The organism is Pseudomonas capeferrum (assembly GCF_013523055.1).
In the GTDB taxonomy this organism is placed as follows: Bacteria; Pseudomonadota; Gammaproteobacteria; order Pseudomonadales; family Pseudomonadaceae; genus Aquipseudomonas; species Aquipseudomonas capeferrum_A.
This window is the reverse complement of the sequence record NZ_JAAMQM010000009.1, coordinates 1-57,010: the sequence shown is the minus strand read 5'-3', so window position 1 is coordinate 57,010 and position 57,010 is coordinate 1. Positions and strand designations below refer to the sequence as shown.

Below are 57,010 nucleotides of genomic sequence, written 5' to 3'. Positions count from 1 at the left end.
CGATTATCCGGACAAGCAGGTCCTGCTGGATGTCCAGGAGGTCGATGGCTTCACCGGCGAGCCTCATGGCGCCGAAGGCCAGCCTTTGGCGTGGGTAACGTCAAGGGAGCTGCCACAGTACACCTTCCCCGAAGCCAACAAACCCATCGTCGCCGCCGCGCGATTGCCTGATCAGTACCTGATCACGCCGGATGGGCTGGGAGTGCCGGAGCTGCTGCGCGGGATTCGCGCGGCTGTCGCGGCCGGCATCAAGCTGATCCAGCTGCGCGCGCCCAACATGTACGATCCCCAGTACCGCGACGTCGCCGTGGACGCTGTCGGTCTGTGCGCCGGCAAGGCGCAACTGATGCTCAAGGGGCCGCTGGAATGGTTGGGTGATTTCCCGTCGGCCGGGTGGCACCTGACGGCCGAACAGTTGCGCAAGTACGCCGCCAAGGGCCGACCGTTTCCCAGGGAGCGCTGGTTGGCGGCTTCCTGTCACGGTGTCGAAGAGCTGGCCCTGGCCGAGCGGATGGGGGTCGACTTCGTGACCTTGTCGCCGGTGCAGGCGACGCAAACCCATCCCGAGGCTGCGCCTTTGGGATGGGAAGAGGCGACGCGATTGATTGCCAATGCCAGGCAACCGGTGTTCTTCCTGGGAGGTGTCGGTCCGGCCGAGCGCGAGCGCGCCAGGCAGGCAGGCGCACAAGGTGTGGCGGGAATACGGGCATTCTGGCCGGATGTCTGACACGGCGTGGCGTGATTAGCCTCAGCCGCTTACCGTAGCGCCCCGCACGCAGGCGGTTGGCGAAGTTTGCAGCGGGTTGCACGGCAGCCTGGACACCCTCGATGTCAGGGCTTCTCCGCGGCCTGCCACAAGACTTCAGGCACGCCTTGGCGTCTGCCGATGATTCGGGCAGCGACAAACAGCAGGTCCGAGAGACGGTTGATGTAAGCCAGGCCGACGCCTTCCAGAGGCTCCAGGGCATTGAGTTGCTGGCAACGCCGCTCGGCGCTACGGGCAAGGCTGCGGCACACATGGGCCTGGGCTACCAATGCCGAACCGCTGGGCAGGATGAAGTTCTCCAGGGGGCCCATTTCTTCGTTCCAGCGGTCGATGACCGTTTCCAGGCGCTCGATCTCGGCCTGATCCAAGGCACGGTAAGACGGCATCGCCAGCTCTCCGCCCAGATCGAACAGGCGGTGCTGACAAGGCGCGAGCACCTCGACGACCTCACTCAACCCCTGTTCGGTAAGCCCCGCCAGCAACAGGCCGAGCTGGCTGTTGAGACTGTCGACTTCACCGATGGCCTCGATGCGTGGGTGATCCTTGGGTACGCGACGTCCGTCCCCCAGGCCGGTCTCGCCTTTGTCTCCGGTGCGGGTGTAGATCTTCGACAGGCGAAAACCCATGGTCATGGCTCCTTCTTATCCGGCGCGCCAGGCACCGGTGGGCTGAGGGGCAGGCGTAGCGTGAAGCAGGTACCCTGGCCGGGCGTCGACTGCACTTCCATCTGCCCCTTGTGGTTGTTGGTAATGATGAAATACGACACGGAGAGTCCGAGGCCTGTGCCCTGGCCGATTTCCTTGGTGGTAAAGAAGGGCTCGAAGGTACGTTTGCGCACGGTTTCGGGCATGCCCACGCCGTTGTCCTCGACCTGGATTTCCGCCCAAGGCGGGTTGAGTCGAGTGCGCAGGATGATCTGTCCCGGCTCACTGCCGTCGGGTCGTTGATGGATGGCCTGAGCGGCATTCTTGAGCAGGTTGAGTAGCACCTGCTCCAGTTCGTTGGCAGTACAGGGTACCGGCCCCAAACGCGGATCGAACTGGCGGATGATCGCCTGGCCCTTGAAGTCGAAGCCGATCGCCAGGTCGAAATCGCTGCCGGCGATCTCGACCGCCTGATCGATCAGTGCCGGCAGGTCGCAGGGCACCAGCTGGCGATCGCTGCGACGGCTGAAGCTGAGCATGTGGGTGACGATCTTCGCGGCGCGCGCACCGGCCTGCTGGATGCCGTCGAGCAGCTGTGGCACTTCGCGACTCTGCAGGTAGCGGTTGACCGTTGCCAGGTCGATACCCAATTCGTCGGCTTGTTCCTGGTTGCGAGGAAGATCCGCCGACAAGCGTCGACGAATGTTCTGAACATTGTGCAGGATGGCGCCCAGCGGGTTGTTGATCTCATGGGCCATGCCGGCAGCCAGCCCGCCTACCGACAGCATCTTTTCCGACTGCACCATCATCTCTTCCAGCGACAGGCGCTGGGTAATGTCGTCGATGCGGATCACCACCCCGCGTCCGCCGCCGCCCATCAAGGGGTAGAACGTCAGCGCGTAGTGACGAACTTCATCGGCCTTGGTCCAGGTTACCCGCTCGATCTTCGCCACCTGGTGTTTCTCCACGCTCTGCTTGAGTTGTGGCAGGAATGGCCTGAGCGGTTCGAAGGCGATGAAGATCGGCTGGTTGAGTGCCTCGTCCAGCGGCGTGCCGGAAAGCACGGTAGCTTCGTGATTCCACTGGGTGACATAGAGCAGCTCGTCGAGTGCGATCAAAGCTGAAGGCATCGAATCGATGATGCTGTTGAGATAGTTCTGGAAGCCCGTGAGCTTTTTCTCGATCTTGCTGCGCACCTGGACTTCCAGCTCCAGCTTGCGATTGGTATGGCGGGTTTCCTCGGCCAGCCCCTGGGCCTGGTCATAGGCGTGCTGGAACTCGTCGCGTGTGCGCTTGAGCTGCTGCTCACGGGCCTCGATGCGCGACAGCATGGTGTTGAACGCCTCCGCCAGGCTGCCGATTTCATCATCGTTGCCGCGCAGGGCGCGCAGTGCATAGCTCTCCTCGCGCGTGACCTGGCGGGTCAGCTCCTCGAGCTGGTTGATCGGCTGAGTGATCAAGCGCTTGATCTGCCGTGCAATGACGACCCATAGCAAGATGCCGAACACCAGGATGCCCAGGCTCGCAGTCAGTGTGCCGGTGTAGAAGGCAGTTGGCAGCTCGCTGCTGGCGACCAGCAACAGATGCGACGGCGGGCTGCCGCGCTTCGGCAAGGGGATCAGCTGGGTACTGCGAAATTCGGTCAGGCGCCACCCTTCGATATTGCGATAGCGCTTGGGCAACGGCAGCGCTTCACCGTGCTGCAGCTGGGCGAGCATGCGACCGTCGCTGCCATAGAGTGCCGCTGCGCGCAGCGGCGAGTAGCTGTCCAGCTCCTCGAGCAACGCCGTGGCCGCCTCCGGCGATTCACCTGCGCGCATCGCCAGCTGAGGCGTGGAGATCAGTCGGCCGATGGTCTGCAGGGCCTGCGGCGCCATGCTTTCCTGGGTGATCCAGTAGGCGGCACTGATAAAGGTGAGGTTGGCGACCAGCAGAATGGTGACCAGCAGCACCAGTAGCGCCGCCAGCAGTTTCTGCCCGACCGGGAGATTTTCCAGGCGTTGGCGCAGGGTCATGGGCAAGGCGATGTCCACTCGTTGGGATGAAAGGGCAGGGTAGCGCCGCCGTCAGTCGCGGGGCAATCCTCGCGCCTGCAGGCTATCGACCAGACGCCGGTGCAGGCGTTCCACATGCGGCAACGCCAGGCCATGACGAGCGGCCGTGCGACATGCATGGCCGAGCAGGTAGTGGATTTCGGTGCGCCGACCAGCGCGGACATCCTGGTACATGGAAGAATAGTTGTTGCCGGTCGCCTGGATCACCCGACGCACTTCTTCGGCCAGATCCACTGCCGCTTCGGGTTGGCCACAGCAACGCAACAGCTCGGCAAGCTCGGTGCACAGGATGGTGACTTCGCAGCTGTGTTCGAGCAGACCGCCATTACGGCAGTCGTAGAGCACCGTCAAGGGGTTGATCGCACAGTTGAGCGCCAGCTTGCGCCATAGCCTTGCGAGGATGTCGACCGACCACTGCGCGGCGATGCCGGCCTCGGCCAAGTCATCGAACCACTCAGGCATGGCCGGGTTGATCGGATCGCCCAGCCAGTTCGTGCCATGCCCGGCGAACTGGACTTGCCAGTCGTCCTCACGAAATGCGCCTTCGGTGCTGGAGGCGAAGATGCACCGTACACCAGGCGCCTGCTCGGCGACCTCGTCCTGACTGCCCAGGCCGTTCTGCAGCAGGATGAGCTCGGCATCGTCTGCCAGGCGTGGCGCGAGGCGGGCGATGGCCGGAGCTGCGTCATACGCCTTGCAGGCGATCAGCACTCGGTGGACCGGCCCGACGGCATCGGCCGTTTCCGCAGGGATCGCATAATGGCTGGCTTGGCCCTGCTCGACCAGGGTCAGCCCTCCTGTGCGCTGATAGGCCTGCAGTCGCCGAGGATCGCGCAGGATCAAGCGGACCGCCTTGCCCGCGCGGGCCAGACGGCAGGCCCAGAGGCTGCCCAGGCTGCCGGCGCCGAGAATATGCCAGGTGCTGCTCATCTGCCTTTCGCAACCGTTTATAATGAGCCCGCATTTTAACCGTCAAACCTGTCGCGCTCCATCGCCAAGGGTCGGTTGTCCTTGCCTGGGCAGGGCGATACGTCTCGAAGCGGGTGCGACTTTATTTTTTGGAGACACACCATGCCTTCGTTCGACGTGGTATCGGAACTGGACAAGCACGAAGTGACCAACGCGGTGGAAAACGCGGTGAAGGAACTGGACCGCCGCTACGACCTCAAGGGCAAGGGCAGTTTCGAGTTCAAGGACAAGGAACAGACCGTGCTGCTGACTGCCGAAGCCGACTTCCAGCTCGAGGCGATGATCGAGATCCTGCGCCTGGCACTGGTCAAGCGCAAGATCGACGTCAAATGTCTGGAGGTCAAGGATGCCTATGCGTCCGGCAAGGAAATGAAACAGGAAGCCAAGTTCCGCGAGGGCATCGACAAGGAGTTGGCGAAGAAGATCGTCGCGCACATCAAGGATGCCAAGCTCAAGGTGCAGGCAGCCATTCAGGGCGAACAGGTACGCGTCACCGGCAAGAAGCGCGATGACCTTCAGGAAGCCATTGCCGCCCTGCGTGCCAAAGAGTTCGACATGCCGCTGCAGTTCAACAACTTCCGTGACTGATGCGCTCGTTCTCCAGGAACCGGGATTGCATGACGATGTCCCAGGTTCCTGTGAAGGCTGCAACCACTGCGGCATGTTTTCTTGTTTCTAGCCGCTTGGCATCAGGAGATGAATATGGATTTGAATGCTGAAGTCGATCAGCTGGTCAGGACGTCGCAGACGTGGATTCCCTTGATCATGGAATACGGCAGCCGTGTGCTGCTGGCGCTGATGACCCTGGCTATCGGCTGGTGGGTCACCAACAGGGTCAGTCAGCGTCTGGGCAGGCTGGTTCACCTGCGCAACGACGATGCGGCGCTGCAGAGCTTCATCAGCACCCTCGCCAACATCATTTTCAAGATTCTCCTGCTGGTCAGCGTGGCATCGATGATCGGTATCGAGACCACCTCCTTCGTGGCTGCCATCGGTGCCGCCGGCCTGGCCATCGGCCTGGCTCTGCAGGGCAGCCTGGCGAACTTCGCCGGTGGCGTGCTGATCCTGCTGTTCCGGCCGTTCCGCCTGGGTGACTGGATCGAGGCGCAGGGTGTCAGCGGTACCGTCGACAGCATCCAGATTTTCCATACCGTACTGCGTACCGGTGACAACAAGACGGTGATCGTGCCCAACGGCAGCCTGTCGAACGGCATCATCACCAACTACAACCGTCAGCCGACCCGACAGGTGGTGTTCAACGTCGGCGTGGATTACGAAGCGGACCTGCAGAAGGCCCGCGGCGTGTTGCTCGAGCTGGCCAAGGACCCGCGGGTGCTGCCAGAGCCTGCGCCGCAGGCGGTGGTTTCCGAGCTGGGTGACAGCTCGATCACCGTCTCCCTGCGAGTCTGGGTCAAGACGCCCGACTACTGGGGCTTGATGTTCATGCTCAACGAGCAGACCCGTGACCGTCTCAAGGCCGAAGGCATCGACATTCCGTTCCCGCAGCGGGTGATTCGTGTCGTGCAGGAAGCTCCCGCGCAGGAAGCCGCCACACAGTAAAGTTGCGGCTGTCAGACCGCAACACGGCTTCCGGTCACAGGGGCCACGCAGCGCATGCCGGTAGGCATCGCTGCGTGGCCCCTGTCCATCCGGATACTGGCAGGACGTCATCCGTTCTCGATCAATGCCCTGATTTCCATCCTGGCTTCAGGCCTGGTCGGCCCGTTCAATCCGAAACTTCCCCGAAACGCATCGTTGCTCGTCGCGGCTCCTGTGCAGCCTACGCGCCATGCCAACCGGCTCATGTGCTGGAGGGATGGCCTGGAGCACGGCATACTGTCGGCCCTCAAGGTCCCCGCTTGGCACGACCGAGCATCATTCCGGCATCTGCCTGGCAACGCACCCTGTGTTCTCAATCATCCTTGGCCTGTCCTGCGAGTGGCCAGGTCAGCCCGCTTCGGCCCGAGTCTCATGACACCTTTACTGCATATCACGCCCCGGCGAGCCTTAGGTTTCGCATTGATCCTGGCATTGTTCGAGTTGCTGACCTACCTGGCCAGCGACGCGGTCATGCCCGCCATGCCGGTGGTGGTCGCCGAATTGAAGGCCAGCCCGGAGTACATTCCGCACGCCCTCAACCTCTACCTGCTGGGTGGCGTCGTGTTGCAATGGCTGATCGGGCCGCTCGCCGACCGTTATGGTCGGCGGCCGCTGCTGCTGGTCGGTTGCGCGTTCTTCGGCGTGGCATGCCTGGCGACCTATTGGGCTCACGATATCGGCATGTTCAACCTGTTGCGTCTGTTGCAGGGTATCGGCCTGGGTTTCGTGGTCACGGTCAGCTATCCGGCCTTGAACGAGGCATTCAGCGAAGGTGACGCAGTGCGCATGATGGCCTTGCTGGCCAACATTGCCATGCTCTCGCCGCTGCTCGGTCCCCTGGTCGGAACCTTGATGCTGCAATGGCTGGACTGGCGCTGGCTGTTCCTTGCCTTCGCGGGCGGTGCCGTGCTGACCTGGGTGGCGCTCTATCGCTTGATGCCCGAGACATTGGGCGTCGAGCGCCGCGATGGCACGCGCCTGTCCTTCACACCTATCGAACTGGTACCCCTGCTCAAGGGCTATGGCCAGCTGCTGTCCAATCGACGCTTCGTCGCCGGTAGTACCGCGCTTGGGCTGGTAAGCCTGCCGCTGATCGGTTGGATCGGCCTGTCCCCCGTGCTGCTGATCGCCGACGAAGGACTGAGCACCATGGCCTATGCGTTGTGGCAGCTTCCGGTCTTTGGCGGATTGATCCTGGGTAACCTGATCATCAACCGTATCGCTGACCGCTATCCGCTGCCAAGCCTGGTACAGGGTGCTCTCTGGCCTTACCTGATAGGCCTGGTAGGCATGGTCGTCGCCACGTGGTGCTGGTCGACGGTGACGAGTCTCGTCGCGGGACTTTCTCTTTACGCCTTGGGGCTGGGTATTGCCAACGCCGTGCTGTATCGCATGACGCTGTTCGCCAGCGACCAGAGCAAGGGACTCGTGTCGGCGATGCTCGGCATGATTACCATTGCGCTGTTGGGGCTGGGCGGTGTCGTGCTTGCCATGCTCGGTGCCGGCGCGAGCCTGCTGCACTTTGCCGTGGCCGCGGGTGTGGCCGGCGCCTTGGCCCTGGTGCCATTGTGGGCAATGCTCGGAGCCAAGGCACGAGACGCTCAAGGGGCTACCGCGGGGTAGCCACTTGCGTGCTCAAGTCTGGTCGGTAGCGGTCTGCTCGGCCGGCACCTGCTTGCCGCGGCCATTGTCCTGTCGCCACTGCAGGGCGATCAGGATCAAGGTCGGCACGCCCAGCAGGGCAGTGATGAGGAAGAAGTCGTGATAACCGAATTTCTCGACTATGACGCCTGAGTAGCCACCGATGAGGCGCGGTAACAGCAGCATGATCGAGCTGAGCAGGGCGTATTGGGTCGCCGAGAACTTCAGGTTGGTCAGGCTCGACAAGTAGGCCACGAACGCCGAGGTGGCCAGGCCCGAGCTGAAGTTGTCGAGCGAGATGGTCACGATCAGCATCTGCAGGTTCGGCCCCATGTCGGCCAGCATCAGGAACAGGATGTTGGTTGCCGCAGACGCCGCGCCGCCGATGAACAGGATCGGCATGATCCCGAAGCGCACGATCAGCAGGCCACCGGCGCCAGCGCCGACCAGGGTCATGATCAGGCCGAAGATCTTGCTGACACTGGCGATCTGATCCTTGGTGAAGCCCTGGTCGATGTAGAACACGTTGGCCATCACCCCCATGACGGTGTCCGACATGCGATAGGTCGCGATCAGACCGAGCAGCAACAGTGCCTGCCAGCGATAGCGCGCGATGAAATCGTTGATCGGTGTCAGCACCGGCGCGAGACCGCGGCGCCCCATGGACGACAGGCAGGCCCAGGACAGACTGATATAGAGGATCGCTCGCAGGAAGGCGCGGTCTTCCATAAGCAGGTCCAGCGGTGTCGCGGTGCCGAGCACGACGCTGGCCCAATCGGTGTTGAACAGCTGGGTGAACATCGCCGGTACCGAGACCAGCAGGACGATCAGGACGAATACCGAAGCCAGTTGGTGGCTCAGGCCATAGCGCGCGGCCGATAGCTGGGTGCGCAACGGCACCGGTGGTTCTCGCATCACCAGGGTCGTGAACACCGCGGGCAGCATCAGCACGCCGAACAGCATGTAGGTGCCCGTCCAGGCTTGGTGCAGGTAGCTGAAGCCGGTGGAGCCGAACCACTCGGCAAAGAACAATGCACCGGCGGTAGCGAGCAGTGCGGCAATCCGGTAGCCGGCCATGTAGCTGGCGGCGAGGGCGGCCTGGCGCTGGTCGTCGGCGATCTCCAAGCGGTAGGCGTCGACGGCGATGTCCTGGGTAGCCGAGGCGAATGCCACCAGCACCGCCAGGGCGATCAACCAGGAGAGATGCCTTTGCGGATCGCACAGGCCCATGCCAATCAAGCCGACAACCACAAGCACCTGGGACAGCAGCAGCCATGAGCGGCGGCGACCCAGCCGCCCGAGCACCGGCAGGCGCCATTGGTCGAGCAGGGGTGACCAGACCCATTTGAAGGCATAGGCCAAGCCGATCAGGCTGGCATAGCCAATGGTCTCGCGGGCTACTCCCGCCTCGCGCAACCAGACCGATAGCGTCGAGAACACCAGCATGTAGGGGAGGCCGGCGGCGAAGCCGAGCAGCAACAGGACCAAGGTTGACGGGCTGGCATAGGCAGCGAGCGCAGCGCGCCAGGTTTTACGGGGCATGGGCCAACATCTGCCTCAAGTTTACGAAAACAAAGCGCGCACTCTAACCGCTGTACTCCATCGGACGCCAGCCATGGCGCGTCATATCCACACGATTATTGTGCACGCCGACCCCTTCGGCACGTAGTCTGGCGCGCTGTTCGTCGCCACCGGGCGTACCGAGGGCCAGGCTCAGTCGGCCGTTGGCGCCGAGTACACGATGCCAGGGGAGACGGGTATCGGCCGGCAACTGGCCGAGCGTACGACCGACCCAGCGTGCCGCTTGCCTGAACCCCGCCAGTTCGGCGAGCTGGCCATAGCTGACCACTCGGCCGCTCGGGATCTGTCCGAGCACCGAATACAGTGCCATTCGTCGGGCCTCGGCCTCATCGGTCGTCAGTCGCGGTGCCGCACACATCACGGGATCCCTGGGATGTGGACGAAACAGGCGCAATCGCAGGCGCAAGTGAGAATTGAACTCGTCGGCATAGGTCCGGTCTGTCCTTGCTCTGGTCGTAGGTATCTGGATAATGCCCGGCTTTTTCGTCAAACCGAACCCGTAGTCAGTCTATGTATTCTAGAGCTTTGTTGTGTGTTGCCGTTGCTTCCATCTGCTCCCCCGCCCTTGCCGACACCGTATGGATGAAGAATGGTGACAAGCTGAGCGGCAAGATCACGGTCTTCGATGGCGGCAAGCTGTTGCTGCAGACCACCTATGGTGGCGCCGTTTCCTTGGACTGGAAAGAGGTCAAGACCCTGGAGAGCGACCAGGAGTTGCTGGTCAAGCAGGATGCCTACAACGGTGAGCGCGCCAAGTCGCTGCATGCCGCTGAACCGGGCAAGGTCACGTTGGCCAATGGTGACGCCCCCAAGACCGTCGAGCTCGCCAGCATCGCCCAGATCATGAAGCCCAAGCCTGTGGTCGAAGACCTGGTGTGGAAAGGGAATGTCGATCTGGCACTGGATTACAAGCGTGCCGAAAACGACACGGACGACTACGATATCGGGTTCAAGACCACGGCCCGCCACGGGCGCTGGCGGCACAATGCCGAGGGCGAATACAACCGTGAGACCAAGGACGATGTCACCACGACCAACAACTGGAGCGCCGAATACGCCATCGACCGCTTCATTACCGATAAGTGGTTCTGGCAGGGACGGGCGGCCTATACGCGCGACCATGTCGAGGACCTTGCTCGCCAGCGCACCCTCGGTACCGGCCCCGGCTACCAGTTCTGGGATGACGAGCTGGGCGCTTTCTCCCTGGGCTCGCTGGTCAACCGCACCGATTACGAATATGCCGACGGCGGCAAGGACAACTTCTACGCCGTCGCAGTGAAATGGGACTACAACCGCTACCTCATCGGCAAGACCGTCGAACTGTTCACCAATGGCGAGTTGGGCAAGCCGATCGGCAATGTCGCCGATTACTCGCTCGATGCCGAAGTCGGCCTGCGCTACAAGGTCACCGAGTGGGCCTCGCTCAATCTCAAGGCCGAGAAGGACTTCATCAGTGGCACCCGCGACAGCGATCTGGACAAGACGCGCTATACCGCAGGGTTTGGGGTCGCCTGGTAACACGTCCTTTCGCGCTTGGAGTCGAGCGGCAGGCTGCATGAAAACCACAGTGGCATCCTCGATAGCGGTGTCGCTGTCAGTGCTTTTTCTTGTAGCTTATGGACGTGCCGCTTGGAGCCAATGTGAGGTGTGTAGTGAGTGAGAATGCCATTCGTCCCGCTCGGGAGCTGCTGCTGAAGGAATATCGCGGAGTGCTCTCGACCCACTCCAAGTCCATGCCGGGGTTTCCGTTCGGTTCGGTCGTTCCGTATTGCCTGGACGCTGTAGGTCATCCCCTGATTCTCATCAGCCGGATCGCCCAGCACACCCATAACCTCCAGAAAGATGCCAAGTGCTCGCTGCTGGTAGGCGAGCGCGAGGCCGAAGATATCCAGGCGGTAGGTCGTCTTACCGTGATGACGCAGGCGCGCAAGCTCGAGGACGAAGCGGCGATCGAGGCGGCTGCCGCACGCTATTACCGTTACTTCCCCGAGGCCGCCGATTACCACAAGGCCCATGATTTCGATTTCTGGGTGCTCGAACCGATTCGCCACCGTTATATCGGCGGCTTCGGCGCGATTCACTGGCTCGACCAGGTCACCCTGGCCAATCCGTTTGCCGGACAGTCCGAGGCGAGCATGATCGAGCATATGAACAGTGACCATGCCAATGCGATCGCCCACTATGTGGAACTGGCCGATCTGCCGCGCAGCACGGCCGCGCGGATGGTCGGTCTCGACAGCGAAGGCATGCACCTGCGTATCGGTCAGGCGATCCATTGGCTGCCCTTCCCGAGTATCTGCAATACGCCGACACAAGTCCGGGAGGCCTTGGTTCTCCTGGCTCGCGCGGATCATTGGCCCACCGCGTTGGCATCCGAGGGTTGAAATAGCGAGTGATCGCAACCATTTGAGGTCTTACAGGAAGGTCATCTTCCGCTGAGGAACCCTTGATGCGTGTCTTTCTATTGCTGTTTCTGATTTTTCCGGTGCTGGAGCTCTTCGTTTTCGTGAGAGTCAGCGCCTCGATAGGCTTTTTCCCCGCGCTGCTGTTGATCATCGCAGGCTCTGCCCTGGGCGTGCTGGTGATACGTGTCGCCGGGTTGGCAACCGCGCTGCGCGCGCGTGAGAGCCTGCAGCGCGGCGAGCTGCCAGCCCAGGACATGTTCCAGGGTCTGATGCTGGCCATGGCCGGCGGCCTGCTGCTGATCCCAGGCTTCATCAGCGATGTGCTCGGGCTGGTTTGTCTGCTGCCGGTCACCCGTCGCCTGCTGGCGCGCAAGCTCGGCGAGCGCGCCGAGGCCCAGGCCATGCGCCAGCGCGCGTTTCGTGACGATCCGCTGAACCCTCAGCCCGGCCAATCTCCACAACGACCCAACGTGATCGAAGGCGAGTACAAGCGCCGCGACTCCTGAATCCGGCGGTGTCTTTCTTGAAGCGGCCCCTTGCAGGGCCGTTTTCATTCAGGGGCGCCGGTAGTGAAAATTTTTGCAGGGCAAGCCTTGTAATCGCTTCCGGCGACCTCATGTATGGGTCACCGCAAGGTTTCTGGTGAACTCACCAGACATGACAAAGGAGGTTCGCCCCGTGCGGGCCTCCACCGGCATCGCCGGAAAGCATCAACTCGCCGGTGTCGACACCGGCCGATGAAAACCACAATTGGGAGAGATCGACAATGAAGCTTCGTCCTCTGCATGACCGCGTAGTCATCCGTCGCAGCGAAGAAGAATCGAAAACCGCTGGCGGTATCGTCCTGCCGGGTTCGGCCGCTGAAAAACCTAACCGTGGCGAAGTCGTCGCCGTAGGTACCGGTCGCATCCTCGACAACGGCGAAGTCCGTGCGCTGGCCGTGAAAGTGGGTGACAAGGTGGTTTTCGGCCCGTACTCGGGTAGCAACACTGTGAAAGTGGACGGCGAAGACCTGCTGGTGATGGCCGAGAACGAGATTCTCGCTGTCGTCGAAGCTTGATTCCCCTGGTTTCCCGTTATTCCAAAGTATTCAAGGATTAAACGATCATGGCTGCTAAAGACGTAAAATTCGGCGATTCCGCCCGCAAGAAAATGCTCGTTGGTGTCAACGTCCTGGCTGACGCGGTAAAAGCGACCCTGGGCCCGAAAGGCCGCAACGTGGTCCTGGCTAAGAGCTTCGGCGCGCCGACCATCACCAAGGACGGCGTTTCCGTTGCCAAGGAAATCGAGCTGAAGTGCGCCTTCGAGAACATGGGCGCCCAGCTGGTCAAGGAAGTCGCTTCCAAGGCCAACGATGCTGCGGGTGACGGCACCACCACCGCTACCGTCCTGGCTCAGTCCATCGTCAACGAAGGCCTGAAGGCTGTCGCTGCCGGCATGAACCCGATGGACCTCAAGCGCGGCATCGACAAGGCGACCATCGCCATCGTCGCCGAGCTGAAGAACCTGTCCAAGCCATGCGCCGACTCCAAGGCCATCGCTCAGGTCGGCACCATCTCCGCCAACTCCGACAACTCCATCGGTGACATCATCGCCGAAGCCATGGAAAAAGTCGGCAAGGAAGGCGTGATCACCGTTGAAGAAGGTTCGGGCCTGGAAAACGAACTGTCTGTCGTCGAAGGCATGCAGTTCGACCGTGGCTACCTGTCTCCGTACTTCATCAACAAGCCGGACACCATGGTGGCCGAGCTCGACAGCCCGCTGCTGCTGCTGGTCGACAAGAAGATCTCCAATATCCGCGAACTGCTGCCGGTTCTGGAAGCCGTTGCCAAGGCTGGCCGTCCGCTGCTGATCGTGGCTGAAGACGTCGAAGGCGAGGCTCTGGCCACCCTGGTCGTCAACAACATGCGTGGCATCGTCAAGGTCGCAGCCGTCAAGGCACCTGGCTTCGGCGATCGCCGCAAGGCCATGCTGCAGGACATCGCTGTCCTGACCGGCGGTACCGTGATCTCCGAAGAAATCGGCCTGAGCCTGGAATCGGCTACTCTGGAGCACCTGGGCAACGCCAAGCGCGTTACCCTGTCGAAGGAAAACACCACCATCATCGACGGTGCCGGCGTTGAAGGCGACATCGAAGCACGCGTCAAGCAGATCCGTGCCCAGATCGAAGAAACCTCTTCGGACTACGACCGTGAGAAGCTGCAAGAGCGTCTGGCCAAGCTGGCTGGCGGTGTTGCCGTGATCAAGGTCGGTGCTGGCACCGAAGTCGAGATGAAAGAGAAGAAAGCCCGCGTTGAAGACGCCCTGCACGCTACCCGCGCAGCCGTCGAAGAAGGCGTGGTACCTGGCGGCGGTGTTGCCCTGGTTCGTGCGCTGTCTGCGATTGTCGACCTCAAAGGCGACAACGAAGACCAGAACGTCGGTATTTCCCTGCTGCGTCGCGCTATCGAATCGCCACTGCGCCAGATCGTCGCCAACGCCGGCGACGAGCCAAGCGTGGTTGCCGACAAGGTCAAGCAAGGTACCGGTAACTACGGTTACAACGCTGCCACTGGTGAGTACGGCGACATGATCGAAATGGGCATCCTGGACCCAGCCAAGGTTACCCGTTCGGCCCTGCAAGCTGCAGCGTCCATCGGTGGCCTGATGATCACCACCGAAGCCATGGTTGCCGATCTGCCGGAAGACAAGGCAGCTGGCGGCATGCCTGACATGGGCGGTATGGGTGGCATGGGTGGCATGGGCGGCATGATGTAAGCCAGCCTCACCCGCTGCACCGAAGAGCCCCGCCTTGTGCGGGGCTTTTTTATAGGCGCTGCGCACCCACTGGCAAGCACCGTCCAGACAGCGCTCGATCCCAAGAGCGCTCTCAAGCCGAACGCCTGCGTCTCTCAAATGCTGGCAGCAGCCGCCAGATGGCCTTAAGCTGCGCCTGCCGCGCCGATGAACGCGCCGCACTGGAGACCACGATGCGAATTCTACTGGTTGAAGACAACCGCGATATCCTGGCCAACCTGGCCGATTATCTGGGTATGAAAGGCTACACCGTCGACTGTGCGCAGGATGGATTGTCTGGCCTGCATCTGGCCGCAACCGAACATTACGACCTGATCGTCCTCGATATCATGCTTCCGGGCATAGACGGCTATACCTTGTGCAAGCGACTGCGCGAGGACGCTCGTCGCGACACGCCGGTGATCATGCTTACCGCACGCGACCAATTGGACGACCGCCTGCAAGGCTTTCGCTCCGGCGCCGATGACTACCTGCTCAAGCCATTCGCCCTGTCCGAACTGGCCGCGCGCATCGAGGCTGTCCTGCGGCGCGCCCAAGGTGGCGGGCGCCGTCTCCTGCAGGTGGCCGACTTGAACTATGACCTCGATACCCTGGAGGTCAGCCGTCAAGGCCGCGCGCTCAAGCTCAACCCGGTCGGGCTCAAACTGCTGGCGGTATTGATGCAGAAGAGCCCGCATGTGCTTCGCCGTGAAGTCTTGGAGGAAGCCTTGTGGGGCGATGATTGCCCTGACAGCGACAGCCTGCGCAGCCATGTCCACCAGTTGCGCCAGGTGATCGACAAACCGTTCGACAAAGCCTTGCTGCACACCGTACATGGCGTCGGCTATCGCCTCGCCGAGGGTCGTGATGGAGTTTAAGCAAAGCCTCGCCCAACGCATCATCATCGCCTTCGCACTGATGAGCGCCCTGGTGGCCGGCGCCTTTGCCTTCGGTATCGTTGCGACCGTCCATCTGGTCGAAGAGCGTCTGATCTCCGCTGTCCTGGGTGGCGACCTGCAGCGGTTGCTGCGCATGGACAGTATCAGCGATTGGAGTCATCGGCCTCGTCCCGACCAATTGTTCTACTTCAATGGTGGCCGCGACGATTTCGAACTGCCCAAGGACCTGCAGCACCTCAAGCGCGGCTTTCATGAGGTCTTCCGCGATCAGCTGTCGTATCACGCCATGGTCGAGGTGGTCGATGGTCGACATTACGTGCTGTTGCAAGACCAAAGCGACTTCGAGGAACGTGAGCGAGTGCTGTTCGCGGTCGTCGTGGTGGGCTTCGTGCTCAGCCTGGCGCTGGCGGTCTTCCTGGGCTGGATACTGGCGCGACGAGTAATGGCACCGGTGATTCGCCTGGCTCGCCAGGTCCGTCATCGCGATCAGTTGCTGGGCCTGGCACCACCACTGGCGCCGGACTATGCCGCTGACGAGGTAGGCCAGCTTGCCGTGGCCTTCGATGACACGCTCGGTCGCCTGCGTGACGCCCTGACACGCGAACGCCTGTTCACCAGCGACGTCAGCCATGAACTGCGTACTCCCTTGATGGTGCTGGCTACTTCTTGCGAACTGTTGATGGAGAACCCGGCGCTTGACGGTCGTGCCCGCAATCAGGTCGAACGTATCGCTCGGGCTACCGAAGAAATGCGCGAGCTGGTCAAGACCTTCCTCATGCTGGCACGTGCGCAGCACGATGAAGGCGCAATCGCTTCGCGCGCCACGCTCAGGGAGGTAGCCGACGATCTGATCGGCGTGTGGCGCGATACCATCGAACAGAAGGGACTGACGCTTTACTACGATGGCCAGGTCAGTGCCAGCCCGGTGCTGTACAACTCGACCTTCCTGCAATCGGTGATGGGCAACCTGCTACGCAACGCGGCGCACTACACCGACCATGGCTATATTCGCCTGAGTCTGCAGGCCAATGGATTCAGCGTCGAAGACAGCGGCGTGGGGATCCCGGAAGAGCAGCGCGAAGCAATGTTCCGACCATTCGTGCGCGGCGACGAACGCAGGGGCGAGGGTCTTGGCCTGGGCCTGTCGCTGGTACAGCGTATCTGCGATGACCAGGGCTGGCGCGTTACCTTGACCGCCACCTTGCCCCATGGCTGCCGTTTCCAGGTTGACCTCAACCCCAAACCTGAGCTCGAGCAGCAGCAAGAGGGCGCTCCAGTGCACTAGCAGGCCGGCCGCTTGGCATCTGTCATGCCAGGAGCGCGCCACGCAGGCGCCTTCTGTCGTATGACAGATTTTTCACATTGGCATGACCGGATACCAACGCGCTGCTTTCTAAGGTGGCGCCTTGGATTGAGGAGATGCCTGATGCGAAGTCCCATCGAACTAGAGTTTTCCGAGAAGTACGATCAACAACATGCTCGCGAGTACTTTCAAAAGCACCAGGATGGGTTGGCTCGTCGATTGTCGCACCAGCGCGATGAGCAGATGGCTCGACGTGCCCTGGCCCTTGCCGGAGAGCCGGGACTGGTGCTCGACCTACCCTCCGGCACCGGTCGTTTCTGGCCACTGCTTGCGGAAAAGGCCAATCGGGTGATCATCGGCGCTGACAACTCCGCCGCAATGCTGGAAACTGCCTGCGCCTCGCAACCACCGGAAGTGGTTGCGCGGGTACGGCCTTTGCAGACTTGCGCCTTTGCCATCGATCTGCCGGACAACGCGGTCGACAACATTTTCTGCATGCGGCTGTTCCATCACATTGGGGAGGCCGCTCACCGCCGGGCCATTCTGTCGGAGTTCCAGCGGGTAAGCCGAGACAGTGTGATTCTTTCACTCTGGGTGGATGGCAACTTCAAGGCCTGGCGCCGCAAGAAACTCGAACAGGGCCGTGGCGCACGCAACGAGCGGGACGCCTATCAGAACCGCTTTGTATTACCCGTTGAAACCGTTGAAGAAGAATTTGTTTCGGCCGGGTTCAAGATTCAGGAGCGCCTGGACTTCCTGCCGTTCTACGCCATGTGGCGAGTATATCTATTGCGCAAGAGGTAGCAGTTCATGATGGCAGGGCGAGGTCAGTCTTCGCAGTTCGATTACTACTGGGACCAACAGGGCGAGTGGGTCGAGGAGCCGAACCAGCGGCGCGGTGGGGAAAGCGGGGTACAGCGACTCAGTGACGAAAGCGGCCAGATGCTGTACGCCAAGCGCCAGGTCGGACATATCTATCGCAGCATCCTGCATCCGTTCGGCAGACCCACCGTGCTGCGCGAACTCGATGCCTTGAGCAGCTTCGAGCAGTTGGGTGTCCGGGTTCCGCATATCGTGTTCTGCGGGGTCGAGCGCGATGCGCAGCATCAATGGCGTGCATTATTGGTCAGCAAGGCGCTGGACGGGTTCGTCGACATCGACAGCTGGTACGCCGACGGCGCACGCGAGCGTTACGATCAGGCCCTGCACGACAAGGTACTGGAAGACCTGGCCAGGAACCTGTCGCGGATGCACCGTGGCCACTGGCAGCACGGCTGCCTCTATGGCAAGCATGTATTCGTCAAGATAACCGGCGAGGGCCCTTCGGCCAGTGCTCAAGTGGCGTTGCTTGACCTGGAAAAATGCCGTCGCCGCATCAGTTGCCGTCGTGCCGCCGGCAACGACTTAAGCCAACTGCGTCGCCATTCGTCACTGAACGAGGCGGAATGGCAAAAGCTGCTCTACTTTTACCGCGTGGAGTTCGGCAGCGCTGTCAAAGGGTTGGAGTGATGAAACTAGAAATAGCTCGAGCTTTATTTCTGCTGGCCGCCTTGGCGGTGACCACGGCTGCGGTAGCCGCCTGGGAAGAACCCAGAATGGTCGTCTTCAGCAAGGCGGAAATGGGGCGCCAATGCCCCTTGCCCTACAAGATCAGGGAACAGGTCAGCGCCCAGCCAGACCATGACCTGCTGTTGTTCCTGTTCGGCATGCAACAAGGGCTGCGTCCGGTCGGTTGAATCCTGTCCCATGGTGGTAGACGCCGAAGGTCCCGTACGTGGGAGCCTTCGGCGTTTGCTCATGGGTATCTCAGGCTGTGCTGGGAGCCGCTTGCGTGACGCTCTTGTGAGCCAGCAGGGTATAGACGCAAGGCAACACGAACAGTGTAAACAGCGTGCCGATCGACATGCCCGTGGCGATCACCATGCCGATGTCGAACCGGCTTACCGCCCCGGCGCCAGTCGCCAGTATCAGCGGCACCATGCCGAAGACCATGGCGGCGGTGGTCATCAGGACAGGGCGCAAGCGGATGGCGGCCGCTTCCTCCACCGCCTCCCGCGCACCGATGCCTTTGCGTTCACGTAACTGGTTGGCGAATTCGACGATCAGGATACCGTGCTTGCTGATCAGGCCGATCAGCGTCACCAGGCCGACCTGGGTATAGATGTTCATGCTGGTGATGCCCAAAAACAGCGGCAGCAGCGCGCCGCAGATCGACAGTGGCACGGTGACCAGGATAACCAGCGGGTCACGGAAACTCTCGAACTGCGCGGCCAGGACCAGGAAAATGATGGCCAGGGCCAGGCCGAAGGTGACCCACAGGGCATTGCCTTCCTGGACGAACTGGCGCGCCGCGCCGGCGTAGTCGAAGGCGAACCCTTGGGGCGCCTCCTCGCTGGCGATGCTGCGCACGGTATCGATGGCCTCACCCATGCTGACGATCGGAAAACCCTGGATGATCGCCGAGTTCAACTGCTGGAACTGATTGAGCTGGCGAGGTCGCGCGCGGTCGCTGAGCGTGATCAGAGTGGAAAGCGGCAGTAACTGGCCTTGGTCGTTCTTCACGTAGTAGCTGTTCAGCCAGCCGGGATTGGCCCGATAGGGACGCTCGACCTGGGCAATGACCTTGTAGCTGCGGCCATCGAGCGTGAAGCGATTGATCTCGGCCTCCCCGAGCAGCGTCGCGAGGGTACTGCCCAGGACATCCATGGAAACGCCCATCTGCGCGGCCTTGGCCCGGTCGATGTCGACCACGACCTCCGGCTTGTCGAAGGCCAGGTCGATGTCGAGAAACGCGAACTTGCCCGAGGCCTGCGCCCGGTCCTTGATACGCTGCGCGACTTCGAGCAGGGCCGGGTAGTCGCCGGCCGTGTTGATCACGAACTGGAAGGGCAGCCCTTCACCGGTACCCGGCAGGGAGGGCAGGTTGAAACCGAATATCTGCAGCCCGCCGATCTCCTCGAGCTTGGCCTGGACCAATGGCAGCAGCTCCATCTGCGTGCGGTCGCGCTCGTTCCAGGGTTTCAGCAGGAAGCCGCCGATCCCGCTCTGCACACCACTGAAACCGTTGATCTGGAACGAGGAGTAATACTCGGGGAAGGTCTTGAAGAGGGTGGTGAACTCCTGGGTATAGGCATTGAGATAATCGAGGTTGGTGGGTTGCGGCGCGCTGCTCATCATGAAGATCACCCCCTGGTCCTCATCCGGGGCCAGCTCGTTCTGGGTAAACATCAACAGCACAGGGATCAGGCATAGCACGAGCGCGGCGAACACCAACACCACGGGTCGACTGTCGAGGGTAGCGTGCAGCATCCGTTGATAACGCACCTTGAGCCGCTCGAACAGCATATCCAGGCGGTGTGCCAGGCCGCTCGGATTCTGTTCGCGACGCAGGAGCAAGGCGCACATCATGGGGGACAGGGTCAGCGCGACGATGCCCGAGATGATCACTGCCCCGGCGAGCGTCAGGGCGAATTCCTTGAACAATGCGCCGGTCAGCCCTTCGAGGAAACCGATCGGTGCATAGACCGCCGCCAGGGTGATGGTCATCGATACCACGGGCATGGCGATTTCGCGCGCACCTTGCAGCGCTGCCTCGACGGGCGACTTGCCTTCCTCCATGTGACGGTGGATGTTCTCCACCACGACGATGGCGTCGTCGACCACCAGGCCGATAGCGAGCACCATGGCCAGCAGCGTCAGCAAGTTGAGCGAGTAGCCCATCATCTGCATGAAGAACAGTACGCCGATCATCGACAGCGGGATGGTCACCACCGGGATCAGCACCGAGCGCAGGGCGCCCAGAAACAGGAAGACGACCACGATGACGATGAGCACGGCCTCGCCCAGCGTCTTGATGACCTCGTCGATCGAGGCCTGGATGAACAAGGTGGCGTCGTAGGCGATCGAGACTTTCAGGTTGGCGGGTAGCTGGTCCTCGAGCTCGGGCATGATCCGCCGTACTTCCTTGATCACCTCCAAGGGGTTGGCGGCGGGTGTGGCCTTGATACCGATGTAGACCGATGGGATACCATCGAATGAACTGACCGTGTCGTAGTTCTCCGCGCCCATCTGCACGCGCGCCACATCGCCCAGTAGCACACGGCTGTCGCCTTCGGTCTTGAGCGGCAACGCGGCGAACGCCTCGGCCGATTTCAACTCGGTAGAGGCGTTGACACTGGTGACGACGTACTCGCCCTTGACCTCACCGGCCGCCGAGAGAAAGTTGTAGCGGCGCACCGCTTCGGTCACGTCACTGGCGCTCAAGCCGTACCCGGCCAGCTTGACCGGATCGATCCAGATTCGCATGGCGAAGACCTGGTTGCCGAGGATCTCCGCCTCGGCCATCCCTGGCAGGGTCGCCAGCTTGGGCTGGATCACCCGCGACAGGTAATCGGTAATCTGCGGGTTGCTCATTTCCTGGCTATAGAAGCTGATGTACATCAGCGCGGAGGCATCGGCGGCCTCTTTGCTCAATACCGGATCCTCGGCGTTTTGCGGCAGTTGGTTGCGCACCTCGTTGGTCTTGGCCAGCAGTTCGGTGAACAGTCGGTCGCTGTCCGCGCCGATTCGCGCGTAGATAGAGATGATCGAGAAATTCTGCCGACTGACCGACGTCATGTAGTCGATGCCTTCGGCGCTGGCCAGGCTCTGCTGCAAGGGTTGGGTGATATAGCCCTGAATGGTCTCGGCGTTGGCGCCGGGGTAGGCGGTTGTGACCGTGATCAGCGCGTTTTCCATCTGCGGATACTGGCGGATCTGCAGGTTGCTCCAGGCCTGGAACCCGAGCAGCACGATCAGCAGGCTGACCACGGTGGCCAGGACCGGACGACGAATGAAGGGATCGGTGAACGCCATGGCCGTCTCCTGCTCAATCAGCGCGTTGCGCGCTGTCCGGTTGGCCTTGCGCGGCCTGGTCCGGGGTAACCCGGATTGCCGCTCCCTGGGTTAGCTTGAGCTGCCCCGCGGTCACGACCTGATCGCCGGCCTGCAGACCCTTGGCGATCACTACGACGCCGTCGCGTCGCTCGCCGGTTTCCACGGTGCGTCGCTCGGCGGTCAGTTGGAGCGAGTCGCCGGCATTGGCCTCTGTCTGGCCGTCCTTGCTGCTCCTTGGCGTTGCCACGTAGACCGAGTTGCCATACAGGGTGTAGGTAATGGCGCTTTCCGGCACCACGATCCGTGGCTGGGGGTCGGGCAGCAGTACCATCAGGTTGGCGAACATCCCTGGCAGCAGCTTGCCGTCGGGATTGCCCAGGGTGGCGCGCACCAGCACATTGCGGGTGCTTTCCTCGACCTTGGGATTGATCGCACTGAGGTTCGCCTCGAACGGCCGGCCAGGATAGGCGGCGACCCGGACCTGCACCTGCTGGCCCAGGCTCAGCTGAGGCAAGGCCTGTTCGGGAACGTTGAAGTCCAGGTAAAGGCGACTCAGGTCCTGCAGCGTGGCGATCACGGTGCCGCTGGCCAGGTAGTCCCCGACGTCGACCTGGCGGATGCCGATGGTGCCGGAGAAGGGCGCCTTGATGCTCTTCTTGGCCAGGGACGCCTTGAGTTGCTCGACGACCGCCTGGTTACGCTGGTACTGGGCGCGCAGACGGTCGAACTCGCCGCGCGAGATGGCCTGGTCGCCGACCAATTGACTACCCCGACCGAAATCCACCTTGGCCAGGCCCAAGTCCGCCTGGGCAGTGCCGAGCGCCGCGGCTTCCTCATCGTTATCCAGTTGCAGCAACAATTGCCCGGCCTTGACCGGCTGTCCGGATTCGAAATGCAGTGCTCTGACCGTACCCGCCACTTCCAGGCTCAGCTCGACGCCCTGCAAGGCCTTGAGGCTACCGACCGCAGGCAACTGCTCTTGCCAGGGACGTTCTTCGGCCAGGGCCGTGGCTACGCTGACAGGCGGCTTGGGAGCCGAGAACACCTGGATCTGCTGGTAGATGGAAAAGGCCTTGTAGCCTCCCAGCGCCAGTACGAACAGCAGGACGACGGCCAACATGATCAGCATGCGGCGGCGCAACATAGTCCGGTTCCTTGGAATCGATGTAATTGTTATCTGTCTGGCACAACGACGGGCGATCCTGCCCATGTGCGGATGATTGCGAGTATCGCCTGTTTGGCCAAGCGGGGAAAGAGAAGGGCGAGCGCCAGCGGATGACGGTGCATTGCATGTCGTTCCGCTGGATCGCGCTGTCGAAAAGGACCGCGAGGCGGCCCTGGGCTACTCAGACCAGGTGCAGGTGATTGTCCCAGAACCCGGAAGGCAGCTTCATCGGCTGACCGACAAGTTCGGCCTTGCGGCAATCATAGAACCGGCACCGGCCCTGGCCGGAGGTGACCACGAAGCCATCTTTAACGGCACCGACGCCCGCGCAATCGGGCATTGGCGCGTCCAGGCGAACCTCGGCACTGTCCAGATCCCAGATGAACAGGCGGTTGGCCCGAGGAGCGGTCAGGGCCACCAGGCGCAGATCGCTATGGATGGCAACGCTGGCGGTGTAATGAGCCATTGCCTGCAGTTGCCGTTCGGGCACCGGGAAAGCCTCGAACGGCTGGCCGGGGCGCTTGATCGCCAGCAGGTCGGCAGTCTCGTCGGCGCTACCCATGAACTGCTGGCCGGCAACGATGGTGCCATCGCTGCCAATGGCCATGTGGCGCACGCTGTTCATCTGTTGCGCGAGGGTTTCCTTGCTCAACAGGGTGCCGTCACGTTGCATCAGTACCAGGCTCGGCTCCATGGCATCGAGGTTCATCTCGACGCGACTCTCGGCCTCGGTGCGAATGCCGCCATTGGCTACCACCAGCGTTTCGCCATCGGGCAGCCAGGAAACCTGGTGAGGGCCAATGCCATGCGTGGGTATCTCGCCAGTGTGGACAAGACGTTCCCCCTCGAAGCGGTAGACCCCGAGCACGCCGCGACCGGGGTCGGTCGTATCGTTCTCGGTGGCATACAACCATTCACCTTCCTTGTGAATCACCGCGTGGCCGTAGAAGTGTCGATTCGGTTGCGAACGCAGGGTTTGCATCAGGCGGCCGTCACGCAGGTCGATCAGGTAGCTCTCGGTCCCCGGACGACGTGCGATGAATATGGCAAAGGGCAGCCGCGGGTGATCGATGATGTCATGGCAGCGCTGGGCCACCTCCGTGGCGAACACCTGGCTGCCATCCAGGCGGTAACCGACGGCATAGTGCTTGCCGTCGACATCGTCGCGCGCCGACAGCAGCAAGGGTTCGCTGCCTTTTTTGCGCAGCAGGCTCCAGCCGCCCAGGGTGAGGGCAGTGAGCAGAACGCTACCGACTTTGAGTGCCTGGCGTCGCAACATGATCAGTCACCGTCGTTGGCATTGAAGCCCAGCTGGATATTCAACGCCTTGGCCAACTCGCCTTCGTGCAGGCGGTGGACGACGTTGAGGCTGTCGTAGATCTGGTTCAGCAGCTGCTTGCCGGCATCGTCGGCCAGCAGCTCGTCCAAGGTCTTGTGGTTATCGGCCAGCAGTTTGACCGAAGTGGCATAGGCATCATCGATGCGTTCGGCCAGGGCATCCTGATCCTTGCCGAGCAAGCCACGCATGCCTTTGTTGTCGACACCTTGCCAGACTGCCTGGGCGGCCTTGAGACTCGCCTCGAGACTCTTGAGCGAGGCGCGACTGCGCCAGGCTTCGGCTTGCAGGGGCTGGGCAATGCCTTTGCTCTGGCGACCCATAGGCGCGCCGAGCTTTTTCTTCAAGGTGTCCAGTGCCGTCACCTGGGCACGCAGCAGATCGGCGATCGCTTCGTGCGAATCGGCATAGCGCTGGTTCGGGAACTTGGTCATTTGCGAAAGCATGCCGTCGGTACTGTTCCAGCCCGTGAGAATTTCCTCGGCCAGGGCTTTCTGGTGGTCGCCGATGGCGACCAGCAGTGGGCAATAACGCGCTTTCTGCTCGGGAGTGGCTACGTCCGGCTTGCTGTCGAAGAGGATGTATTCGTAGGCCGACAACCCGCGGACCACGACGCTTGACTTGCTCAGGGTCTCGGCGTCGACCGGCTTGTCGCCGTTGACCAGCTGTTCGACCTGGCGCCCGACCAGGTTTTTCTTGTCCGGCCAGAATTGCACCTGCCATGCGCGGTTGCCCTCCGCCAGAGGTCCGACCAGCAGCGGCTGCAGCTCGGCCCAGGCTTTCTGGGCATTGAGATAGTCGGTGCGCGCGGCTTCCAAGGTGCTCTTGCCTTCGCAGTAGGCCAAGGCGCTGGCGGCCAGCTGGCGGTCGGCCTCGACCCAACGGCTGTAGGTCGGCAGGATCACCTGCTTGGCGATGGCGGCAGAGGTCACGGCCTGCGGATCCTGCGGCGAGCAGGCGCCCAGGGCGAGTGCGGCGAGGCTGGTGAACAACAGTTTGGGTCGGAACATGCCCGGCTCCTTGTGCTTAGAGTGAATTCAGGAACGCCAACAGCGCGGCGCGCTGCTCGGCATTGAAGGTAAGGACATGCTGACGCGCCGACTCCGCTTCGCCGCCGTGCCAGAGCACGGCCTCGAGCAGGTTGCGCGCGCGCCCGTCATGAAGGAACTGGGTGTGGCCACCGACGGTTTCGGTCAGGCCGATGCCCCACAGGGGGGGAGTGCGCCAGTCCTGGCCGCCGGCGGCAAACTCGCTACGGTTGTCGGCCAGGCCCGGGCCCATGTCGTGCAACAGCAAGTCACTGTAGGGACGGATGAGCTGATTGGCCAGTTCCGCTTCCGCCGCATCGCTGGCCGTGGTGAACTGCGCTATGTGGCACCCTTGGCAGCCGGCCTCGTGGAACAGGTTCTTGCCGGCCAGCACCTGCGGCGAATCGACATCACGGCGTGACGGTACCCCTAGGTTGCGCGTGTAGAAGGTCACCAGACGCAGGATATTCTCGCTGACTTCCTTCTCATCCCCATCGCCATCGCCGTTGGGCGCGGCCAGGCAATCGACTTGTGCGGGTGTGCAGTCATCCCGTGGGTGCAGGGCCGTTGTCAGGCCCATGTCGCTGGCGAAAGCGTGGACGTTCTGCTGGTTGATGTTCGGTTGCCCGGCCTTCCAGCCAAAGCGTCCAAGCGCGGTCTTGCCCTGAGCATCGTCCCAGACCCGGTTGGGACGACCGCGGATGCCGTCGCCGTTGCGGTCCTCGGGGTCTGCATTGGCCAGGATCGCTGCTTCGGGGATCGCCTCTAGCAGCCCCAGACCGATCATCGGTGGCGCTACCCGTGCGGAGAAGCGCGTGTCGGGGTGCAGTGCGCCATAGCCGAGCTGGGTGATCTGCAGGTGCGGGCGGCGCAACTCGACCTGAGTGCCGTCGGCGAAGGTGACCGTTTCGGGGCTGTAGTCGACGCGTACCTTGCCCTCGGGGGCGATGCCGGGCACGGCCATGTCCTGCAACTGCACGCCATAGGTGGGCTCGGGGACCACGCCCAGGGTCTCGATGACCTTGGCATACTCCGGCTGGTCCGGGATCGACAGCCGCACCAGCATCGAGACCGCGTTGCGAGCATTCGCCTCGGGGGGATGGCCGCGGCCGTCACGTACGTGGCAGTTCTGGCAGGCATTGGTATTGAACAGCGGGCCGAGACCGTCGCGAGCGGTGGTCGTCGAGGGCGCGATGACCCAGGGGTTGCGGAAGAAACTGTTGCCGACGCTGAAGTCCAGGCGCCGCTCCGGGCCAAGGTTGGCCGAAGGCAGCGAAAACGCATTGCGGTCATGACGTTGCACCGTCGCCTGTCCCCCTGACAACGCCTCGCCGGGCTCTGCCTGAGTGAAACGCGGGGCGTCATCACAGGCAGCCAGGGCGGTGGCCAGGAGCAACAAGCTGAGACGGGCGGTCCGGCGTTTCGGAAGCAACGAGGACATCAGGATCCTGGTTTGGGCATAAAACGGCGTGCAAGCTTAGCAGGCCGAGGGAGTTTGAATAAGAGAGATTTGCGTCTGCTTGATGAAATCGTAGCGAGAGGCGCCTGGATGCAGGGCAGAGGATGGCAGCTGGGCCGCAGGTGCATGTCGCTCGATCTCTGGGACGCCACAATCCAAGGGCATGCATTCCCCTTCCACGAAAACGCCCGGTACGAGGACCGGGCGTCGGTTGAACCGGGACAGGTGATCAGAATTCGTGATCGGCGGTGTCCGGGCTCAGGTTGGAGATGCCGAGCTTGCCTGCCGCCTGCTCGATCGCGCCCGTCTGCTTGACCAGCGAAGCGATGGCGTCACGAACGATCTGGTTGCCGGCGGCATTGTCCGGGGCGATCAACTGATCGTAGTGCTCGCCCTTGAGCGCGTGATCGACCATCACCTGGATCTTCGCTTCGGTAGCTTCCAGGTCGGCCTTGAGGGTAGCGTCGGCAGCCGGATCGACCTTGGCCACCAGGGAGGACAGGCTCGGCCCGGTCAGCTTGGTGCCGTCGACACGGGTGTACTCGCCCAGATAGACGTTACGGATACCCTTGGCGTCATAGAAGTGCGAGTAATGGGTGTTGTCGCTGAAGCAATCCTGCTCGTCTTCAGGGGAATTGGCTTCCAGGGACACCTTCATCCGCTCGCCCGCCAGCTCGCCCAGGGACAGGCTGCCCATGCCGAAGAGCATCTTGCGCAGACCGTCGTTGACCGACTCGGCCTCAAGCTTGGCGCGGTAGTTGTCGGCGACATTCGGCGCCCAGTTGCCGACCATCTCTTCGAGGTCGGTGACCAGCAGGTCGGTGACTGCCTTCAGGTAGGCACGGCGACGGTCGTTATGCCCGCCGGTGGCACCTTCGCCTTCGAGGTAATCGCTGGCCGGACGGTTGCCGGCGCCTGGGCCGGTACCGTTGAGGTCCTGGCCCCAAAGCAGGAATTCGATCGCGTGGTAACCGGTGGCGACGTTGGCCTCGGAACCGCCCAGCTCGTTCAGGCTGGCCAGTTTCTCGAGAGTGATGTCTTTCACGTCGACCTTGTCTTCGCCGACCTGGATCTCGGTGTTGGCGATGATGTTGGCGCCGGCGGCCGGGTTGCCCAGGGCGTGTTCGTAGGAGGCGTCGACGTAATCGATCAGGCCTTCGTCCAACGGCCAGGCATTCACCTGTCCTTCCCAGTCATCGATGATGGTATTGCCGAAGCGGAAGGCCTCGCTTTGCAGGTACGGAACGCGCGCGGCGGCCCAAGCTTCCTTGGCGGCCTTGAGCGTCGCATCGTCAGGACTGGCAAGGAACGCATCGATGGCGGCTTGCAGGGTCTTGGCGGTGTTCAGCGAGTCGCTGTAGACGGCATGAACCATGTCGGTGTAATGCTTGACCACGGCCTTGCCAGCGGCCTCGTCGACAGCCCCCGGAGTTGCGGCGTTAGCACTGGCGGCAGCAGGTGCCTGGGCTTGCGGCGCGGCAGTCTTCTCGTCCTTGTCGCCGCAACCGGCGAGGGAGATGGCGATGGCCAGCAGACTGGCGGAGGCCAGAGGCATACGAATCATTGTTGGTTTCCTGCGTCGTGTGGTTGGACTGGGGTGCCGAGGCACGCGGAATCGCGACATGATGCGAAAGATTTGCATTTGGTGTAAAGGGGCGGACGCGCAATTCTTCGGATGCTCGCTGATGGAGCATCGCTGGACACTTGGCTCAGAACGCTGAAACCTGATCGCGTTGGGCCTGTTTGAGGAATGCCGTCAGCTCGCGGGCCGGCAGTGGTTTGCTGTAGTGGTAGCCCTGACCTTCGTGACAGCCTTGGGCAATGATGTAGCTCTCCTGCTCCGCGGTCTCCACACCCTCGGCAATGACCTGCATCCCCAGGCTCTTGCCCAGCTGAATGATGGCGCGGACGATGGTGGCATCATCGTCATCGTCCATCAGGTCCTGGACGAAACTCTTGTCGATCTTGATCTTGTCCAGCGGAAGCGACTTGAGGTAACTGAGCGACGAGTAGCCGGTACCGAAGTCATCGATGGCGATCAACGCCCCCGAGCGACGCAGGCTGAGCAGATGCTGGGCGGCGGTGCTGATGTCTTCCATCAGACCGGTCTCGGTGACTTCCAGCTCCAGGCTGCGAGGCGGGAGGCGGTACATCTGCAGCAGATTGTTGACCACTCGCGGCAGTTCGTTGTGGTGAAGCTGCACGGTCGACAGGTTCACCGCCATGCGCAGTTCGTCGAAGCCCTGATCGTGCCATTCGCGCAGTTGCCGGCAAGCCTGGTCGAGAATCCATTCGCCGATCGCGATGATGCTGCCATTCTGTTCGGCCAGCGGGATGAACTGGTCCGGCGGAACCATGCCCAGCTCCGGATGCTGCCAGCGCAACAGGGCCTCGACCCCCACCACGCGATGATCGCGGTAACTGATCTGTGGCTGGTACACCAGATAAAGCTGATTACGCGGCAAGGCCTCGCGCAGGTCCTTTTCCAGTTCGCGACGCCGACGCATCTCGCTGTCGACGCTGGCGATGTAGAACTGATAGCGGTTACGCGAGCGTGCCTTGGCCAGGGTCATGGTCTGCTCGGCCTTCTGCAGCAACTTTTCGGTGCTGTCTCCATCCTCGGGGAACAGCGTGATGCCGATGGTTGCGCGCAGGCGAATCTCCTGATGATCGAGGGAGAAGGGCGCCTCCAGTTCGTCAAGAATGGTCTGGGCCAATTCGGCGGCCTCGTAAGGTTGCTCGATATCGGCCTGGACCAGGGCGAATTGATCGCCACCCAGACGAGCCAAGGCACCCAGCCGCCCGCTGTGAGCCCTCAAACGATCGGCCAGGGCCAACAGGAGCAGATCGCCCGTCTGGTAGCTGAACTGCTCGTTGATGCCCTTGAAGTCATCGAGGCCGACGCAGAGCACCGCCACTCGCCGCTGCAGCCGACCGCCGTCGAGCAGGATCTGGTCCAGCTGCTGCTGCAGTTGTTGGCGGTTCGGCAGGCCGGTCAGAAAATCGTATCGGGCCATGCGCTGCAGACTGCTTTCAGCCTCGTGGCGCAGATGGGTATTGCGCTCGATGGAAGCCAGCAGCTGGTTGGCGGTGTTGACCCACAGACCCAGTTCGTTGCGTTCATGTCCCTTGAGCAGGGGGATCTGATATTGGCTGGGACGGTCCGGGTTGATCTGCGTGAGGTGCTCGATGATCTTCGACAGCGGCTTGGTCAGCAGCCAGTGATAGACCAGGTAGAGCACCAGACCCATGGCCATGGCCCGCAGAACCCCGGAGATGAAGATGATCACTGCATTGATCAGGAACCCCTCGCCGTACGCAGCGGTGTCAAGAGTGATGCCTAGGTTGCCGTAGTATTCGCTGTAGGGCCCGCGCCCTACCAGCGGGATAGTGAAACTGCGTTCCTGGCCAAGGATCAGGTCGGTGAGCCAGCGCATGGGCATGTCCTGCAAGGGACGCGATTTCTCCGCAAGTAGGGTCTCGTTGGGATGGCCGATGGAGGCCATGCGCACCGATTGATCCTGGAACAGGCCTTCCATGACTTGCAGGCCCATCTCCCGGTCAAGGCTGTAGACCGCCTGGGTAGATGGATCGCGGAACATGTCGAGAATACGCTGGGCATCGGTGGCGACGGTCTGACGAGTCTTGTAGGCGTCGTAGACAATCTGCGCGCAACTGAGGACGACACCGACCGCCAGCGCCGAGAGCAGCACGACCCTGAGCAACTTGACCGATAAGCTGTTCTTGAATTCCAGCTTCAAAGGAGGTTCCTTATCCATGCGCATGCAAGCATTTTGCCATCAACATTGGCAATGCACTATCCGCCTATGTCCTTTTGAAACCGCAGGGCGGAGGCTGGAAGGCGACCCTGAATACATTATCAGCTACGTAGCCATGCGACTTTAGTACGCCTTATCGCTTTCCCAGACTTTGATGTTAGCGCGCTATTTCCTTGGATCAAGGGTATGGACGTAACACGCAGGCGAAAAAAAACCCGGCAGGCGCCGGGTTTTTTAAAGCGACAGTCAAGCCTTGAAGGTTTTGCCTTCGAACTGCTCGGCAACGAACTGCCAGTTGACCAGGTTCCAGAAGGCCTCTACATACTTTGGACGTACGTTGCGGTAGTCGATGTAGTAGGCGTGCTCCCAGACGTCGCAGGTCAGCAGCGGGGTGTCGCCGCTGGTGATAGGGTTGCCCGCGCCGATGGTGCTGGCCAGGGCCAGGCCGCCGTCGGCCTTCTTGACCAGCCAGCCCCAGCCGGAGCCGAAGGTGCCGACGGAAGTCTTGGTGAACTCTTCCTTGAACTTGTCGAAGGAGCCGAAGGCCTGGGTGATGGCATCGGCCAGGGCACCGGTCGGCTCGCCGCCGCCGTTTGGCGACAGGCAGTTCCAGTAGAAGGTGTGGTTCCAGACTTGAGCAGCGTTGTTGAAGATGCCGCCCGAAGAGGTCTTGACGATCTCTTCCAGGGTCTTGCCTTCGAATTCGGTACCTGGGATCAGGTTGTTCAGGTTCACGACATAGGTGTTGTGGTGCTTGTCGTGGTGGTACTCCAGGGTTTCCTTGGAGATGTGCGGCTGCAGGGCATCGTGGGCATACGGCAGCGGCGGCAATTCAAAAGCCATGGTGTATCTCCTAATCAGGTCTGTTGCGGTGAGCGCAAGGCCGATCACGGGCGGCCATAACTGCGTCGGCGAGTTTGTACTCTTTGCGACACAAGCGCTGGATCATAGCACCGGGTCCCGCTCATAACCACGCAACAAGTATAGGGAATAGAGGTTCCGGGGCGGGGGGGCGACACCTGATGCACGGCCGATCAGGACAGTACCAGCTGCGCTGCCACGGCGAACATCATCACCGCCACCAACAGGTCGAGCAGGCGCCAGGTCCCGGGCCGCGCCAGCCATGGCGCCAACCAGGCGGCGCCCAGGGCGAGGGTGAAGAACCACAGCAGCGAGGCGCTGGCGGCTCCGGCGACGTACGCCCCCGGGACCGTCTGCTGCGCGCCGAGCGAGCCGATCAGCAGGACCGTGTCGAGGTAGACGTGTGGATTGAGCAAGGTGACGGCCAGGGCACTGAGCAATACCGCTCGACGTGAACGCAAGCCTTGGTCTTCCTGTTTCTGCAGGCTCTGTTGGGAGCAGGCCCGACGCAGCGCCTGGCTGCCGTACCAGATCAGGAACACCACGCCACCCCAGCGCGCCACTGCCAGAAGCGTAGGGTTCTGCATCAGCACCGTGGCCAGGCCGAACACTCCGGCGGCTACCAGCAGCGCGTCGCACAAGACGCACAACGCCGCTACCGGCAGATGATGCTCGCGGCGCAAGCTCTGGGCGAGGACGAAGGCGTTCTGTGTCCCGATGGCCATGATCAGGCCGAATGCCACCAGCAATCCATTGGTATAGCTTTGCCACATGAGGGGAATACTCCACGGACGCTGACGGAGACGCCAACGCTGTCTGCCAAGAAAGAGGTAGCCATTGTGGTGTTCGCGAGGTTATAAGAAAAACAAATAAAGCTGATCTGGCATTAGGAAAATCGATGTTCGATTACAAGCTGCTGTCGGCGCTCGCCGCGGTCGTCGAGCAAGGTGGTTTCGAGCGCGCGGCGCAGCGGCTGGGATTGTCTCAGTCGGCGATATCCCAGCGCATCAAGCTGCTCGAAGCCCGGGTCGGGCAACCGGTGCTGGTGCGAGCCAACCCACCAGGCCCGACCGAGGTCGGCCGACAGTTGCTCAATCATGTCCAACAGGTGCGACTGCTGGAACGGGATCTTCAACATCAGGTTCCGACCCTGAACGAAGAGGGCGCGCCGGAGCGTTTGCGCATCGCCCTCAATGCCGACAGCCTGGCGACTTGGTGGGCAGGCGCGGTAGGAGACTTTTGCGCGCAGCAGCAGGTCTTGCTCGACCTGGTCCTGGAGGATCAGGAAGTGGGCTTGCGCCGCATGCGCGCTGGCGAAGTGGCGGCCTGCCTGTGTGCCAGCGAACGCCCCGTCGCCGGAGCCCGCAGCTTGCCACTGGGCGCCATGCGCTACCTCGCCCTGGCCAGCCCGGCCTTCATGCGGCGGCATTTCCCTCACGGCTTCGAGGTGGCCCGACTGGCGCGCACGACGGCGATCGTCTTTGGACCGGATGATTTTCTCCAGCATCGTTACCTGGCTTCGCTGGGTATCGAAGGCACCTTCCTGCATCACCTCTGCCCGTCTTCCGAGGGGTTCATGCGCATGACCGAAGCGGGGCTGGGTTGGGGGCTGATGCCTGAATTGCAGGCCCGCGAGCAGTTGAGCCGCGGCGAGCTGGTAGAGATCTGTGTCGATACACCCGTCGATGTGCCGCTGTACTGGCATCATTGGCGTACTGGCGGGCAGTTGCTCGGCCAGTTGACCGAGCACGTACGCGACAGGGCCGCGAAATGGCTGGTGCCCTTGTAGGGACGGGCGACGTCAGCTGCATCTGAAATCTGGCAAGGCGGAGTCTTACATGCGAATTCTGGTTACCGGCGCGAGCGGCTTCATTGGTGGACGCTTCGCGCGTTTTGCCCTGGAGCAAGGACTCCAGGTGCGCGTCAATGGGCGGCGCGCCGAGGGCGTGGAACATCTGGTCAAGCGTGGCGCGCAGTTCATCCCGGGGGACCTGGGCGATGCCAAGCTGGCCCGCCGAGTGTGCCAGGGTGTCGAGGCGGTCGTGCACTGCGCGGGTGCCGTGGGCAACTGGGGCCGCTATCAGGATTTTTACCAAGGCAACGTGACGGTTACCGAAAACGTGGTCGAGGGCTGCCTCAAGGAGCATGTCCAGAGGCTGGTGCACCTGTCTTCGCCGTCGATCTATTTCAATGGACATTCGCGCCTGGATATCCGAGAAGACCAGGTGCCACGCCGCTTTCACGATCACTATGGCGCGACCAAGTACCTGGCCGAGCAAAAAGTCTTCGGCGCCCAGGAGTTCGGCCTGGAAGTCGTCGCCCTGCGCCCACGCTTCGTGACCGGAGCCGGTGATGCCAGCATTTTTCCGCGACTGTTGCACATGCAACGCAAACATCGACTGGCGATCGTCGGCAACGGCCTGAACAAGGTCGATTTCACCAGTGTGCACAACCTCAACGAAGCGTTGCTCGGCGCCTTGTTCGCCGACGACCAGGCGCTCGGCCAGGCCTATAACATCAGCAATGGCCAGCCGCTGCCGTTGTGGGATGTGGTCAATTACGTGATGCGCCAGATGGACCTGCCTCAGGTCACCCGTTATCGCTCGTACGGATTGGCGTACAGCCTGGGCGCGCTCAACGAGGCCGCTTGCATGCTTTGGCCGGGCCGACCGCAGCCAACCCTGTCGCGCCTCGGCATGCAGGTCATGAACAAGGATTTCACCCTGGATATCAGTCGCGCTCGCCAGCAGCTCGGCTACCGACCGCGGGTCAGCCTGTGGTCGGCTCTGGATGAGTTCTGTGCCTGGTGGAAAGGCTTGCCAGGCGACCGGTGAGCGGCTTGCGGCACCGAGGGTCGATCGTGCACCTCTTGAGCGGTTTATACTGATGCGCTTTGCAATTGACGCGGTTGAACGTACCCATGCGTAACGATGCCCAGGATGATTTCGATGATGTGCCCACCTTGCGCGCCGGCACCCGTGACGACGATGAACTGCTGCCGGCAAGCGTTGCCCGCAGCCGCCGGAAGGCCGCTCGCCCTGCCAGCACGGCGCCTCTCTGGGCGTTGCTCTGCGCCTCCTTCATCGCCTTGGGCGGGCTTGGCTGGTGGAGCTTCCAGCAGATATCGCTGATGGAGCAGCAACTGGTGGCGACCCAGGAGAGTTTCGCCCGTATCAGCGAAGAGGCCGCGGGACGCCTGCAGGCCATCAGCGGCAAAGTCGCCGCCAGCGAATCCACGGTATCCACCGACAGTGAGTCGTTGAAGCTGCAGGTCCGTCAGTTGCAGGCCAGGCTGGCCGAACAGGACAAGCAGCAGCAAGGCGTGGCGGGACAGGCCGGCGACCTTGGCAAACGACTGGAGCAGGCGCTCGCCGAGGTCCGCGAGCAGCAGAAGGCCAGCGCCGAACTGCAGGATCAGTTACAGGCGCAGCTCAAGAGCGTGAACGGTGAACTGGCCGCGCTCAAGACCTCGCAGGTCGACGGTGTCAAGCTCGACGAGCAGATCAAGGCGCTGAGCACGGACTTGGCGGCCTTGAAGAAACAAGGTGATCCCGCCGCGGCGCTGGAGCGCCTGGAGCAGGATGTGCTGGTGCTCAAGAGTCAGGCGGACAATCGCCCAGCGGCGGCTTCGTCCGGCGCCTCGGTACAGGAGTTCGATGCGTTCCGCGGTCAGACGACCCGCAGCCTCAATACCCTGCAGAGCCAGGTTCAGAACCTGCAGCAGCAGATCAGTGCGCGCCCTTGAGTAGCCCCTCATCGCGGGCGTTTGCTATGGTTTCGCTGGAAGACGAGCTAGCGCCTGGCACGATCAGGGATTGTCCTGATCTGCCAGGCGCTACTCGCTGAACATCGAGCCGGATGCGTTTCGCCGCGATCAATTACATCCGCGGATAATCGATGTACCCCACCGGCCCCTTGCCATAGAAGGTCTGGGGCTGCGGCTCGTTCAGCGGCGCATCCGTTGCCAGCCGTGCTGGCAGGTCCGGGTTGGCGATGAACGGTACGCCGAAGGCCACCGCGTCCGCATGGTCATTGGCGAGGGCAGCGTTGGCGCTGTCCTTGTCGAAGCGCTCGTTGACGATGTAGGCACCGCCGAACGCTTGCTTGATCAGCGGCCCGATGCTGTCATCGGCTTCCTTCTCGCGCGAGCAAATGAAGGCAATTTCCCGCTTGCCCAGTTCACGGGCAACGTAGGTGAAGGTTTCGACGCGATCGGCATCGCCCATGTCATGACTGTCGGCGCGTGGCGCCAGATGTACGCCGACGCGATTGGCACCCCATGTTTCGATGGCCGCATCGGTCACTTCCAGCAGCAGGCGCGCTCGATTTTCCAGCGAGCCGCCATATTGGTCGGTGCGTTGATTGGTGCTGCTCTGCAGGAACTGGTCGAGCAGGTAGCCGTTGGCACCGTGGATTTCGACACCGTCGAAACCCGCGGCCTTGGCGTTTTCCGCGCCTACTCGATAGGCCTCTACGATATCCGCTATCTCTGCTGTTTCCAGCGCGCGCGGCGTCACGTAACCGGTTATCGGCCGGACTAGGCTGACATGCCCCTGCGGTTGGATGGCGCTCGGCGCGACCGGCGTTTCACCGTTCAAGTAGCTGGGATGAGAAATCCGCCCCACGTGCCACAGTTGCAGGAAAATGCGTCCGCCCGCGGCATGGACGGCATTGGTGACTTGGGTCCAGCCGCGGACCTGATCGTTCGACCAGATGCCCGGCGTATCCGGATAACCGACGCCCATGGGCGTGACCGAGGTCGCTTCGCTGAGGATCAGACCGGCACTGGCGCGCTGAACGTAGTACTCGGCCATCAGTGCGTTGGGCACACGGCCTTCATCGGCACGGCAACGGGTCAGCGGAGCCATGATGATGCGGTTCGGCAATTGAAGATCGCCCAGGGTGATCGGATCGAAAAGCGTGGTCATGCTGAAAGCCTCGCGGTAATTGATGGGATGCAGGCGCCAGTTCGGTATCGTCGCCGCCCTGGCTGAAGGTGATCAGGGCCAAGCCTGAATACTGGCGCAGGCCTTGTCAGAGCTCTTGGCTCATTTGCTCGAGGAAGGCACGGATGGTCTCCTCGTTGCGCTTGAAAAAATGCCACTGGCCGATCTTCCGACTGCTGATCAGACCCGCGCGTTGCAAGGTGGCCAGGTGGGCGGAAACGGTCGACTGGGATAGGCCGCAGCGTTGATCGATCTGTCCGGCACAGACGCCATGCTCGGTGCTGTGATGCTGGTCGGGAAATTGCGTGGCAGGGTCTTTCAGCCACTTGAGGATTTCTCGCCGTACCGGATGGGACAGAGCTTTTATTATGTCGTCGAGATCGAGGGGCATGGCTGGACTCGTGGTGTGTAGCGTTATATCGCGATTAAGCGAAATATAAATCGGTATTTCGCGATATACAAATATGAAGCTGTTATCAGCACAGCATCGATCGTTATATCGCGTTATAACGATATGGTGCTACGGAGTGCTAGACTCTCTTCATGAACTATTTGGCTCACCTGCACCTTGGCGGCTCCCACCCTCAGCAACTGCTTGGCAGCCTTTACGGCGATTTCGTCAAGGGCGGTCTCGAGGGACGCTTTCCGCCTACCCTGGAAGCGTCGATCCGGCTTCATCGGCACATCGACAGCTTCACCGACCGTCATCCGCTGGTGCTGGCAGCCCTGGCGCGTTTTCCCGCGGCGCGTCGTCGCTACGCGGGGATCATTCTCGATGTGTTCTTCGATCATTGCCTGGCACGACACTGGCAGGATTACGACGAGCAGCCGTTGGAGGAGTTTACCCGTCGCTTTTATCGCATCCTGCTTGCCCAACCGACACTGCCCGGGCGATTGGCGGGTATTGCCCCGTACATGGCGGCGGATGACTGGCTCAGTGCCTACGCAGACTTCGCCACCCTGGAGCCAGTGTTCAGAGGCATTGCCCGGCGGCTGTCCAGACCCGAGGGAATGGAAGGCGCAATGACAGAGTTGGAAGCGTTGTACGAACCGCTCCTGGCGGATTTTCGCGCCTTCTATCCGCAGCTGCAGGCGTTCGCCGCGACTTGCCGCGGTTAAGCGACGCTAGCCTGGCGACGCGCAAGCTCCAGCTCCTGCCCATCGAACAATGCGCCATGGATCGCCTGCTGCGCCTGAAGAGCGAGCAGACCCCGCTCCTTGTCCTGGCTGGCAATCGGATCGAGCAGGTGGATCACCACTTCGCCCGGAGGTTGGGCAAACAGGCGCAGCAGGTGCGAGACCAGGTCGTCGTCGCCAATGAAAGGGGCAAGGGTATCGACCTCACCGTCACGTAGATACTGGATCGCCACCGGCTGCACCGCGACGCGCTGGTCGATGGCGGCGGCCAGTAGCCGACCATGGAAGGTGCGCAGTCTGCGACCATCGGTGGTGGTGCCCTCCGGGAAGATCAACAGGGGCCGGGCCTGCCTCAGGTGCTCGCCGATCTGCTGGCGCAGACGCTGACTGTCACCGCCTCCGCGCCGGATGAACAGTGTGCCGGCCTGTTGCGCCAGCCAGCCGGCGATCGGCCAGTGACGGACCTCGGCCTTGGACAGGAAGGTCAACGGAACGAGCATGCCCAGCAGGGGAATGTCGGTCCAGGACACATGGTTGCAGACCCACAACATCGGACGTCGCGGCAACTCGCCGATAACCTGCACCTGGAAGGGCAGTACGCCGGCCAGGCGGCGCATGAATACGCGACTCAAGCGCTGGCGTCGTCTGGCACAGGGTTCGAGCCCGGCCCGCTCTGCCAGACCCAGAGCACCGGCCATGGTCAGAACGAACAGAAGCACCAACGCCAATCGGAGAAGACGGGCGATGGCTCGCAGGTTCGGCATCAGACCGCCGCCTTGAAGTGACGGGCATAACGTGGGCAGAGATCGTCGCGTTTGAGCAGAATGAACACGTCGGCGACCTGGAAGTCTTCATCCCAGCACGGCTCACCGCAGATCTTCGCGCCCAGGCGCATGTAGGCCTTGAGCAGCGGTGGCATCTCGGTGATGACGTTACCTGGCAGGTCAAGGCTGGGCAGCGGGTTCCTGGGCACGGCGCGCAGGTGCTCGTTGCACAGGTAGCGCTCGCGCAGACGTTGCATGATGGCATGTGCCTGGATGCCGCCATCCTGCATCGGGATGCTGGCGCATCCCATCAGGTAGCTGTAGTGGCCTTCGTTGAGCACTTCGGCCAGCTCGCCCCAGAGGATCGCGATGGTGCCGCCATTGCGGTAGGCCGGATCGACGCAGGTCCGTCCCAGTTCCAGGATCGGCCCTTGCAGTTCCCGCAAGCCGTGCAGGTTGAATTCCTCCTCGCTGTAGAAACGGCCCAGGCTGCCGGCGGCCTGGTGGTCCAGCAGGCGAGTGGTGGCGACCAGCTCGCCGCTGGCCAGGTCACGTACGCCGATATGGCGGCAGTGCGTATCGTAGTCATCCATGTCCAGGCCCTGCTCGGCACCCTTGAGCCTTGCCTTGAACTCGCCGCTGAATACCTTGAAACGCAGTACCTGTGCTTCCTGGATAGCCACGGCGCCAACCAGGCGTTCGGCTTGCAGACGGCGTTCGGTGCTGTTGTCGCCAGAGCGAGCGATTCGAGTCATTACGAGTCTCCATGAGCCAGCCAAGAGGAATAGCGGCCGGTCGGCTTTGGTGGGCAAGGTCAGCCTAGGGAGCGGCGGTGTCACCCCCGTGAACCTTAGGTGATGCTTGCATGACAGGCCCATCGGAGACTTGGCGTTGTCCCGCTTCGAGGTCGCGGGCCGGGCCCGATGCTGGCAACGGACTGCCATGAAAGCTTGGCGGTCTGATGCGACGGGCAATGGGAGGGCGCTACATGAGGCGCAGGCGTGCACTGTCGTGTCTGGTAGGACTGGCCTGCTGCGGGAGAGCACCGCGGCGCGCAGGATGATCGCAGAAGGGTTCGGTCGACGAAACGAGACGGCCCGGACGGGGTCACACAAGGGGTGCCGCTTGCTGCCGTGAGGGTGGCCGGGTAAGGTTGGCCGCCTCGATCGACAGGATTTCCCATGTTCAAACTGCCTCGTCCACTGCTCGCCCTGCTGCTGGCGCTGAGCCTGCCCGCCCATGCCAACTGGCACCTGGACGGCGAGTCTTCGCGACTGTCCTTCGTCACCAGCAAGAATGGCGATACCGCCGAGGTGCAGCGCTTCCTGGTCTTGCATGGCAAGGTCGACCGCAAGGGCGCCGCTCAACTGAAGATCGAGATGGATTCCGCGTCCAGCGGCACTCCACTGCGCGACGAGCGCATGCGTAAAGACCTCTTCGAGTTTGCCAAGTATCCGGAAGCCACGGTCCAGGCCCAACTGGACCTGCGCCCCATCACCGATCTGGCCAACGGTGCGCAGCTCGAGCTACGCATGCCCGTGACCCTGACCTTGCGCGGTGAACGGCACAGCTACAATGCCCTGTTGCTGGTGACCCGGCTGGATGAGCGACGTTTCCAGGTCGTCACGCTCGAGCCGCTGATGTTGCGCGCCGAGGACTTCGGTCTTCTGCCAGGTCTGGCGAGCTTGCGCAAACAAGCCGGCCTCGCTTCCATCAGCCCCTCGGTACCGGTAAGCGCGGTGCTGATCTTCAACGCGCGCTGATATGCCCGGACCGGTCTTTCCCTGGCGCGATGGCAATCAGTTCGAACTGCTGATCGATGGCCCCGAGTTCTTCCCACGCATGCTCGTGGCAATCGTGCGTGCCGAATACCAGGTCGATCTCGAGCTGTATCTGGTAGAAGCCGGTAGTTGTGCCGAGGCTGTCGTCGAGGCCCTGGAGCAGGCTGCCCGCCGAGGCGTGCGGGTTCGGTGTCTGTTCGACGCCTATGGCTCGTTGGCCTTTACCTTGGGCCTGCGGCAACGGTTGCAGGCCGCCGGGGTCGAGTTGCGCCTGTACAACCGCCTGGGCTGGCGTCATGGGGCGCGCAACCTGTACCGCGATCATCGCAAGATATTGCTGGTGGATGAGCGTTGGGCGGTCGTTGGCGGCACTGGGGTGACCGATGAATTCTGGAAGCCTGGCCATGAGCTCAGCGAGTGGCACGAGGTCATGGTGCGGATGGAAGGGCCGGTCGTTGCCGACTGGCAGCTACTGTTCGATCGCCAGTGGCACGCCAACAACCGCCGTACGGCCTGGCGCCCGCCTGAAGATTTCGGTCTGCCCCGCGTGCCGCGGATGCCTGCGCAGGGGCAGGGCCTGGGCCGGGTGGCGTATGCCGATGCCCGCCAACACCGTGACATCCTGCGTTCCCTCGTACGCGCCCTCAATGGCGGGCAGCGACGCATCTGGCTGGCCACGCCGTATTTCCTGCCGACCTGGAGCGTGCGCCGTTCATTGCGCCGGGCCGCTTCACGCGGGATCGACGTGCGCCTGCTGCTGACCGGTCCACGCACCGACCATCCGTCCGTGCGCTATGCCGGGCATCGCTACTATCCGCGTCTGCTGCGCGCCGGTGTCAGAATCTTCGAATACCAACCGTGCTTCCTGCACCTGAAAATGGTCCTGGTGGACGACTGGGTGAGCATCGGCTCGTGCAACTTCGACCATTGGAATCTGCGTTTCAACCTCGAAGCCAATATCGAAGCGCTGGATCCGCCACTCACTGCCGCGGTGGCGACCAGTTTCGAGCGAGACTTAGCGCAAAGCCTCGAGGTCGACCTGGAACATTGGAATGCCCGACCGGCATGGCGACGAGTGAAGCAGCGAGTGTGGGGGTGGATGGATCGGATGGTGGTGATCCTGCTGGGGCGGCGTAATTAACGTGCAGCTCGGACCTGTGTAGGAGATTCCATGGTGCATGGAATCTGGAAAGGGCTTCCCACGCACCATAGAATCTCCTACGCGGTCTCAGCTGCACTAGAGCGTTACCTGCCAGCCAGACATGACAATCCGAACGCCAAGCTGCCCGGCAATCCGTACAGCGCAAAAAAAACCGCTCGAATGAGCGGTTTCTTCGTTGCGGGCTTGGCGTTACTTCACTTCGACCGCAAGGCTCTCGGCGATCTTGCCCTGCCACAGCGCGGGACCGGTGATGTGCACGGACTCGCCCTGGCTGTCGACGGCCACGGTCACAGGCATGTCCTTGACCTCGAACTCGTAGATCGCTTCCATGCCCAGCTCGGCGAAGGCCAAGACCCTGGACTTGCGAATCGCCTGGGCTACCAGGTAAGCCGCGCCGCCCACGGCCATCAGGTACACGGCCTTGTTGTCCCGGATCGCATCGATGGCGGTCGGACCACGCTCGGACTTGCCGATCATCCCCAGAAGCCCGGTCTGCTCGAGGATCTGACGAGTGAACTTGTCCATCCGCGTGGCGGTGGTCGGGCCAGCAGGACCTACCACTTCGTCACCGACCGGATCGACCGGGCCGACGTAGTAGATGAACCGACCCTTGAGGTCCACCGGCAGCTCTTCGCCACGGTTGAGCATCTCGACCATGCGCTTGTGCGCGGCATCGCGGCCGGTCAGCATCTTGCCATTGAGCAGGATGGTCTCGCCCGGCTTCCAGCTCGCCACTTCTTCAGGCGTGATGCTGTCCAGGTCGACACGGCGAGCGCTCGGGCCCGCTTCCCAGACGATCTCGGGATAAGCGTCCAGCGAAGGCGCTTCCAGTTCGGCAGGGCCCGAACCGTCGAGCACGAAGTGAGCGTGACGGGTAGCGGCGCAGTTAGGGATCATGCACACCGGCAGCGATGCGGCGTGGGTCGGGTAGTCCATGATCTTGACATCGAGCACGGTGGTCAGGCCGCCCAGGCCCTGGGCACCGATACCCAGCTGGTTGACCTTCTCGAACAGCTCCAGGCGCATTTCTTCGAGACGGTTCTGCGGGCCACGGGCCTTCAGCTCATGGATGTCGATGGATTCCATCAGGACCTCCTTGGCCATTACCGCGGCCTTCTCGGCGGTGCCGCCGATACCGATGCCGAGCATGCCAGGCGGGCACCAGCCGGCACCCATGGTCGGGACGGTCTTGAGCACCCAGTCGACGATCGAGTCGGATGGGTTGAGCATGGCCATCTTCGACTTGTTCTCGGAGCCACCGCCCTTGGCCGCGACGTCCACTTCGAGCTTGTCGCCAGGAACGAGCGAGTAGTGGATGACCGCCGGGGTATTGTCCTTGGTGTTCTTGCGAGCACCGGCCGGGTCGGCCAGGATCGAGGCCCGCAGGACGTTTTCCGGCAGGTTGTAGGCGCGACGAACGCCTTCGTTGATCATGTCGTCGACGCTCATGGTGGCGCCGTCCCAGCGAACGTCCATGCCGACGCGCACGAACACGGTGACGATACCGGTGTCCTGGCAGATCGGGCGGTGGCCGGTGGCACACATCCGCGAGTTGATCAGGATCTGGGCGATGGAGTCACGCGCGGCGGGGGACTCTTCACGCAGATAGGCCTCGTGCATGGCCTGGATGAAATCGACGGGGTGGTAGTACGAGATGAATTGCAAGGCGTCGGCGACGCTCTGAATCAGGTCGTCTTGCTTGATCACGGTCATGCAGCGCGCTCCTCTTAAAGACGGGAACATTCATAAAGGCCTTCCGACGGCGCCGACCAGCGTGTCGAAATGCCTTGCAAGGCGCGCCGGAAAGCAGAGCCCGACGCAAAAAGGCGCGGCAGTATAGCGCGCATCCCGGACGGGTACACCTGCGCGTGGCCTGGACGATGGTCGGCAGTGGTCGGGCACCTTTTTTGCGTCTGCCGCTGGTTCGCCGCGGGCTTGAGCCCTAGAGTGGCGGTGTCGATGCCAAAAGAAGACCAACGATGCCTGAACTTTGCGTAGGCGCGCGCTGCTGGACGGTACCCATGGGCAGCAATCTGCTCGATGCCTTGAATGAAGCAGGGGTCGACGTGCCCTACAGCTGCCGGGCCGGGAGTTGCCATGCTTGCCTGGTGCGGTGCCTGGATGGCATGCCGGATGATACCCGGCCCCAAGCGCTGGCTTCGGACAAGCGCGAGCAGGGTTGGCGGCTGGCCTGTCAGTGCCGTGTGGCGCAGGACTTGCGGGTTGCGGTGTACGATCCGTTGGGCGATGGCCTGGCGGCTCGTGTATGCACGCTGGAATGGCTGGGCGGCGAAGTCTTGCGCTTGGGTTTACGGCTAGAGCGTCCTCTGCGTTATCGGGCGGGGCAGCATGTAGTGCTGTGGAATGGCTCGGTGGCGCGGCCGTACTCGCTGGCCAGCGTGCCAGGGGAAGACGAAGTACTTGAATTCCATGTGGATTGTCGGCGACCCGGTGCTTTCCGTGCGGGGGCCAGGGCGTTGCGTCTGGGCGATACGCTGCAGGTGGGGGAGTTGCGTGGAGGCGCCTTGCACTACGATCCGGATTGGCAGCAGCGGCCACTCTGGTTGTTGGCGTCAGGCACAGGGTTGGCGCCGCTGTGGGGCATCTTGCGGGAGGCCTTGCAGCAAGGGCATCAAGGGGCAATCAAGGTGGTGCATGTGGCTCATGGTGAGGGGGGGCATTACCTGGCAGAGCCTTTGCGGTGTCTGATGGAAATGCATCAGGGGCTTGATCTGGAATTAGTGACGGTTGATGAGTGGCCGCGGGTGTTGCCTGAGCTCCGGTTGGCGTCGCGGCAGACGGTGGTGTTGTCCTGTGGTGGGATGCAGTTTGTCGAGGAAGTGGCGCGGCGGCTGTTTATTGCTGGGTTGCCTCGTAGTCAGATATATAGCGATATATTCATCGAAAAAGCTTTTTGACTAGCGCGGAGTTGGAAAATAAAGAACCGTCTGGTTCCCGGGTCGTTCTGATGTCGTTGTCGTTGTCGTTGTCGTTGTCGTTGTCGTTGTCGTTGATCTTGATCCTGCGTGCTGCCACGCACCGTCGATGGGGCACTTATATAGAGTGAATATCCATTGGCGATAGTGGCTCATACTCACCTTTCCGCCCTTACGGCGGGTCACTTTTTTCCAGGCGATGAAAAAAGTAACCAAAAAAATCTGCCCCACCATGGGCCCTCCGCTGCGCTACGGGTTCCCTCACTCCGGTATCACTCCGGGGGCTCCGCCGACTACGGGCTAAAGCCCTCCGTACGGCGCTCCGGCTTCGCCAGAGGGGCTGCGCCCAGCCCCCTCCATGACACCTCCGTTCGGCCTGCTGGAATGGGGCGGTAGATCAAGATCAACAGCAAGATCAACAGCAAGATCAAGAGCAAGAGCAAGAGCAAGAGCAAGAGCAAGAGCAAGAGCAAGAGCAAGAGCAAGAGCAAGAGCAAGAGCAAGAGCAACGGCAAAGCCAAGACAGTCGCCATGATCGAGACGCTGTGGGAGATCCGATTAGGAGAATAGGGGGAGGGAAGGAAGGAGTCGCTCGGTATCGAACCCCAGCAGGAGCAATGAAACATCACTCCCGCCAAGGCTCTTCTATTTCAATCAGACCAGCGGATCACCGACATGAAGAATCTTCATGCCATTGGTACCGCCAATGGTGTGGTAGCTGTCACCCTTGGTCAAAATCACCCAATCTCCTTGCTTCACCAGCCCACGCTGAAGAAGCTGATCCACCGCCGCCTCGCTGACCTTCTCCGGCGGCAACGCTGCCGGATCGAAAGCGATCGGATAGACCCCGCGGAACAACGATGCCCGCGCCTGAGTCGCACGATGCGGAGACATCGCATAGATCGGCACATGCGACCGCAACCGCGACATGATCAACGGGGTATAGCCACTCTCGGTAAGCGCGATGATCGCCTTGACGCCGGGGAAATGGTTCGCCGTGTACATGGCCGCCAACGCGATGCTCTCGTCACAACGCTCGAACGTGGTGTACAGGCGATGACTGGACTTCTGGTTGGTCGGATGCTTCTCGGCACCCTGGCAGATACGTGCCATCGCCTGAACCGCTTCGATCGGATAGCTGCCGGCGGCGCTTTCGGCCGAAAGCATGACCGCGTCGGTGTTGTCGAGCACGGCGTTGGCCACGTCGGACACTTCGGCACGGGTCGGCATCGGGTTCTGGATCATCGACTCCATCATCTGGGTCGCCACGATCACCGCCTTGTTGTTGCGGCGGGCGTGCTGGATGATCTTCTTCTGGATGGCGATCAGCTCGGCATCGCCGATTTCCACGCCCAGGTCGCCACGGGCCACCATGACGGCGTCGGACGCAGCGATCAGACCGTCGAGGGTTTCGTCGTCGGCCACGGCCTCGGCGCGTTCGATCTTGGCCACCAGCCAGGCAGTGCCACCAGACTCGTCACGCAAGCGACGGGCATATTCCATGTCGCTGGCGTCACGCGGGAACGAAACGGCCAGGTAGTCCAGGTCCATCTCCGCGGCCAGCTTGATGTCGGCCTTGTCCTTCTCGGTCAGGGCCGGTGCGGTCAGGCCGCCTCCGCGACGGTTGATGCCCTTGTGGTCCGACAGCGGGCCGCCGATCAACACCACGCAGTGCAACGCGTCCGCGGTGGCGGTTTCGACGCGCATGACCACGCGGCCATCATCGAGCAGCAACTCGTCGCCGACGCCGCAGTCCTTGACCAGGTCCGGATAGTCGATGCCGACGATTTCCTGGTTGCCTTCGGTCAGCGGGTGGGCAGTGGAGAAGGTGAAGTGATCACCGATCTTCAATTCGATGCGCTTGTTGCTGAACTTGGCGATGCGGATCTTCGGACCCTGCAGGTCGCCCAGCAGCGCGACATGGCGGCCGTTCTTGGCGGCGATGTCACGGATCAGACGGGCGCGGGCCTTGTGCTCGTCCGGGGTGCCATGGGAGAAGTTCAGGCGTGCCACGTCCAGGCCGGCAAGGATCAGCTGTTCGATCACTTCTGGCGAATTGCTGGCGGGGCCGAGGGTGGCAACGATTTTGGTACGACGGATAGTCATGCACAGACTCCTATAGTGAAGCGCAGCGAAAGGCTACTCCTGAATCTGGCTGTAGTCATTGTTCGGTTGCACTACCTTGCCTGCGGGCAGGGGGGCACATGAACGGCCATGACAGGCTCGCATTCGTCTGTGAAGATTTGCCAGGCGCTGCCGATACAGTCCCCAGTACAGGAGATTCCTCATGCGAGCCTTGATCGTTCTAGCCGTGGCCGCCAGTGTCGTCGGCTGCACCCGCTGGTCCATGGACCATCACTTGAACAATGCCTACCGCGCCTATGATCGCGGCGACTGCCAACGCGTGATGCTGGAGCTTTCGCAAGTCGATCGCACCAGCCGCACGCGCCCGTTCATCCATCCGGAAGTCTCGTTGCTGCGCGGGCAATGCCTGGAGCGGCAGAAGCTCTACGTCGATGCTGCGCAGACCTATCGGTACCTGATCGATCATTATCCACGAAACGAATATGCCTTCCGCGCCAAGGCCCGTCTGCAGACCCTGGAACAGCTCGGTCACTATCGCGCGGGAGAGCCCGCCGTTGTCCGACCAGCGCCAGCTACGCTTTGGCGTTAATACCAAGGTTTGAAGGGAATGGACAATATGACGGACGGTCTGGTCTAGGCTGTTAATTGAATGTAACGATCCATGCCAGCACCTTGTCTATCGAGTATTACAGTAGGAACCTGCGATCGCGATCATGTTTATCGAACGCCAAATAGAACGTCACCAGTTTCCTCTCGTCCTGGCCGTGTACAACCGCATCACGGACCAGATGATCGGCTACCTGGGCAATGTCTCGGAAGCAGGATTGATGCTGATCAGCGAGCTGCCAGTGTTGGTCGGGCCGGACTTCGAACTGCAGTTGCGGGTGCCGCTGGCGGGGGGTGGCTGGCAGTTCATCAACCTGACGGCCAGCTGTCTGTGGTGCCGTGAAGACCAGACGCCTGGCCATTATGATTCCGGGTTCATGTTGCTGCAGGCGCCGCAGGAATATGACGACTTCGTCCGTTCCCTGCGGGATTTCTTTACATTTCGCCCCCTGAACGCATCTGCCTGAGGCTGGCTCCGGAGCACGAGTCGCCCTAGACTCTGGTCGACCTTGTTACAGGAAGACCCCGTGAGCTCCAGCATCTTCTGGCACGACTACGAAACCACCGGCATCAACCCACGCTGCGATCGACCCCTGCAGGTAGCGGGAGTCCGTACCGATCTTGAATTGAATGAGATCGAGGCGCCCATCAGTCTCTACTGCCATCCCTCCGACGATATCCTGCCGCACCCGGCGGCGTGCCTGGTGACCGGTATCACCCCCGAACAGTTGGCCAGCCAGGGCCTGAGCGAAGCCGAGTTCATGACTCGGATCCACGCGCAGCTGTCTCGTCCAGGCACCTGCGGCGCGGGCTACAACACCTTGCGGTTCGATGACGAAGTTACCCGCTACAGTCTCTACCGCAACTTCTTCGATCCCTATGGCCGTGAGTGGCAAGGCGGCAATAGCCGCTGGGACCTGATAGACATCGTACGCACCGCCTATGCCTTGCGCCCGGATGGGATCGTCTGGCCACGCCAGGATGGACGCACCAGCTTGCGCCTCGAGCTGCTCAGCAAGGCCAATGGCATCGATCATGGTCACGCTCATGAGGCGTTATCCGATGTGCGGGCAACCATCGCTCTGGCGCGATTGATCCGCGACCGGCAGCCCAGATTGTATGACTGGTTGTTTCAACTGCGTAGCAAACATAAGGTAATGGAACAGGTACGGCTGTTGGAGCCGCGGATACATGTTTCCGGACGTTTCTCAGCCGAGCGCAGTTATTTGGGTGTTGTGTTGCCACTTGGGTGGCATCCGCGTAATCGCAATGCGCTTATTGTCTGTGACTTGCACCTCGATCACATGCCGCTGTTGCAGGAAAGTGCTGACGAGTTACGTAGGCGTTTGTACACCCGGCGCGAGGGCTTGGCTATCGGCCAATTACCCGTTCCGTTGAAGTTGGTTCACGTCAACCGTTGTCCGGTATTGGCACCCCTGTCGGTATTGCGTCCCGAAGATCAACAGCGACTGCAGTTGGACATGTCCCTTTATCAAACCCGCGCGGAACAACTGGCCAACCAGCAGGCACGCTGGCAGGAAAAGCTCGCGGTGATTTACAGCGGCGATGAATTTTCGCCCAGCGAAGATCCGGAACAGCAGCTATACGATGGTTTCCTGGGTGACCGTGATCGGCGCTTGAGCGAACAAGTTCGCAATGCCGAACCTCATCAACTGGGCAAGGGGCATTGGATGTTCGATGATCCGCGATTGAGCGAGTTATTGTTTCGCTACCGCGCGCGAAACTTCCCGGACACCTTGAGCGCAGAAGAACGGCAGCGGTGGTGGCAATTCTGCCAGGAGCGGCTATGCGACCCGCAGCGAGGCGCTCCCAATACCCTGGGCGACTTCGATAAAGCCTGGCACATAGCCTGGAGCGGGGCGGACGAAGCCCAGCGTCGCGTATTGCTGGCTTGGCAAGAGCATGTCCGTGAATTGAAACACCGGTTGCAGTTGCCGGAATGAAAACAAGAAACGCCAGCAAGCTGGCGTTTCTTTCTCGTCGCGGGAACGACCGGCGGAAGATCAACCCAGCAAAGTTGCCCAACCTTCGACTTCGTCACCACCCCACTTGGCTTTCCACTCTTTCAGTGTTTTGTGATTGCCACCTTTGGTTTCGATCACTTCACCGTTGTGTGGGTTCTTGTATTGCTTGACCTTGCGAGCACGCTTGGTGCCAGTGGTCTTGACCGCGCCACGTGGGGCCTTGCTCAGTTTGGCATCCGGGTCGAGCAGGGCGATCACGTCACGCAGCGACTTGGAATATTCGCCCATCAGTGCGCGCAGTTTGCCTTCGAACTCCAGCTCTTTCTTCAGCTTGTCGTCTTGCGACAGATTGGCCAGACGGGCCTGAAGTTCTTTGATGGCTTCTTCGGTAGCGCGGTATTCGTTGATCAGGGACATGAGACGATCCTTAATGCATGTTCAGAGAGACAGTGGGGCAATAATAGACACGCGGTACTCGCAAGTAAACAATTAAAAAAGCCATGACTCGCGGGCCGGAGTGTTTTCAACGGAATGTTCAGGTTAAGAAAAATTTACATAGTGCTTGGGATTTATCATCTTTGACACCACTGCCTTGTACCTCACAGGGTTTTACCTCGTGACACGGGGTCTGCCGAAGCGTCGCGATGATTACTGCAGTTTTTCTGGGTAGTCGCTAGAATACGCGCCTTTGTGAAGTTCTGGAGTTTCATCCATGCACACCTACCGTTTGGTAATTGCGTGCCCCGACCGCGTAGGCATCGTGGCCAAAGTCAGTAATTTCCTCGCCTCCTACGACGGCTGGATCAACGAGGCCAGCCATCATTCCGATGAGCAGAGTGGCTGGTTCTTCATGCGCCATGAAGTGCGCGCCGAGTCGCTGCCGTTCGGCATCGAAGCCTTCCGCGAGGCCTTCGCCCCGATAGCCGAAGAGTTCTCCATGTCCTGGCAGATCACCGACACCGCGCAGAAAAAGCGCGTGGTCCTGATGGCCAGCCGCGAGTCCCATTGCCTGGCCGATCTGTTGCACCGTTGGCACACCAAGGAACTGGACTGCGAGATTCCATGCGTGATTTCCAACCATGACGATCTGCGCAGCATGGTCGAATGGCACGGCATTCCATTCTTCCATGTACCGGTCGATCCGAAGGACAAGCAGCCGGCCTTCGCCGAAGTGTCGCGTCTGGTCGGCGAACATGCCGCCGACGTGGTGGTGCTTGCCCGCTACATGCAAATCCTGCCCCCCCAGCTGTGCGAGGCCTATGCCCAGCGAGTGATCAATATCCACCACAGCTTCCTGCCTTCGTTCGTCGGTGCCAAGCCTTACCACCAGGCAGCCTTGCGCGGGGTGAAATTGATCGGTGCGACCTGCCACTACGTGACCGAAGAGCTCGATGCCGGTCCGATCATCGAGCAGGACGTGGTCCGCGTCAGCCATGCCGATACCATCGAAGACATGGTCCGTTTCGGCCGCGACGTCGAGAAGATGGTCCTGGCGCGTGGCTTGCGCTATCACCTTGAAGACCGGGTGTTGGTACACGGCAACAAGACCGTCGTGTTCGACTGACCCTTGGAGGCGCTTGTGGCCGATCCCAGAGACAAGGCCGCGGCCAAGGCGCCGCCTACCCTGGGCGGAGGGTGCCTGGCGCGTTATGACCTGCAGGACGTAAATAATGATGAGGTCGGCACCGAGTTTCCCGGTGCCGCCGAACTCTGGCGTCAGCTCAACCCGCCTGGCGCCCCGTCTGGCGACGCCAGCGTTCCAGCAAGGGACGCGCCAACAGGCAGACAAACACCGGCCCACCGGCTAGCAGATAGAAGTAGTAAGTGACCGCGCGCCAGATCAGGATCGCCGCGGCTGCCGTCGAGCTGCCAACGAATGGCGTCAGCAAGGTAGCGGACGTCAGTTCGGCGGCACCCGCGCCACCGGGAAGCAGGCTGAACTGACCAGCGCTCAAGGCAAGCATCTGCACCAGAAAGCTCGGGATCCATGACAGCTCTACGCCCAGGCCGCGTAGGACCAGGTACAGCACGCTGTAGCGCAGGGTCCAGTGCAGGCAGGTCAGGGTGAAGACCAAGGCCAGGATACGCTTGGGCAGGCGCCAGGTTTCGCCCAACGCATGGATGAAATGCAAAAGCTTGCGGGCCCAGCGTCTGCGACGCCGTTCCGACATACCGAAGCGACGCAGCAGCCTGCCATTGAAGCGCATCACGGTGCGTCGGTAGCGCAGCAATACGATAATGCCCGCCAAGGCGCCGCACAACAGCAGGGCACTGCCCATGAGCATCGCCTCCTGGCTTCGTCCGAGGCTATGGAACAGGGCGTAGCCGGCAATGGCGAGCATGGCGCAGAAGAAAAACACCAGATCGTTGAGCTGATCCATGGCAAATACCGCGCCGCTGCGGGCCGGACTGACGCGTTCTCGCGCCAGCAGGGCCATCAGCGCCAACGGGCCACCGCTGCCGCCAGGCGTGGTGCAGATGGCGAACTCGGTGGCCATCATCACCCCCAGACTCCTGAGCCGTCCGATTCGGGCGCCATGTTGGCCCAGCAGCAAGCGCAGGCGAATGGAATTGATGATCCAGCACAGCATGATCATCGACAGCAGGACCATCATCAGTCCGGGTGGAAATGTCCTCAGCCTTGGCAGCAGTTCGCTACCGCCGAGCAGGGCCGGGACCAGCACGGCAAACACCAGTGCCAGCGCCAGCCAGCCAAGACGGGTCATGCTGCGGTCCTGCTGTCCAGCCAGGCGGACTTGGTCAGCGGCGTGCGACCCTGCTCCAGGAGCGTTTGCAAGGTGCGCAGCCAATATTCGCGCGAGGCTTGATGGCGCATGTCCACCGGGTGCAGGCCCAGGCGCAGGGTGTCGGCCTCTCGTGCCCGTTGGCGCTGCCATTCGCAGACTACCCGGGAAAGCCCGCGACGCCAGGCGCTACGCGCGCTGAAGACCAATCCGGGAGCGTCGATCGGCGTGAAGTCCGGCAAGCGGTACAGGTGCTGCGGGGTGCTGGTGTAGCGCAGAGGCAGGCTGCGCAGCGCCTGACGCGTGCCTTCGCTCATCAGCCATGCGGGCGCGACGAAGCCCGCCAGGGGCCAACCCTGACGATCGAACAGGCGCATTCCGGCCTGCAGGCGGTCCAGAGCCTGTGCCTCGTCGAGGGTGTAGAACTCGCCTTCATGGGTGTAGATGCGGCGCATGAAAAAATCGGTTGGACTGTTCGGTGGCGGGCCTTCGTCGGCGTGGTAGTAGCCATGCAAGGCCAGTTCGTCGCCCCGGCTAAGCCGATGTTCGAGCAGTCGGCAGAACGTCGGCGAGTGAGTGAGCGCATTGCGGCGATGGAAGTCCGGGACCACCAGCCAGGTCATGGGCACGTTGCCCAGGGCGTCCACGGCTTCGACGAAAGGCTGGTAGTCGGGCCAGGTTTCCGGGGCGACATCGTGCAGCACCAGCATCACGCTGGGCGTCGTGGTGGCTGCTTCAACCATGAGCAAACGCCTGTGGCTGGTGGCCGAGTACGGCCTCGTAATGGTCGAGCAGGCCATTGACCACGCTGTCCCACGCATAGTGCTGTTCGACGTGACGCAGGGCCTGGGCACCCAGCTTGCGCACGCCTGCCTCGAACACCTCACGCACCGCAGCGGCCATGGCCTGGCCATCGTTTGGCGCGCACAGGCGGCCACATTGCTCGTTGACGATTTCGCTGAAGGCACCCGCTCTCACCGCGACCACTGGCGTGGCGCTGGCCATCGCTTCAAGGATGACCAGGCCGAAAGTCTCCTGATCGCCGGCATGCACCAGAAGGTCGGCGCTGGCAAACAGGCGAGCCACCTCGGGCGCCGGGCAGAAGCGATCGATCACGCTGACATTGTCGGGGACAGCGCTCGGCATGTTCGAGCCGACCAGCAGCAAGTGATAATGTTTGCCCAGGTGGCGCATGCATTCGAGCAGCACCGGCAGGTTCTTTTCCCGCGATCCGCGACCGCCGAAGACCAGCAGGCGGGTGGTGTCGGGGATGCCCAGCTCGGCCCGCAGGTTGGGGTCGCGACGAGCAGGGTTGAAAGTGTTCAGGTCGACGCCCAGAGGCTGAACATGCACCTCCTTGACGCCCAGTCGACGCAACTTGTCGGCCATCACCTGGCTAGGCGCCAGGACCCGGTCGAAATTGCTGTAGAGCTTGCTGACATAGGCCTCGACGTTGGGCGTGAACCAGTTGCCCATGCGGTTGCTGACCAGCAACGGCAAGTCCGAATGGTAGAAACCGATGACCGGCACATCCAGCTTGCGCCGTGCCGCGAGAGCCGCCCAGGCGGTCAGGTAGGGATCGCCGACTTCGATCAGATCCGGCTGCAGGCGCCGCAATACATTGCACCAGGGCGCGAGGCGAACGGGGAAGCGGTAGCCGTTGCTGAAGGGCAGAGCAGGGGCCGGCACCTGGTAGATGCCATTGGCATCGGTAGCACTGGCCCCGGGGATCAAAAGGCTGTGACGGACGCCAGGCATTGCATCGAGGCGGCGGTGTTTGGCATCAAGATAGGTACGTACGCCGCCACTGGCCGGGGCGTAGAACATGGTGATGTCAGCGATGTGCACGATCAGCATCCCTCCGGGATCGTCTTCTGGGTCTGTCATCCGGTTGTAACGTTCCGGGCATGACGCGCCTAAAGGTTGACCTTGAAGCGGGACGGTTTGTTCGATCAGCGTGCACGGTGGGGCGAAGAGGGGTCGGGCATCCGGAACCGAGTGCCCTGCGCGGCGGGGCCCGACTGCCTGAACAGCGGGCCCGTGGGGTAGCGGTCAGATCCGGAAACTGCCTACCAGCTGCTTGAGCCGGGTGGCCTGCTGGTCGAGGTCCGAGCAGGCGCGCAAGGTCGCCTGCAGGTTTTCGACGCCTTCCTGGTTGAGCATGTTGATCTCGCTGATGTCCATGTTGATCGAATCGACTACAGCGGTCTGCTCTTCGGTAGCGGTAGCCACCGACTGGTTCATTCCGTCGATCTCGCCGATGCGCTGGGTCACGCTGCCCAGGCGTTCACCGGCCTGGTTGGCGATCTCCACGCTGTCCTGGCTGTGACGCTGGCTCTGGCCCATGGTGTCGACCGATTCACGCGCGCCGACCTGCAGCTCCTCGATCATCGACTGTACCTGCTGCGCCGACTCCTGGGTGCGGTGTGCCAGGTTGCGCACCTCGTCCGCCACGACCGCGAAACCACGCCCGGCTTCGCCGGCGCGGGCAGCCTCGATGGCTGCGTTGAGCGCCAACAGGTTGGTCTGCTGGGAGATGCTGGTGATCACCTCGAGGATCTGGCCGATGTTCACCGTCTTGCTGTTCAGCGTCTCGATGTGCGAGCTGGAGGTGACGATCAGGTCGGACAGACGGGTCATCGCCTGGATGTTGCGATCGACCACCTGCTGGCCTTCCTCGGCGAGCAGGCGAGCGGACGTGGCGTGCTGCGAGGCCTGCGCCGCGTTGTTGGCGATCTCCTGGGCGGCGGCGCCGAGTTCGTTGATCGCGGCGGCAACGCTGTTGGTCCGGTTGGCCTGCTCGTCGGAGTTGGCCATCGACGAGTTGGATGCGCTGATGACCCGCAGGGCGACCTCGTTGACGTGCTCGGTGGCAGAGGATACTTCGCGGATGGAGCCGTGGATGCGCTCGACGAAACGGTTGAAGGCACTGCCAAGAATGCCGAATTCATCGTGGTTGTGGATCTTCAGGCGCTTGGTCAGGTCACCTTCGCCTTGAGCGATGTCCTCCATCGCCCGGGTCATGGTGTGCAACGGTTGCAGCAGGACTCGGATCAGCAGGCCGAGCAGGGCGATGATGATCACCACCGCAACCACCGTGGCGATCACTGCCGAGGTGCGGAAGGTACTGAGCATGGAGAATGCCTTGTCCTTGTCCACCGACAGGCCCAGGTACCAATTGGCCGACGGCAGGCCCTTGATCGGGGTGAACGTCAGCAACCGAGCCTCGCCGTTGCTGTCGACCTCGGTCAGCTTGCTGGTAAGCGTCGGGGTATTCTGGGGATAGACGTCGGACAGCGACTTCATCACCAGGTCCTTGTCCGGATGGACGAGGATCTTGCCTTGGTCATTGACCAGGAAGGCATAGCCCATGCCGCCGAAGTTCAGCGAGTTGATGATCTCCACCAGGCCATCGAGTGCCAGGTCACCGCCGACCACGCCTACCGCGCGCGTGGCATTGCTGAGGATGCCGATCACCATCTTGTTGGTCGTCAGGTCGATGTAGGGTTCGGTCAGGATCGCACCGTTGGCGTTCATCCCGTCCTTGTACCAAGGCCGGATACGCGGATCGTAGCCATCGGGCATCTTCGCGTCAGGCCGCACGGTGAAGCGGCCATCGGTCTGGCCGAGGTAGACGGTGAGGAAACTGGAAATCAGCGCGTTCTGCCCCATCAGGGTGCCGGCGTTGTCAGGATCGAGCGCGATGTTCTGGGCCAGGTTTTCCACCAGTTTGACACGCCCCTCGAACAGGTTGCGGATATTGTTCGAAGTGGACTCGCCCATTTCCGCCAGGTAACTCTCCAGGTCATCGCGAATGGCATTACGCTGGAGGTAGTCGTTGTACAAGGTGAATAGGGTAAAAGCAGCGATCACGATCAGTGAGGCGGCCAAGAGTATCTTGTGGCTGAAACGAAGGCTTTTGTTCATGGCGTATCGGGTCCGTTAAAGGTGTTCCACCGGGTCGTTCGCACAAAGCTCTGGCAGTGCTGTTCCCGTCGTTCCTTCTCGGGTAGGTCCTGTTCGATGAGTGAATATCAAGTCTGCTATCGGCCCTCATGCGGCAAATCTTGAGCGGGAGATGAACAAACATGTCCGATTCTTCACAGATAGTCCTGGGGGTCGATCCTGGCGGCCAGCCCGTCACTCAGGCCATGCGTCTGGCAAACCGCCATGGCCTGGTTGCGGGCGCCACCGGCACCGGTAAGACCGTCACACTGCAGCACTTGGCCGAAGCGTTCAGCGACGCCGGGGTGGCGGTTTTTGCCGCTGATATCAAGGGTGACCTTTGCGGCCTGGGTGCCGCCGGAATGCCGCAGGGCAAGGTGGCAGAGCGCATCGCGGGCATGCCTTGGCTGGCTCATCGGCCGCAGGCCTACCCCGTCACGCTCTGGGATATCGCGGGGCAGTCCGGTCATCCGCTGCGTACCACGCTCAGCGAAATGGGCCCGCTGCTACTCGGCAATCTGTTGGCCCTGACCGATAGCCAGCAGGCGGCGCTCTACGCAGCCTTCAAGGTGGCTGATCGAGAAGGCCTGTTATTGCTCGATCTCAAGGATCTCAAGGCCTTGCTCGGTCATCTCAGGGATGATCCAGGCCTGCTTGGAGAGGACAGCGCCCTGATGACCAGTGCATCGAGCCAGGCCTTGCTGCGGCGTCTGGCCACGCTCGAACAGCAGGGTGCCGAAACCTTGTTCGGCGAGCCGGCCCTGCAACTCGACGACTTGCTGCAACCCGCCGCGGACGGACGCGGGCGCATCCATCTGCTCGACGCCAGTCGACTCGTGCATGAAGCGCCCAAGGTCTATGCAACCTTCCTGCTCTGGCTGCTGGCCGAGCTGTTCGAGCAACTGCCCGAGCGGGGCGATGCAGACAGACCGGTGCTGGCGTTGTTCTTCGATGAGGCGCACCTGTTGTTCAAGGATACCCCGAAAGCCCTGCAGGACCGGCTGGAGCAGGTCGTGCGGCTGATCCGTTCTAAGGGTGTCGGCGTCTACTTCGTGACCCAGTCTCCTAGCGACCTGCCCGATGCGGTGCTGGCGCAGCTTGGTCTGCGTATTCAGCACGGCCTGCGTGCCTTCACCGCCAGGGAGCAGAAATCCCTCAAGGCGGTGGCTGATGGCTTTCGTCCCAATCCTGCGTTCGAAACCCTGGAGGTACTGACCGAGTTGGGCATCGGTGAGGCGTTGGTAGGAACCCTGCAAGAGCAGGGGACGCCAGGGAGGGTGCAACGCGTGTCGATCGCCCCGCCTCAATCGAGAATCGGTCCACTGAGCGCCGTCGAGCGTGATGCGCTGATAGCGTCTTCTCCGTTGCGGGGTCGCTACGACAAACCGGTCGATCGGGAGTCGGCCTATGAGCTGTTGAATGCGCGCAAGGGCGAGGCGATCGAACCGGCACCCGTACCAAGGACGCAGGAGGAAAGCTTTGCCGACAAGGCGGGTGACTTCCTGCAAGGCGCGGCCGGGCAGGCGATCAAGTCAGCGGTCCGCCAGGCGGCGAACCAGTTGGGTCGGCAGTTGGTGCGTGGTTTGATGGGGTCATTATTGGGCAAGCGCCGCTGACCCATGAACGCATGTTATGAACAAGGCGCCCGAAGGCCAATGCCAGTCAGTTAAGCCCCCAATCTGCAATTGAGGCTGCTTCGCACCCTTCGCGGGCAAGCCCGCTCCCACAAGTTGAGCGCTGAATTCAGAAGCTGCGCACTTCTTGTGGGAGCGGGCTTGCC

Annotated in this window: 51 protein-coding genes and 1 pseudogene (1 of these 52 cut by a window edge); 26 read left to right on the top strand and 26 right to left on the bottom strand. The window is 61.9% G+C overall.

Annotation, left to right across the window (positions count from 1 at the left end; all coding sequences use genetic code 11):
* Positions 1-727 carry the 3' portion of a Nudix family hydrolase gene (locus tag G7009_RS11820; RefSeq protein ID WP_181130261.1) on the top strand. It extends 218 nt beyond the left edge of the window, so 727 of the gene's 945 nt are visible here — the last part of the coding sequence; the start codon falls outside the window, past its left edge; it ends in the stop codon at positions 725-727.
* A 104-nt stretch (positions 728-831) separates the two neighbouring features.
* Here the strand turns inward: G7009_RS11820 and G7009_RS11815 are convergent, their stop codons facing one another.
* From G7009_RS11815 to G7009_RS11805, 3 genes are read right to left on the bottom strand one after another with little or no spacing between them, the layout of a single operon-like run.
* Positions 832-1,392: a cob(I)yrinic acid a,c-diamide adenosyltransferase gene (locus G7009_RS11815; protein WP_181130260.1), complete on the bottom strand. Its 561-nt coding sequence runs from the start codon at positions 1,390-1,392 to the stop codon at positions 832-834.
* A 2-nt stretch (positions 1,393-1,394) separates the two neighbouring features.
* Positions 1,395-3,425 (bottom strand): sensor histidine kinase, encoded by a 2,031-nt coding sequence (locus G7009_RS11810; protein WP_181130410.1) that lies wholly within the window; start codon positions 3,423-3,425, stop codon positions 1,395-1,397.
* 51 nt (positions 3,426-3,476) lie between these two features.
* Positions 3,477-4,394 (bottom strand): putative 2-dehydropantoate 2-reductase, encoded by a 918-nt coding sequence (locus tag G7009_RS11805; RefSeq protein WP_181130259.1) that lies wholly within the window; start codon positions 4,392-4,394, stop codon positions 3,477-3,479.
* Between the two features lie 141 nt (positions 4,395-4,535).
* Here G7009_RS11805 and G7009_RS11800 point away from each other — a divergent pair, with 141 nt between their 5' ends.
* The 3 genes from G7009_RS11800 to G7009_RS11790 all read left to right on the top strand — a co-directional run bounded on the left by G7009_RS11800 (position 4,536) and on the right by G7009_RS11790 (position 7,655).
* On the top strand, positions 4,536-5,021 hold the full coding sequence (locus G7009_RS11800; protein ID WP_181130258.1) for a YajQ family cyclic di-GMP-binding protein: 486 nt from the start codon (positions 4,536-4,538) through the stop codon (positions 5,019-5,021).
* A 114-nt stretch (positions 5,022-5,135) separates the two neighbouring features.
* Positions 5,136-5,993, top strand: a complete 858-nt coding sequence (locus G7009_RS11795) for a mechanosensitive ion channel family protein (RefSeq protein ID WP_181130257.1) — start codon at positions 5,136-5,138, stop codon at positions 5,991-5,993.
* A 411-nt stretch (positions 5,994-6,404) separates the two neighbouring features.
* Positions 6,405-7,655, top strand: coding sequence for an MFS transporter (locus G7009_RS11790; RefSeq protein ID WP_181130256.1), 1,251 nt, complete (start codon positions 6,405-6,407; stop codon positions 7,653-7,655).
* Between the two features lie 12 nt (positions 7,656-7,667).
* Here the strand turns inward: G7009_RS11790 and G7009_RS11785 are convergent, their stop codons facing one another.
* Entirely contained in the window at positions 7,668-9,215 is a 1,548-nt protein-coding gene (locus tag G7009_RS11785; RefSeq protein ID WP_181130255.1) for an AmpG family muropeptide MFS transporter, read from the bottom strand.
* 43 nt (positions 9,216-9,258) lie between these two features.
* On the bottom strand, positions 9,259-9,612 hold the full coding sequence (locus tag G7009_RS11780; RefSeq protein ID WP_181130254.1) for an MGMT family protein: 354 nt from the start codon (positions 9,610-9,612) through the stop codon (positions 9,259-9,261).
* 152 nt (positions 9,613-9,764) lie between these two features.
* Here G7009_RS11780 and G7009_RS11775 point away from each other — a divergent pair, with 152 nt between their 5' ends.
* The 10 genes from G7009_RS11775 (at position 9,765) to G7009_RS11730 (ending at position 18,372) form a co-directional block, all read left to right on the top strand.
* Positions 9,765-10,772 carry a DUF481 domain-containing protein gene (locus tag G7009_RS11775; protein WP_181130253.1) on the top strand — a complete coding sequence of 336 codons (1,008 nt, stop codon included), beginning with the start codon at positions 9,765-9,767 and terminating at the stop codon, positions 10,770-10,772.
* Between the two features lie 134 nt (positions 10,773-10,906).
* The gene (locus G7009_RS11770; RefSeq protein WP_181130252.1) at positions 10,907-11,638 is read left to right on the top strand and encodes a HugZ family pyridoxamine 5'-phosphate oxidase; all 732 of its coding nucleotides are present in this window, start codon (positions 10,907-10,909) and stop codon (positions 11,636-11,638) included.
* 65 nt (positions 11,639-11,703) lie between these two features.
* Positions 11,704-12,165 carry an FxsA family protein gene (locus G7009_RS11765; protein WP_181130251.1) on the top strand — a complete coding sequence of 154 codons (462 nt, stop codon included), beginning with the start codon at positions 11,704-11,706 and terminating at the stop codon, positions 12,163-12,165.
* A 260-nt stretch (positions 12,166-12,425) separates the two neighbouring features.
* The gene (locus G7009_RS11760; protein ID WP_181130250.1) at positions 12,426-12,719 is read left to right on the top strand and encodes a co-chaperone GroES; all 294 of its coding nucleotides are present in this window, start codon (positions 12,426-12,428) and stop codon (positions 12,717-12,719) included.
* Between the two features lie 47 nt (positions 12,720-12,766).
* Positions 12,767-14,416 carry a chaperonin GroEL gene (gene groL / locus G7009_RS11755; protein ID WP_181130249.1) on the top strand — a complete coding sequence of 550 codons (1,650 nt, stop codon included), beginning with the start codon at positions 12,767-12,769 and terminating at the stop codon, positions 14,414-14,416.
* Between the two features lie 212 nt (positions 14,417-14,628).
* Complete coding sequence (colR, locus tag G7009_RS11750) at positions 14,629-15,312, top strand: two-component system response regulator ColR (RefSeq protein WP_181130248.1); 684 nt, start codon at positions 14,629-14,631, stop codon at positions 15,310-15,312.
* A complete protein-coding gene (locus G7009_RS11745; RefSeq protein ID WP_181130247.1) occupies positions 15,302-16,618 on the top strand; it encodes a sensor histidine kinase in 1,317 nt (438 codons plus the stop codon). Before colR ends, G7009_RS11745 begins: the two co-directional genes overlap by 11 nt.
* Positions 16,619-16,759: 141 nt before the next feature.
* The gene (locus G7009_RS11740) at positions 16,760-17,440 is read left to right on the top strand and encodes a class I SAM-dependent methyltransferase (protein ID WP_181130246.1); all 681 of its coding nucleotides are present in this window, start codon (positions 16,760-16,762) and stop codon (positions 17,438-17,440) included.
* Positions 17,441-17,446: 6 nt separating this feature from the next.
* Entirely contained in the window at positions 17,447-18,145 is a 699-nt protein-coding gene (locus G7009_RS11735; protein ID WP_181130245.1) for a lipopolysaccharide kinase InaA family protein, read from the top strand.
* Positions 18,145-18,372, top strand: coding sequence for a hypothetical protein (locus G7009_RS11730; protein ID WP_181130244.1), 228 nt, complete (start codon positions 18,145-18,147; stop codon positions 18,370-18,372). The genes G7009_RS11735 and G7009_RS11730 overlap by 1 nt, the downstream gene beginning before the upstream one ends.
* Before the next feature lie 70 nt (positions 18,373-18,442).
* On the opposite strand, the gene G7009_RS11725 is transcribed toward G7009_RS11730, so the two are convergent.
* From G7009_RS11725 to G7009_RS11685, 9 genes are all read right to left on the bottom strand, one after another.
* The gene (locus G7009_RS11725; RefSeq protein ID WP_181130243.1) at positions 18,443-21,490 is read right to left on the bottom strand and encodes a multidrug efflux RND transporter permease subunit; all 3,048 of its coding nucleotides are present in this window, start codon (positions 21,488-21,490) and stop codon (positions 18,443-18,445) included.
* Between the two features lie 13 nt (positions 21,491-21,503).
* Positions 21,504-22,655 carry an efflux RND transporter periplasmic adaptor subunit gene (locus G7009_RS11720; protein ID WP_181130242.1) on the bottom strand — a complete coding sequence of 384 codons (1,152 nt, stop codon included), beginning with the start codon at positions 22,653-22,655 and terminating at the stop codon, positions 21,504-21,506.
* A gap of 202 nt (positions 22,656-22,857) precedes the next feature.
* Positions 22,858-23,955, bottom strand: coding sequence for a DUF1513 domain-containing protein (locus G7009_RS11715; protein ID WP_181130241.1), 1,098 nt, complete (start codon positions 23,953-23,955; stop codon positions 22,858-22,860).
* Between the two features lie 2 nt (positions 23,956-23,957).
* A complete protein-coding gene (locus G7009_RS11710; RefSeq protein WP_181130240.1) occupies positions 23,958-25,022 on the bottom strand; it encodes an imelysin family protein in 1,065 nt (354 codons plus the stop codon).
* A 16-nt stretch (positions 25,023-25,038) separates the two neighbouring features.
* Positions 25,039-26,481: a di-heme oxidoreductase family protein gene (locus G7009_RS11705; protein ID WP_181130239.1), complete on the bottom strand. Its 1,443-nt coding sequence runs from the start codon at positions 26,479-26,481 to the stop codon at positions 25,039-25,041.
* 247 nt (positions 26,482-26,728) lie between these two features.
* On the bottom strand, positions 26,729-28,063 hold the full coding sequence (locus G7009_RS11700; protein WP_181130238.1) for an imelysin family protein: 1,335 nt from the start codon (positions 28,061-28,063) through the stop codon (positions 26,729-26,731).
* A gap of 145 nt (positions 28,064-28,208) precedes the next feature.
* Positions 28,209-30,278 (bottom strand): putative bifunctional diguanylate cyclase/phosphodiesterase, encoded by a 2,070-nt coding sequence (locus G7009_RS11695; RefSeq protein ID WP_375139551.1) that lies wholly within the window; start codon positions 30,276-30,278, stop codon positions 28,209-28,211.
* Between the two features lie 246 nt (positions 30,279-30,524).
* Positions 30,525-31,121, bottom strand: coding sequence for a superoxide dismutase (locus G7009_RS11690; protein WP_181130236.1), 597 nt, complete (start codon positions 31,119-31,121; stop codon positions 30,525-30,527).
* Positions 31,122-31,312: 191 nt separating this feature from the next.
* Complete coding sequence (locus G7009_RS11685; RefSeq protein WP_181130235.1) at positions 31,313-31,912, bottom strand: LysE/ArgO family amino acid transporter; 600 nt, start codon at positions 31,910-31,912, stop codon at positions 31,313-31,315.
* Between the two features lie 125 nt (positions 31,913-32,037).
* Between G7009_RS11685 and G7009_RS11680 the strand changes: the two genes are divergently transcribed.
* From G7009_RS11680 to G7009_RS11670, 3 genes are all read left to right on the top strand, one after another.
* On the top strand, positions 32,038-32,928 hold the full coding sequence (locus G7009_RS11680; protein WP_181130234.1) for a LysR family transcriptional regulator ArgP: 891 nt from the start codon (positions 32,038-32,040) through the stop codon (positions 32,926-32,928).
* Positions 32,929-32,977: 49 nt separating this feature from the next.
* On the top strand, positions 32,978-33,973 hold the full coding sequence (locus G7009_RS11675; protein ID WP_181130233.1) for an NAD-dependent epimerase/dehydratase family protein: 996 nt from the start codon (positions 32,978-32,980) through the stop codon (positions 33,971-33,973).
* Between the two features lie 86 nt (positions 33,974-34,059).
* Positions 34,060-34,884, top strand: coding sequence for an ATPase (locus G7009_RS11670; protein ID WP_181130232.1), 825 nt, complete (start codon positions 34,060-34,062; stop codon positions 34,882-34,884).
* A gap of 133 nt (positions 34,885-35,017) precedes the next feature.
* Here G7009_RS11670 and G7009_RS11665 read toward each other — a convergent pair whose 3' ends face one another.
* Together G7009_RS11665 and G7009_RS11660 are read right to left on the bottom strand one after the other, a co-directional pair.
* On the bottom strand, positions 35,018-36,067 hold the full coding sequence (locus G7009_RS11665; RefSeq protein WP_181130231.1) for an alkene reductase: 1,050 nt from the start codon (positions 36,065-36,067) through the stop codon (positions 35,018-35,020).
* 106 nt (positions 36,068-36,173) lie between these two features.
* Positions 36,174-36,476 carry an ArsR/SmtB family transcription factor gene (locus tag G7009_RS11660; protein WP_181130230.1) on the bottom strand — a complete coding sequence of 101 codons (303 nt, stop codon included), beginning with the start codon at positions 36,474-36,476 and terminating at the stop codon, positions 36,174-36,176.
* Positions 36,477-36,628: 152 nt separating this feature from the next.
* Here G7009_RS11660 and G7009_RS11655 point away from each other — a divergent pair, with 152 nt between their 5' ends.
* On the top strand, positions 36,629-37,204 hold the full coding sequence (locus tag G7009_RS11655; protein ID WP_181130229.1) for an acyl carrier protein phosphodiesterase: 576 nt from the start codon (positions 36,629-36,631) through the stop codon (positions 37,202-37,204).
* On the opposite strand, the gene G7009_RS11650 is transcribed toward G7009_RS11655, so the two are convergent.
* Together G7009_RS11650 and olsB are read right to left on the bottom strand one after the other, a co-directional pair.
* The gene (locus tag G7009_RS11650; RefSeq protein ID WP_181130228.1) at positions 37,201-37,986 is read right to left on the bottom strand and encodes a lysophospholipid acyltransferase family protein; all 786 of its coding nucleotides are present in this window, start codon (positions 37,984-37,986) and stop codon (positions 37,201-37,203) included. The two genes, G7009_RS11655 and G7009_RS11650, sit on opposite strands and share 4 nt — an antisense overlap.
* Positions 37,986-38,741 carry an L-ornithine N(alpha)-acyltransferase gene (gene olsB / locus G7009_RS11645; RefSeq protein ID WP_181130227.1) on the bottom strand — a complete coding sequence of 252 codons (756 nt, stop codon included), beginning with the start codon at positions 38,739-38,741 and terminating at the stop codon, positions 37,986-37,988. Before olsB ends, G7009_RS11650 begins: the two co-directional genes overlap by 1 nt.
* A 426-nt stretch (positions 38,742-39,167) precedes the next feature.
* Between olsB and G7009_RS11640 the strand changes: the two genes are divergently transcribed.
* Together G7009_RS11640 and G7009_RS11635 are read left to right on the top strand one after the other, a co-directional pair.
* The gene (locus G7009_RS11640; RefSeq protein ID WP_181130226.1) at positions 39,168-39,749 is read left to right on the top strand and encodes a YceI family protein; all 582 of its coding nucleotides are present in this window, start codon (positions 39,168-39,170) and stop codon (positions 39,747-39,749) included.
* Between the two features lies 1 nt (position 39,750).
* Complete coding sequence (locus tag G7009_RS11635) at positions 39,751-40,908, top strand: phospholipase D-like domain-containing protein (RefSeq protein ID WP_181130225.1); 1,158 nt, start codon at positions 39,751-39,753, stop codon at positions 40,906-40,908.
* A gap of 210 nt (positions 40,909-41,118) precedes the next feature.
* On the opposite strand, the gene G7009_RS11630 is transcribed toward G7009_RS11635, so the two are convergent.
* On the bottom strand, positions 41,119-42,642 hold the full coding sequence (locus tag G7009_RS11630; protein WP_181130224.1) for a fumarate hydratase: 1,524 nt from the start codon (positions 42,640-42,642) through the stop codon (positions 41,119-41,121).
* A gap of 266 nt (positions 42,643-42,908) precedes the next feature.
* Here G7009_RS11630 and G7009_RS11625 point away from each other — a divergent pair, with 266 nt between their 5' ends.
* Positions 42,909-43,847, top strand: coding sequence for an iron-sulfur-binding ferredoxin reductase (locus G7009_RS11625; protein WP_181130223.1), 939 nt, complete (start codon positions 42,909-42,911; stop codon positions 43,845-43,847).
* A 672-nt stretch (positions 43,848-44,519) separates the two neighbouring features.
* Here G7009_RS11625 and pyk read toward each other — a convergent pair.
* Positions 44,520-45,971, bottom strand: coding sequence for a pyruvate kinase (gene pyk, locus G7009_RS11620; RefSeq protein WP_181130222.1), 1,452 nt, complete (start codon positions 45,969-45,971; stop codon positions 44,520-44,522).
* Between the two features lie 181 nt (positions 45,972-46,152).
* Here pyk and G7009_RS11615 point away from each other — a divergent pair, with 181 nt between their 5' ends.
* From G7009_RS11615 to sbcB, 3 genes are all read left to right on the top strand, one after another.
* Positions 46,153-46,539: a tetratricopeptide repeat protein gene (locus tag G7009_RS11615; RefSeq protein ID WP_181130221.1), complete on the top strand. Its 387-nt coding sequence runs from the start codon at positions 46,153-46,155 to the stop codon at positions 46,537-46,539.
* Between the two features lie 124 nt (positions 46,540-46,663).
* On the top strand, positions 46,664-47,023 hold the full coding sequence (locus G7009_RS11610) for a PilZ domain-containing protein (protein WP_181130220.1): 360 nt from the start codon (positions 46,664-46,666) through the stop codon (positions 47,021-47,023).
* 60 nt (positions 47,024-47,083) lie between these two features.
* A complete protein-coding gene (gene sbcB / locus G7009_RS11605) occupies positions 47,084-48,520 on the top strand; it encodes an exodeoxyribonuclease I (RefSeq protein WP_181130219.1) in 1,437 nt (478 codons plus the stop codon).
* Between the two features lie 60 nt (positions 48,521-48,580).
* Here the strand turns inward: sbcB and mvaT are convergent, their stop codons facing one another.
* A complete protein-coding gene (gene mvaT, locus G7009_RS11600; protein ID WP_181130218.1) occupies positions 48,581-48,958 on the bottom strand; it encodes a histone-like nucleoid-structuring protein MvaT in 378 nt (125 codons plus the stop codon).
* Between the two features lie 295 nt (positions 48,959-49,253).
* On the opposite strand from mvaT, the gene purU reads away from it, so the two are divergent.
* On the top strand, positions 49,254-50,105 hold the full coding sequence (gene purU, locus G7009_RS11595) for a formyltetrahydrofolate deformylase (RefSeq protein WP_181130217.1): 852 nt from the start codon (positions 49,254-49,256) through the stop codon (positions 50,103-50,105).
* 157 nt (positions 50,106-50,262) lie between these two features.
* Here the strand turns inward: purU and G7009_RS11590 are convergent, their stop codons facing one another.
* The 5 genes and pseudogenes from G7009_RS11590 to G7009_RS28210 form a co-directional block, all read right to left on the bottom strand.
* A complete protein-coding gene (locus tag G7009_RS11590) occupies positions 50,263-51,267 on the bottom strand; it encodes a lysylphosphatidylglycerol synthase transmembrane domain-containing protein (RefSeq protein ID WP_181130216.1) in 1,005 nt (334 codons plus the stop codon).
* Positions 51,264-52,028, bottom strand: a complete 765-nt coding sequence (locus G7009_RS11585; protein WP_181130215.1) for a DUF2334 domain-containing protein — start codon at positions 52,026-52,028, stop codon at positions 51,264-51,266. The genes G7009_RS11590 and G7009_RS11585 overlap by 4 nt, the downstream gene beginning before the upstream one ends.
* Positions 52,021-53,142, bottom strand: a complete 1,122-nt coding sequence (locus G7009_RS11580; protein WP_181130409.1) for a glycosyltransferase family 4 protein — start codon at positions 53,140-53,142, stop codon at positions 52,021-52,023. Before G7009_RS11580 ends, G7009_RS11585 begins: the two co-directional genes overlap by 8 nt.
* 195 nt (positions 53,143-53,337) lie before the next feature.
* A complete protein-coding gene (locus G7009_RS28215; protein ID WP_375139553.1) occupies positions 53,338-54,102 on the bottom strand; it encodes a methyl-accepting chemotaxis protein in 765 nt (254 codons plus the stop codon).
* Positions 54,103-54,195: 93 nt separating this feature from the next.
* Positions 54,196-55,212: pseudogene (locus G7009_RS28210) on the bottom strand (HAMP domain-containing protein); the annotation flags it as partial.
* A gap of 161 nt (positions 55,213-55,373) precedes the next feature.
* Between G7009_RS28210 and G7009_RS11570 the strand changes: the two are divergent.
* A complete protein-coding gene (locus G7009_RS11570) occupies positions 55,374-56,846 on the top strand; it encodes a helicase HerA-like domain-containing protein (protein WP_181130213.1) in 1,473 nt (490 codons plus the stop codon).
* Positions 56,847-57,010 lie beyond the last annotated feature (164 nt).

Coding starts and splice junctions, on each gene's coding strand:
- G7009_RS11740 (WP_181130246.1), top strand. CDS start 16,760: ATGCGAAGTCCCATCGAACTAGAGTTTTCCGAGAAGTACGATCAACAA.
- G7009_RS11790 (WP_181130256.1), top strand. CDS start 6,405: ATGACACCTTTACTGCATATCACGCCCCGGCGAGCCTTAGGTTTCGCA.
- G7009_RS11710 (WP_181130240.1), bottom strand. CDS start 25,022: ATGTTCCGACCCAAACTGTTGTTCACCAGCCTCGCCGCACTCGCCCTG.
- G7009_RS11650 (WP_181130228.1), bottom strand. CDS start 37,986: ATGCCGAACCTGCGAGCCATCGCCCGTCTTCTCCGATTGGCGTTGGTG.
- G7009_RS11670 (WP_181130232.1), top strand. CDS start 34,060: ATGCGTAACGATGCCCAGGATGATTTCGATGATGTGCCCACCTTGCGC.
- G7009_RS11615 (WP_181130221.1), top strand. CDS start 46,153: ATGCGAGCCTTGATCGTTCTAGCCGTGGCCGCCAGTGTCGTCGGCTGC.
- G7009_RS11785 (WP_181130255.1), bottom strand. CDS start 9,215: ATGCCCCGTAAAACCTGGCGCGCTGCGCTCGCTGCCTATGCCAGCCCG.
- G7009_RS11695 (WP_375139551.1), bottom strand. CDS start 30,278: ATGGATAAGGAACCTCCTTTGAAGCTGGAATTCAAGAACAGCTTATCG.
- G7009_RS11655 (WP_181130229.1), top strand. CDS start 36,629: ATGAACTATTTGGCTCACCTGCACCTTGGCGGCTCCCACCCTCAGCAA.
- G7009_RS11745 (WP_181130247.1), top strand. CDS start 15,302: ATGGAGTTTAAGCAAAGCCTCGCCCAACGCATCATCATCGCCTTCGCA.
- G7009_RS11640 (WP_181130226.1), top strand. CDS start 39,168: ATGTTCAAACTGCCTCGTCCACTGCTCGCCCTGCTGCTGGCGCTGAGC.
- G7009_RS11775 (WP_181130253.1), top strand. CDS start 9,765: ATGTATTCTAGAGCTTTGTTGTGTGTTGCCGTTGCTTCCATCTGCTCC.
- G7009_RS11585 (WP_181130215.1), bottom strand. CDS start 52,028: ATGGTTGAAGCAGCCACCACGACGCCCAGCGTGATGCTGGTGCTGCAC.
- G7009_RS11625 (WP_181130223.1), top strand. CDS start 42,909: ATGCCTGAACTTTGCGTAGGCGCGCGCTGCTGGACGGTACCCATGGGC.
- G7009_RS11590 (WP_181130216.1), bottom strand. CDS start 51,267: ATGACCCGTCTTGGCTGGCTGGCGCTGGCACTGGTGTTTGCCGTGCTG.
- G7009_RS11760 (WP_181130250.1), top strand. CDS start 12,426: ATGAAGCTTCGTCCTCTGCATGACCGCGTAGTCATCCGTCGCAGCGAA.
- G7009_RS11720 (WP_181130242.1), bottom strand. CDS start 22,655: ATGTTGCGCCGCCGCATGCTGATCATGTTGGCCGTCGTCCTGCTGTTC.
- G7009_RS11725 (WP_181130243.1), bottom strand. CDS start 21,490: ATGGCGTTCACCGATCCCTTCATTCGTCGTCCGGTCCTGGCCACCGTG.
- G7009_RS11685 (WP_181130235.1), bottom strand. CDS start 31,912: ATGTGGCAAAGCTATACCAATGGATTGCTGGTGGCATTCGGCCTGATC.
- groL (WP_181130249.1), top strand. CDS start 12,767: ATGGCTGCTAAAGACGTAAAATTCGGCGATTCCGCCCGCAAGAAAATG.
- purU (WP_181130217.1), top strand. CDS start 49,254: ATGCACACCTACCGTTTGGTAATTGCGTGCCCCGACCGCGTAGGCATC.
- G7009_RS11570 (WP_181130213.1), top strand. CDS start 55,374: ATGTCCGATTCTTCACAGATAGTCCTGGGGGTCGATCCTGGCGGCCAG.
- G7009_RS11800 (WP_181130258.1), top strand. CDS start 4,536: ATGCCTTCGTTCGACGTGGTATCGGAACTGGACAAGCACGAAGTGACC.
- G7009_RS11715 (WP_181130241.1), bottom strand. CDS start 23,955: ATGTTGCGACGCCAGGCACTCAAAGTCGGTAGCGTTCTGCTCACTGCC.
- pyk (WP_181130222.1), bottom strand. CDS start 45,971: ATGACTATCCGTCGTACCAAAATCGTTGCCACCCTCGGCCCCGCCAGC.
- G7009_RS11795 (WP_181130257.1), top strand. CDS start 5,136: ATGGATTTGAATGCTGAAGTCGATCAGCTGGTCAGGACGTCGCAGACG.
- G7009_RS11700 (WP_181130238.1), bottom strand. CDS start 28,063: ATGATTCGTATGCCTCTGGCCTCCGCCAGTCTGCTGGCCATCGCCATC.
- G7009_RS11630 (WP_181130224.1), bottom strand. CDS start 42,642: ATGACCGTGATCAAGCAAGACGACCTGATTCAGAGCGTCGCCGACGCC.
- G7009_RS28215 (WP_375139553.1), bottom strand. CDS start 54,102: ATGGCCAACTCCGACGAGCAGGCCAACCGGACCAACAGCGTTGCCGCC.
- mvaT (WP_181130218.1), bottom strand. CDS start 48,958: ATGTCCCTGATCAACGAATACCGCGCTACCGAAGAAGCCATCAAAGAA.
- G7009_RS11675 (WP_181130233.1), top strand. CDS start 32,978: ATGCGAATTCTGGTTACCGGCGCGAGCGGCTTCATTGGTGGACGCTTC.
- G7009_RS11665 (WP_181130231.1), bottom strand. CDS start 36,067: ATGACCACGCTTTTCGATCCGATCACCCTGGGCGATCTTCAATTGCCG.
- G7009_RS11780 (WP_181130254.1), bottom strand. CDS start 9,612: ATGTGTGCGGCACCGCGACTGACGACCGATGAGGCCGAGGCCCGACGA.
- G7009_RS11805 (WP_181130259.1), bottom strand. CDS start 4,394: ATGAGCAGCACCTGGCATATTCTCGGCGCCGGCAGCCTGGGCAGCCTC.
- G7009_RS11680 (WP_181130234.1), top strand. CDS start 32,038: ATGTTCGATTACAAGCTGCTGTCGGCGCTCGCCGCGGTCGTCGAGCAA.
- G7009_RS11660 (WP_181130230.1), bottom strand. CDS start 36,476: ATGCCCCTCGATCTCGACGACATAATAAAAGCTCTGTCCCATCCGGTA.
- G7009_RS11730 (WP_181130244.1), top strand. CDS start 18,145: ATGAAACTAGAAATAGCTCGAGCTTTATTTCTGCTGGCCGCCTTGGCG.
- G7009_RS11635 (WP_181130225.1), top strand. CDS start 39,751: ATGCCCGGACCGGTCTTTCCCTGGCGCGATGGCAATCAGTTCGAACTG.
- G7009_RS11580 (WP_181130409.1), bottom strand. CDS start 53,142: ATGCTGATCGTGCACATCGCTGACATCACCATGTTCTACGCCCCGGCC.
- G7009_RS11810 (WP_181130410.1), bottom strand. CDS start 3,425: ATGACCCTGCGCCAACGCCTGGAAAATCTCCCGGTCGGGCAGAAACTG.
- G7009_RS11765 (WP_181130251.1), top strand. CDS start 11,704: ATGCGTGTCTTTCTATTGCTGTTTCTGATTTTTCCGGTGCTGGAGCTC.
- olsB (WP_181130227.1), bottom strand. CDS start 38,741: ATGACTCGAATCGCTCGCTCTGGCGACAACAGCACCGAACGCCGTCTG.
- G7009_RS11690 (WP_181130236.1), bottom strand. CDS start 31,121: ATGGCTTTTGAATTGCCGCCGCTGCCGTATGCCCACGATGCCCTGCAG.
- G7009_RS11815 (WP_181130260.1), bottom strand. CDS start 1,392: ATGGGTTTTCGCCTGTCGAAGATCTACACCCGCACCGGAGACAAAGGC.
- G7009_RS11705 (WP_181130239.1), bottom strand. CDS start 26,481: ATGTCCTCGTTGCTTCCGAAACGCCGGACCGCCCGTCTCAGCTTGTTG.
- G7009_RS11735 (WP_181130245.1), top strand. CDS start 17,447: ATGATGGCAGGGCGAGGTCAGTCTTCGCAGTTCGATTACTACTGGGAC.
- G7009_RS11610 (WP_181130220.1), top strand. CDS start 46,664: ATGTTTATCGAACGCCAAATAGAACGTCACCAGTTTCCTCTCGTCCTG.
- colR (WP_181130248.1), top strand. CDS start 14,629: ATGCGAATTCTACTGGTTGAAGACAACCGCGATATCCTGGCCAACCTG.